At 44.4% G+C, this 57,671-nt stretch carries 58 protein-coding genes and 2 riboswitches (2 of these 60 running past the window's edge); of the genes, 51 read left to right on the top strand and 7 right to left on the bottom strand.

Annotated features, from left to right (window positions below):
* Window positions 1-114 carry the start of a cupin domain-containing protein gene (locus tag CHH48_RS09390; protein ID WP_095218871.1) on the bottom strand. It extends 504 nt beyond the left edge of the window, so the window shows 114 of its 618 coding nt (coding positions 1-114); its start codon is at window positions 112-114; its stop codon lies off the left edge, out of view.
* Between the two features lie 192 nt (window positions 115-306).
* Between CHH48_RS09390 and CHH48_RS09385 the strand changes: the two genes are divergently transcribed.
* The 16 genes from CHH48_RS09385 (at window position 307) to CHH48_RS09310 (ending at window position 16,196) form a co-directional block, all read left to right on the top strand.
* Complete coding sequence (locus CHH48_RS09385; RefSeq protein WP_095218870.1) at window positions 307-2,052, top strand: sensor histidine kinase; 1,746 nt, start codon at window positions 307-309, stop codon at window positions 2,050-2,052.
* Window positions 2,053-2,134: 82 nt separating this feature from the next.
* On the top strand, window positions 2,135-2,806 hold the full coding sequence (locus CHH48_RS09380; protein WP_095218869.1) for a response regulator transcription factor: 672 nt from the start codon (window positions 2,135-2,137) through the stop codon (window positions 2,804-2,806).
* A 15-nt stretch (window positions 2,807-2,821) separates the two neighbouring features.
* Complete coding sequence (locus CHH48_RS09375; RefSeq protein ID WP_038558452.1) at window positions 2,822-2,968, top strand: teichoic acid D-Ala incorporation-associated protein DltX; 147 nt, start codon at window positions 2,822-2,824, stop codon at window positions 2,966-2,968.
* 17 nt (window positions 2,969-2,985) lie between these two features.
* Window positions 2,986-4,491 carry a D-alanine--poly(phosphoribitol) ligase subunit DltA gene (gene dltA / locus CHH48_RS09370; RefSeq protein WP_095218868.1) on the top strand — a complete coding sequence of 502 codons (1,506 nt, stop codon included), beginning with the start codon at window positions 2,986-2,988 and terminating at the stop codon, window positions 4,489-4,491.
* The gene (gene dltB, locus CHH48_RS09365) at window positions 4,488-5,645 is read left to right on the top strand and encodes a D-alanyl-lipoteichoic acid biosynthesis protein DltB (protein WP_095218867.1); all 1,158 of its coding nucleotides are present in this window, start codon (window positions 4,488-4,490) and stop codon (window positions 5,643-5,645) included. The genes dltA and dltB overlap by 4 nt, the downstream gene beginning before the upstream one ends.
* A gap of 15 nt (window positions 5,646-5,660) precedes the next feature.
* Window positions 5,661-5,897 (top strand): D-alanine--poly(phosphoribitol) ligase subunit DltC, encoded by a 237-nt coding sequence (gene dltC / locus CHH48_RS09360; RefSeq protein ID WP_095218866.1) that lies wholly within the window; start codon window positions 5,661-5,663, stop codon window positions 5,895-5,897.
* Complete coding sequence (dltD, locus tag CHH48_RS09355; protein WP_095218865.1) at window positions 5,897-7,057, top strand: D-alanyl-lipoteichoic acid biosynthesis protein DltD; 1,161 nt, start codon at window positions 5,897-5,899, stop codon at window positions 7,055-7,057. The genes dltC and dltD overlap by 1 nt, the downstream gene beginning before the upstream one ends.
* 359 nt (window positions 7,058-7,416) lie before the next feature.
* Complete coding sequence (locus CHH48_RS09350) at window positions 7,417-8,001, top strand: membrane-spanning protein (RefSeq protein ID WP_095218864.1); 585 nt, start codon at window positions 7,417-7,419, stop codon at window positions 7,999-8,001.
* A 200-nt stretch (window positions 8,002-8,201) separates the two neighbouring features.
* Window positions 8,202-8,645: a GNAT family N-acetyltransferase gene (locus CHH48_RS09345; protein ID WP_095218902.1), complete on the top strand. Its 444-nt coding sequence runs from the start codon at window positions 8,202-8,204 to the stop codon at window positions 8,643-8,645.
* Window positions 8,635-9,249, top strand: coding sequence for a YczE/YyaS/YitT family protein (locus CHH48_RS09340; protein ID WP_095218863.1), 615 nt, complete (start codon window positions 8,635-8,637; stop codon window positions 9,247-9,249). Before CHH48_RS09345 ends, CHH48_RS09340 begins: the two co-directional genes overlap by 11 nt.
* 126 nt (window positions 9,250-9,375) lie before the next feature.
* The gene (locus CHH48_RS09335; RefSeq protein WP_095218862.1) at window positions 9,376-10,572 is read left to right on the top strand and encodes an ornithine--oxo-acid transaminase; all 1,197 of its coding nucleotides are present in this window, start codon (window positions 9,376-9,378) and stop codon (window positions 10,570-10,572) included.
* Complete coding sequence (locus tag CHH48_RS09330; protein WP_245840346.1) at window positions 10,536-11,501, top strand: aldo/keto reductase; 966 nt, start codon at window positions 10,536-10,538, stop codon at window positions 11,499-11,501. The genes CHH48_RS09335 and CHH48_RS09330 overlap by 37 nt, the downstream gene beginning before the upstream one ends.
* 159 nt (window positions 11,502-11,660) lie before the next feature.
* Window positions 11,661-12,284, top strand: coding sequence for a TetR/AcrR family transcriptional regulator (locus CHH48_RS09325; protein WP_095218861.1), 624 nt, complete (start codon window positions 11,661-11,663; stop codon window positions 12,282-12,284).
* Window positions 12,285-12,464: 180 nt separating this feature from the next.
* On the top strand, window positions 12,465-13,943 hold the full coding sequence (locus CHH48_RS09320) for a DHA2 family efflux MFS transporter permease subunit (RefSeq protein WP_095218900.1): 1,479 nt from the start codon (window positions 12,465-12,467) through the stop codon (window positions 13,941-13,943).
* A 256-nt stretch (window positions 13,944-14,199) separates the two neighbouring features.
* Window positions 14,200-14,694: a PH domain-containing protein gene (locus CHH48_RS09315; RefSeq protein WP_095218860.1), complete on the top strand. Its 495-nt coding sequence runs from the start codon at window positions 14,200-14,202 to the stop codon at window positions 14,692-14,694.
* On the top strand, window positions 14,694-16,196 hold the full coding sequence (locus CHH48_RS09310) for a PH domain-containing protein (RefSeq protein WP_095218859.1): 1,503 nt from the start codon (window positions 14,694-14,696) through the stop codon (window positions 16,194-16,196). The genes CHH48_RS09315 and CHH48_RS09310 overlap by 1 nt, the downstream gene beginning before the upstream one ends.
* Window positions 16,197-16,255: 59 nt before the next feature.
* On the opposite strand, the gene CHH48_RS09305 is transcribed toward CHH48_RS09310, so the two are convergent.
* Window positions 16,256-16,450, bottom strand: a complete 195-nt coding sequence (locus CHH48_RS09305; RefSeq protein WP_095218858.1) for a YozQ family protein — start codon at window positions 16,448-16,450, stop codon at window positions 16,256-16,258.
* A gap of 464 nt (window positions 16,451-16,914) precedes the next feature.
* On the opposite strand from CHH48_RS09305, the gene CHH48_RS09300 reads away from it, so the two are divergent.
* Entirely contained in the window at window positions 16,915-17,412 is a 498-nt protein-coding gene (locus CHH48_RS09300; protein WP_095218857.1) for a GNAT family N-acetyltransferase, read from the top strand.
* 27 nt (window positions 17,413-17,439) lie between these two features.
* On the opposite strand, the gene CHH48_RS09295 is transcribed toward CHH48_RS09300, so the two are convergent.
* Window positions 17,440-17,727, bottom strand: a complete 288-nt coding sequence (locus tag CHH48_RS09295; RefSeq protein WP_038558483.1) for a hypothetical protein — start codon at window positions 17,725-17,727, stop codon at window positions 17,440-17,442.
* A 227-nt stretch (window positions 17,728-17,954) separates the two neighbouring features.
* On the opposite strand from CHH48_RS09295, the gene CHH48_RS09290 reads away from it, so the two are divergent.
* A complete protein-coding gene (locus CHH48_RS09290) occupies window positions 17,955-18,167 on the top strand; it encodes a hypothetical protein (protein WP_038558485.1) in 213 nt (70 codons plus the stop codon).
* A gap of 43 nt (window positions 18,168-18,210) precedes the next feature.
* Here the strand turns inward: CHH48_RS09290 and CHH48_RS09285 are convergent, their stop codons facing one another.
* The gene (locus CHH48_RS09285) at window positions 18,211-19,959 is read right to left on the bottom strand and encodes a methyl-accepting chemotaxis protein (RefSeq protein WP_176466398.1); all 1,749 of its coding nucleotides are present in this window, start codon (window positions 19,957-19,959) and stop codon (window positions 18,211-18,213) included.
* 130 nt (window positions 19,960-20,089) lie between these two features.
* Here CHH48_RS09285 and CHH48_RS09280 point away from each other — a divergent pair, with 130 nt between their 5' ends.
* The 3 genes from CHH48_RS09280 (at window position 20,090) to CHH48_RS09270 (ending at window position 22,857) form a co-directional block, all read left to right on the top strand.
* On the top strand, window positions 20,090-20,563 hold the full coding sequence (locus CHH48_RS09280) for a VOC family protein (protein ID WP_095218899.1): 474 nt from the start codon (window positions 20,090-20,092) through the stop codon (window positions 20,561-20,563).
* Window positions 20,564-20,744: 181 nt separating this feature from the next.
* Window positions 20,745-21,554, top strand: a complete 810-nt coding sequence (locus tag CHH48_RS09275) for an N-acetylmuramoyl-L-alanine amidase (RefSeq protein WP_176466399.1) — start codon at window positions 20,745-20,747, stop codon at window positions 21,552-21,554.
* A gap of 214 nt (window positions 21,555-21,768) precedes the next feature.
* Complete coding sequence (locus CHH48_RS09270; protein ID WP_095218855.1) at window positions 21,769-22,857, top strand: N-acetylmuramoyl-L-alanine amidase; 1,089 nt, start codon at window positions 21,769-21,771, stop codon at window positions 22,855-22,857.
* Window positions 22,858-22,894: 37 nt separating this feature from the next.
* On the opposite strand, the gene CHH48_RS09265 is transcribed toward CHH48_RS09270, so the two are convergent.
* Window positions 22,895-23,170, bottom strand: coding sequence for a hypothetical protein (locus CHH48_RS09265; protein WP_095218854.1), 276 nt, complete (start codon window positions 23,168-23,170; stop codon window positions 22,895-22,897).
* 257 nt (window positions 23,171-23,427) lie between these two features.
* Between CHH48_RS09265 and CHH48_RS09260 the strand changes: the two genes are divergently transcribed.
* The 7 genes from CHH48_RS09260 (at window position 23,428) to guaA (ending at window position 31,686) form a co-directional block, all read left to right on the top strand.
* Window positions 23,428-23,646 (top strand): AbrB/MazE/SpoVT family DNA-binding domain-containing protein, encoded by a 219-nt coding sequence (locus CHH48_RS09260; RefSeq protein WP_038558498.1) that lies wholly within the window; start codon window positions 23,428-23,430, stop codon window positions 23,644-23,646.
* An 11-nt stretch (window positions 23,647-23,657) separates the two neighbouring features.
* Window positions 23,658-24,155: a cation:proton antiporter regulatory subunit gene (locus tag CHH48_RS09255; RefSeq protein ID WP_038558500.1), complete on the top strand. Its 498-nt coding sequence runs from the start codon at window positions 23,658-23,660 to the stop codon at window positions 24,153-24,155.
* A gap of 3 nt (window positions 24,156-24,158) precedes the next feature.
* The gene (locus CHH48_RS09250; protein ID WP_095218853.1) at window positions 24,159-25,376 is read left to right on the top strand and encodes a cation:proton antiporter; all 1,218 of its coding nucleotides are present in this window, start codon (window positions 24,159-24,161) and stop codon (window positions 25,374-25,376) included.
* A 152-nt stretch (window positions 25,377-25,528) separates the two neighbouring features.
* Window positions 25,529-26,497: an AAA family ATPase gene (locus tag CHH48_RS09245; RefSeq protein ID WP_095218852.1), complete on the top strand. Its 969-nt coding sequence runs from the start codon at window positions 25,529-25,531 to the stop codon at window positions 26,495-26,497.
* Window positions 26,487-27,731, top strand: coding sequence for a DUF58 domain-containing protein (locus CHH48_RS09240; protein WP_095218851.1), 1,245 nt, complete (start codon window positions 26,487-26,489; stop codon window positions 27,729-27,731). Before CHH48_RS09245 ends, CHH48_RS09240 begins: the two co-directional genes overlap by 11 nt.
* A complete protein-coding gene (locus CHH48_RS09235) occupies window positions 27,724-29,916 on the top strand; it encodes a DUF4129 domain-containing transglutaminase family protein (RefSeq protein WP_095218850.1) in 2,193 nt (730 codons plus the stop codon). Before CHH48_RS09240 ends, CHH48_RS09235 begins: the two co-directional genes overlap by 8 nt.
* A 249-nt stretch (window positions 29,917-30,165) precedes the next feature.
* The gene (guaA, locus tag CHH48_RS09230) at window positions 30,166-31,686 is read left to right on the top strand and encodes a glutamine-hydrolyzing GMP synthase (protein ID WP_095218897.1); all 1,521 of its coding nucleotides are present in this window, start codon (window positions 30,166-30,168) and stop codon (window positions 31,684-31,686) included.
* A gap of 18 nt (window positions 31,687-31,704) precedes the next feature.
* Here guaA and CHH48_RS09225 read toward each other — a convergent pair whose 3' ends face one another.
* Window positions 31,705-32,757, bottom strand: a complete 1,053-nt coding sequence (locus CHH48_RS09225; protein WP_095218849.1) for an FUSC family protein — start codon at window positions 32,755-32,757, stop codon at window positions 31,705-31,707.
* Window positions 32,758-32,936: 179 nt separating this feature from the next.
* On the opposite strand from CHH48_RS09225, the gene CHH48_RS09220 reads away from it, so the two are divergent.
* The 17 genes from CHH48_RS09220 (at window position 32,937) to purD (ending at window position 50,720) form a co-directional block, all read left to right on the top strand.
* Window positions 32,937-34,451, top strand: coding sequence for a UDP-N-acetylmuramoyl-L-alanyl-D-glutamate--2,6-diaminopimelate ligase (locus tag CHH48_RS09220; RefSeq protein ID WP_095218848.1), 1,515 nt, complete (start codon window positions 32,937-32,939; stop codon window positions 34,449-34,451).
* Between the two features lie 95 nt (window positions 34,452-34,546).
* Window positions 34,547-34,648: riboswitch (purine riboswitch) on the top strand.
* Window positions 34,649-34,761: 113 nt separating this feature from the next.
* Window positions 34,762-36,096: an NCS2 family permease gene (locus tag CHH48_RS09215; RefSeq protein ID WP_095218847.1), complete on the top strand. Its 1,335-nt coding sequence runs from the start codon at window positions 34,762-34,764 to the stop codon at window positions 36,094-36,096.
* Window positions 36,097-36,260: 164 nt separating this feature from the next.
* Complete coding sequence (locus CHH48_RS09210; protein ID WP_095218846.1) at window positions 36,261-37,031, top strand: tryptophan-rich sensory protein; 771 nt, start codon at window positions 36,261-36,263, stop codon at window positions 37,029-37,031.
* 45 nt (window positions 37,032-37,076) lie between these two features.
* Window positions 37,077-37,652 (top strand): DUF2179 domain-containing protein, encoded by a 576-nt coding sequence (locus CHH48_RS09205; RefSeq protein ID WP_095218845.1) that lies wholly within the window; start codon window positions 37,077-37,079, stop codon window positions 37,650-37,652.
* The gene (locus CHH48_RS09200) at window positions 37,615-37,833 is read left to right on the top strand and encodes an NETI motif-containing protein (RefSeq protein ID WP_095218844.1); all 219 of its coding nucleotides are present in this window, start codon (window positions 37,615-37,617) and stop codon (window positions 37,831-37,833) included. Before CHH48_RS09205 ends, CHH48_RS09200 begins: the two co-directional genes overlap by 38 nt.
* A gap of 119 nt (window positions 37,834-37,952) precedes the next feature.
* Window positions 37,953-38,052, top strand: a riboswitch (purine riboswitch).
* 100 nt (window positions 38,053-38,152) lie between these two features.
* Complete coding sequence (gene purE / locus CHH48_RS09195; protein WP_095218843.1) at window positions 38,153-38,644, top strand: 5-(carboxyamino)imidazole ribonucleotide mutase; 492 nt, start codon at window positions 38,153-38,155, stop codon at window positions 38,642-38,644.
* Entirely contained in the window at window positions 38,631-39,758 is a 1,128-nt protein-coding gene (purK, locus tag CHH48_RS09190; protein WP_095218842.1) for a 5-(carboxyamino)imidazole ribonucleotide synthase, read from the top strand. The genes purE and purK overlap by 14 nt, the downstream gene beginning before the upstream one ends.
* Window positions 39,755-41,050: an adenylosuccinate lyase gene (gene purB, locus CHH48_RS09185; RefSeq protein WP_095218841.1), complete on the top strand. Its 1,296-nt coding sequence runs from the start codon at window positions 39,755-39,757 to the stop codon at window positions 41,048-41,050. Before purK ends, purB begins: the two co-directional genes overlap by 4 nt.
* Before the next feature lie 25 nt (window positions 41,051-41,075).
* Window positions 41,076-41,789, top strand: coding sequence for a phosphoribosylaminoimidazolesuccinocarboxamide synthase (gene purC / locus CHH48_RS09180; protein WP_095218840.1), 714 nt, complete (start codon window positions 41,076-41,078; stop codon window positions 41,787-41,789).
* Window positions 41,786-42,037: a phosphoribosylformylglycinamidine synthase subunit PurS gene (gene purS / locus CHH48_RS09175; protein ID WP_095218839.1), complete on the top strand. Its 252-nt coding sequence runs from the start codon at window positions 41,786-41,788 to the stop codon at window positions 42,035-42,037. The genes purC and purS overlap by 4 nt, the downstream gene beginning before the upstream one ends.
* A complete protein-coding gene (gene purQ, locus CHH48_RS09170; RefSeq protein WP_095218838.1) occupies window positions 42,034-42,717 on the top strand; it encodes a phosphoribosylformylglycinamidine synthase subunit PurQ in 684 nt (227 codons plus the stop codon). Before purS ends, purQ begins: the two co-directional genes overlap by 4 nt.
* A complete protein-coding gene (purL, locus tag CHH48_RS09165) occupies window positions 42,701-44,923 on the top strand; it encodes a phosphoribosylformylglycinamidine synthase subunit PurL (protein ID WP_095218837.1) in 2,223 nt (740 codons plus the stop codon). Before purQ ends, purL begins: the two co-directional genes overlap by 17 nt.
* Window positions 44,899-46,311, top strand: a complete 1,413-nt coding sequence (purF, locus tag CHH48_RS09160; RefSeq protein ID WP_095218836.1) for an amidophosphoribosyltransferase — start codon at window positions 44,899-44,901, stop codon at window positions 46,309-46,311. Before purL ends, purF begins: the two co-directional genes overlap by 25 nt.
* A gap of 10 nt (window positions 46,312-46,321) precedes the next feature.
* Window positions 46,322-47,347, top strand: a complete 1,026-nt coding sequence (gene purM, locus CHH48_RS09155; RefSeq protein WP_095218835.1) for a phosphoribosylformylglycinamidine cyclo-ligase — start codon at window positions 46,322-46,324, stop codon at window positions 47,345-47,347.
* Window positions 47,344-47,916, top strand: a complete 573-nt coding sequence (gene purN / locus CHH48_RS09150) for a phosphoribosylglycinamide formyltransferase (protein WP_095218834.1) — start codon at window positions 47,344-47,346, stop codon at window positions 47,914-47,916. Before purM ends, purN begins: the two co-directional genes overlap by 4 nt.
* A gap of 2 nt (window positions 47,917-47,918) precedes the next feature.
* A complete protein-coding gene (purH, locus tag CHH48_RS09145) occupies window positions 47,919-49,448 on the top strand; it encodes a bifunctional phosphoribosylaminoimidazolecarboxamide formyltransferase/IMP cyclohydrolase (RefSeq protein ID WP_095218896.1) in 1,530 nt (509 codons plus the stop codon).
* Window positions 49,449-49,466: 18 nt separating this feature from the next.
* Entirely contained in the window at window positions 49,467-50,720 is a 1,254-nt protein-coding gene (purD, locus tag CHH48_RS09140) for a phosphoribosylamine--glycine ligase (protein WP_095218833.1), read from the top strand.
* Window positions 50,721-50,758: 38 nt separating this feature from the next.
* Here the strand turns inward: purD and CHH48_RS09135 are convergent, their stop codons facing one another.
* The gene (locus CHH48_RS09135) at window positions 50,759-50,983 is read right to left on the bottom strand and encodes a YgaP family membrane protein (protein ID WP_095218832.1); all 225 of its coding nucleotides are present in this window, start codon (window positions 50,981-50,983) and stop codon (window positions 50,759-50,761) included.
* Between the two features lie 165 nt (window positions 50,984-51,148).
* Between CHH48_RS09135 and CHH48_RS09130 the strand changes: the two genes are divergently transcribed.
* From CHH48_RS09130 to CHH48_RS09105, 6 genes are all read left to right on the top strand, one after another.
* On the top strand, window positions 51,149-51,451 hold the full coding sequence (locus CHH48_RS09130) for a YerC/YecD family TrpR-related protein (protein WP_095218831.1): 303 nt from the start codon (window positions 51,149-51,151) through the stop codon (window positions 51,449-51,451).
* 14 nt (window positions 51,452-51,465) lie between these two features.
* Window positions 51,466-52,458: a Gfo/Idh/MocA family protein gene (locus CHH48_RS09125; RefSeq protein WP_095218830.1), complete on the top strand. Its 993-nt coding sequence runs from the start codon at window positions 51,466-51,468 to the stop codon at window positions 52,456-52,458.
* Between the two features lie 139 nt (window positions 52,459-52,597).
* Window positions 52,598-53,287, top strand: coding sequence for a heptaprenylglyceryl phosphate synthase (locus tag CHH48_RS09120; RefSeq protein WP_095218829.1), 690 nt, complete (start codon window positions 52,598-52,600; stop codon window positions 53,285-53,287).
* 13 nt (window positions 53,288-53,300) lie between these two features.
* Complete coding sequence (gene pcrA, locus CHH48_RS09115; RefSeq protein ID WP_095218828.1) at window positions 53,301-55,520, top strand: DNA helicase PcrA; 2,220 nt, start codon at window positions 53,301-53,303, stop codon at window positions 55,518-55,520.
* Window positions 55,521-55,534: 14 nt separating this feature from the next.
* Window positions 55,535-57,541: an NAD-dependent DNA ligase LigA gene (ligA, locus tag CHH48_RS09110; protein ID WP_095218827.1), complete on the top strand. Its 2,007-nt coding sequence runs from the start codon at window positions 55,535-55,537 to the stop codon at window positions 57,539-57,541.
* Between the two features lie 13 nt (window positions 57,542-57,554).
* On the top strand, window positions 57,555-57,671 hold the beginning of the coding sequence (locus CHH48_RS09105) for a CamS family sex pheromone protein (RefSeq protein WP_095218826.1). It continues 1,098 nt past the right edge of the window; 117 of the gene's 1,215 nt are visible here — the first part of the coding sequence; the start codon lies at window positions 57,555-57,557; its stop codon lies beyond the right edge, outside the window.

Genomic DNA, 57,671 nt, shown 5'->3' with positions numbered 1-57,671 from the left:
GAGCCGGTTTATATAGTTCCGGTTATTCCGTGTGAATAGCCGGTTTTTATTCACATCGCTAAAATACTGGACATTACTCTTGGTGTAGTCCATGTACTCATTTTCTTTCCCCATACCTTCCCCTTCTTTCTGATGAAATGCTTCGGAGTTAGATTATGCAAGAGGCAGGCGTTTGGATTTTACAAAAAAAGGGTTCCGTATTTTTATAAATGCGTGTACGCTGATGAAGTGTGCGGACACACAAAAAACATATCTGTAAATTAAAGTATATATAACTAACTGTCGTAGTACATAAAGGGGTACCACATGAGAAAACGAGGCATAACGATCAAGCTGTTCGCTGTGACAGCTTTATTCTTCTTGGCATTTTACGCTATGATTATGATTTTTCAGCTTGTGTTCTTTGATAGCTTTTACCAGCACTATAAAACGAAAGAAGCTGCTGAGCATCTGCATGCATTGGCAGATGGCTATGAAGAGAATTCCTGGAGTGCAGAGGAGCTGACGAAGCACACGCTGTCTTATATGCAGGAGACGAAAAGTCCTTTGACGATTGTTGATGCAGAAGGATATCAGCTAGTACAAGATCCGTTCCATATTATGCTGCAAACAGAAGATGGGGATGTACTTGAAGTGGCATTATCCTTGTTTGTGACTGATTATGGTACCGACTTGGATGCGTTGAACATCAAAAAGGGAGATACGTTAGAGGTTAATGGAGAATCAGATTTGTCGGTCACTTCGGTCATTTATCCTTCTGTAATCAGTAAGGATGAGGAAAGTGTGGGTGAACATCTGGAAGAGAATGAAATAACTCTCCAAGGAAAAGTAAAAAGTGTTTCACTTCCCCAGGGTGGTATGTCAAATAGAGGGTTAGGCCTTCTTTATGATGCGCTGCTGGAATGGTTCCCGCTTGATGAAGATCTGCTGAAGCAGCTTAACAATGGAGAAAGTCTACAGCTGAATTGGGTGGAACCATGGACTGGAAAGCATAATCTAGTACTGATGGATCCAATTGAGAAAGACGGCGAAATACAATATCTCTTCTCTGTCACTTCCTTACAGGAAACCAAAGATACGAATGAAGCACTGCGCGTTTTTTATCTTTATATCGGTATCGCCGGTATTTTACTCATTCTTTTGCTTTCTTTGTTTTACTCACGTCTTGTGAGCAGTCCATTGATCAAACTGAATGAGATGGCTAAAAAAATGGTACATCTGGACTTTTCATCGGTGAAGCCAATCAAGCAAAAAGATGAACTTGGCAGCCTTTCCAATAACATGCTGATTATGGCGCAGAACTTGGATGTAGCACTGGATGATTTGAAACAAGCCAACGAGAAGCTGAAGCAGGATATGGAGAAGCGCAAAAAGATGGAAAAAGCGCAGCGCGAATTCTTTGAGCATGCTTCTCATGAACTGAAGACACCGCTCAGTATCGTCAAAAGCTTTGCAGAAGGGCTACAGGATGGTATCAGCCCAGACAAGCACGATCACTATATTGACGTAATTATTGAGGAATCAGACAAGATGCAAGTACTGATCGGGGATATGCTGGATTTGGCCAAGCTTGAGAACGGAGCTATTAAGCTAAGAAAATCATCATTCCTGCTGAGTGAAATGATAGAAGATCTTTCCGATAAAATGTACTGCATGGCGAAGGATAAACAGGTTTCCATTGAAGTGATGCCGAGGAATGAGATGCCGATTACGGCAGATTATGAGTGGATGGAGCGAGTCATGCGGAATCTGCTTGTTAATGCAGTCCGTCATAGCGAAACAGATTCTGTCATTAGTATCCGTATCGAAACAGACCTGGACACTGCTCGCAGTGTGTTCATGATTGACAACAAAGGTTCTCAAATACCAGAAGAACAGCTGGATAAGATCTGGAATCGTTTTTACCGCACGGAATCCTCCAGAAGCAGATTGACAGGTGGCACAGGTTTGGGACTTGCTATTGTGCAGCAAATACTCGATTTGCACCACTACAGCTATGGAGTCGAAAATACGCCAGAAGGAGTCCGTTTCATCGTGCAATTTTATCAGTAATGGGAAAAATTACTTATTTGGACACATGAAGGACATATGAGCTTGTTAATTTATGTATATCAGTTGGAAGGAAGGATTCGCGATGAGAAAGAAAGTGCTGCTTGTCGAGGATGAATTACGTATCCGGGAAGTAGTGGCGGACTATTTCAAAAAGGATGGCTGGGAAGTGCATGAAACAGATAATGGCAGCAGCGCTATTGATTGGTTTGACGCTATTTATCCCGATCTAGTCATTCTGGATATCATGATGCCGAAGATGGATGGCTTTGCTGTTACAAAAGAGGTCCGTGCAAAATCGGGTGTACCAATCATCCTGTTGACAGCCAAGTCCAGTGACGATGATAAAATCCATGGATTTGATCTCGGAGCAGATGATTATGTAACGAAGCCATTTAGTCCGAAAGTGCTGGTTGCACGGGCTAATTCCTTGATGAAGCGGGCAACCGAACATTACTTGCCGAATGGACATATGCTCAGCTTCGGTCATGCCGTGGTCAATACAAAATCACGTCAGCTGGAATTGGATAAACAGCAAGTCGAGCTGACGCCGAAGGAATATGATCTCTTGCTGCTCCTGCTGCAGCATAAAAATAACGTCCTTTCACGTGAAACAATTCTGAATCATGTATGGGGTATAGATTTTGAAGGGGATAACCGCGTAGTGGACACGCATATTAAGAAGCTGCGTGCCAAACTTGGGGATGAATCTCATCATATTCGGACTGTTATCGGTACTGGATACAAATTTGAATAGAAGGCAGAGGAAAAAATGAATAAGATCAAGCAGCTGTATGCACATACAGGTGTTCGCTTTGTTGTGCATACCTGTTTCTATTTGGCAATCCTTGTCACCTTGTTTATGCTGTATGGCTTCCATACAGCCAACACAGGTAACTACATATATAACGATTTTTAATTGGAGAAGATATAACAATGAAACTTTTAACAACTATTGCACAGCATGCGGCAGGTAGCCCTGAGCAAACAGCATTCCGTAATGGAGAGGATGCAATCAGCTACAGGATGCTTTGGGAACGATCGGACAGACTGGCAGTTCTTATCCGTAACAGCTGTCAGCTTGAACGGCAGACACCAATTGTTGTGTACGGTCATATGGGAACGGATATGCCGGTATCCTTCCTCGCCTGTGTGAAGGCAGGCTACCCATACATACCTATTGATACATCCATTCCGATGGAGCGGGTGCGTCTAATCGTGGAAAAATCCGGTGCAGGCTTGGTCATCAATACAACGGATTATGACCTTGGGCTTGATAATGTGGCTGTTTTATATACAGCAGCTTTAAAGCTGGAACAAGAAGAGTGTATCAGTCAAAACTTGTGGGTGAAGGAAGATGAGGTATTCTATATCATCTACACATCCGGAAGTACAGGGAATCCAAAAGGTGTACAGGTCACAGCAGCGAACCTGCAGTCTTTTACCGATTGGATGACGAATGACTTTCCGCTCGGACAAGGAAAAGTGTTTTTGAATCAGGCACCATTTTCATTCGATTTGTCTGTAATGGATTTTTATCCAGCATTACACAGCGGCGGTACCATCCATACGCTGATGAAAGATGTGATCAATAAGCCAAAGCTGCTTTTCGAGAATCTCCGTGGTTCTGATTTACAGATTTGGACTTCCACGCCATCCTTCGTCCAAATGTGCTTTCCGAATCCTGACTTCCACGCGGAGATGCTTCCAGAGCTTGATACCTTCCTTTTCTGTGGAGAAGTACTTCCACTGGCAGTAGCAAAAGAATTGAAGGAACGCTTCCCGGAAGCAAGGATATTCAATACATACGGACCAACAGAAGCAACAGTTGCCGTGACTTCGATTGAAGTTACAGAGGATTTACTGGCAAAAGAGGAAGCATTGCCAGTCGGTCGCCCGAAACCGGATATGCGTATTCTCGTCGTAGACGAAACCGGTAATCCGCTCCCAGATGGAGAAAAAGGAGAGCTTATCCTCGTAGGGCCGAGCGTGACAAAAGGTTACCTTGGTGAGCCGCTGCTCACGGAAAAAGCATACGGCATTATGTGTGATATGCAAGCTTATCAAACTGGAGATGCTGGTTTTATCAAGGATGGAATCGTATATTGTCAGGGCAGACTGGATTATCAGATCAAGCTGCATGGCTACCGGATGGAGCTGGAGGAGATCGAATTCCACTTACAGCAATCCGAGTATATTAAATCTGCCATCATCATTCCTTATACGCCAGAAGAGGAAATTGAATACTTGATTGCCGCAGTCATTCCTGAGGAACATGATTTTGAAAAGGAATATCAGCTCACAGCAGCTATTCGGAAAGACCTTGCTTTGCGTCTGCCTGCTTATATGATTCCGCGTAAATTTACCTATCAGATGACTATCCCGATGACGATGAACGGGAAAGCAGATCGTAAGAAGATGAAGGAAGAGGTATTCGCATGACCCCGTATAGTTCGTTCCTTTTCTTTATTATTCTAGGCATTCTGCTCCTGCCGACGATGATTCTCGGTATCATGGGCAAGCATTTGCGTTATTACAATGTGTTCGTATCGATTGCTGTCCTGGCCTTGATTTTTTCTGGCGGAGATGAAGGATTTTATTCACTCGTCCTTTTCACCGTTCTGCAGCTGATTCTGATCAAAGGCTATATTTCGTACAGGCAGAAAAAGAATAGCAGTCTAGTATTCTATCTGATGAGTTTCCTGTCGATATTGCCTTTGATCCTCTCAAAGATCCTGCCGTTCCTGGCAGTGGATAATTGGGCAAGCTTTCTTGGTATCTCGTATCTGACATTCCGGGCTGTTCAAATCATTATCGAGACGAGAGATGGATTGATCAAGCAGCAGCTGTCAATCTACCAGCTTGTCAATTTCATGCTGTTTTACCCGACGATTTCTTCTGGTCCTATTGATAGGTTCCGCCGTTTTCAGAAGGATGAAGAGAAGCGATGGGCGCCAGAAGAATACAAGGAGCTGCTTTATAAGGGTATCAATAAGATCTTCCTCGGCTTCCTGTATAAGTTCATTATCGGGTATGCAATCAACACCTATTTCATCATGAATCTCGAGCATATAGCAGATGGCAGGTTCAGCTACCACCTGCTGTATATGTACAGTTACAGCCTGTATCTGTTCTTCGACTTTGCTGGCTATACAGCGTTTGCTGTCGGCGTCAGTTATATCATGGGTATCCGTTCGCCGGAGAACTTCAATATGCCGTTCATCAGCCGGAACATCAAGGATTTCTGGAACAGATGGCATATGTCGCTGTCGTTCTGGTTCCGAGACTATGTATTCATGCGTTTTGTCTTCTTGATGAAAAAGAAAAAATGGATACAAAACAAAATGCTCGTGTCGAATCTAGGCTATATCCTCTTATTCCTGTTGATGGGAGTATGGCATGGATTAGCGATTCAGTACATCGTCTATGGTGCTTATCATGCCCTGATGATGACAGCTTTTAATTTCTTTGAGACGTGGAACAAAAAACATAAACGCTGGCCGACCGGCAATATCATGACAATTGTTTCAATTGTCATCACTTTCCATGTCGTCTGTTTCGGATTCTATCTGTTTTCCGGAAGACCATTTCAATAAAAGGGGAATATACTAATGGATTTTAAAGAGAAAGTACTACAAGTTATTGCAGAAGTTTGTGAAGATGATGTTGTAAAAGAGGAGAACAATCTTGATATTTTTGAAGCAGGATTGCTGGATTCATTTGCTACAGTGGAGCTGATTGTGCAATTTGAAGAACAGCTGGGCATCAACGTACCGATTACAGAGTTCGACCGTGATACATGGAATACACCGAATGCAATTATTGATCGTCTGAATGAGCTGAAATAATGAAGAAGAAGTATCTATTCGGACCGATTATATTAGCATTGGTCCTGTTCGCTGCGCTCGTTTTTGTGCCGGCTTCCTGGCTGGCCAAACTGGTGCCAGCGGATCGTTTGGAAGAATCAGCAACGAGTCTGGAGCCGAATATGTTTCAGGGGACATACTTACAGAGTGAAATGCTTTCTGATCCAAAGTATGTTCCGATCTACGGATCCTCCGAGCTGTCACGCTGGGACCCGTTTCATCCATCGAATTACTTCGAAGCAACTGGTGCTGACTTTACGCCTTACTTAGTAGGGAAAGGCGGTACAACATCCATCATTAATGATCTCAACTTTGCTACACATGCAGAAGAGCTGAAGGACAAGCAGATGGTCATCATCGTCTCGCCGCAGTGGTTCGTCAAGCATGGTACAGATGAGCAGCATTTTGCACCGAATTATTCCTCTTTACAGGCATACCAGCTGCCATTCAATAAAGAAATAGATGAACAGGTGAAGCGGGAATTGATGCAAAGGCTGATGTCATATGATGCGGTGCAAAATGACACGATGCTTTATGAGCTGTATGATGCGTACTTGAATGATGAGGAAATCAAGTTCAACCTATTAACCGCACCAGCTAAAGCTTACATATCAATGCTGAAGAAGAAGGACCTATATTACACACTAATCAAGGATGATCCATCGAACCGGCGTCAGTCTGATAAAGTAAAGAACAAGACTTGGGAGGAACTGCAAGCTCAAGCAGATGCGTATGGCGAAAAACGCACAAAGGATTCAAAATTCAATATCGACTATAAGGTCTATAAGCATAAAAAAAATCACATCAAAGAGATGGAAGGCAAAAACAAAGGGCATTCCTATGCGGAATCACCTGAATATGCAGATTTTCAGCTAATGCTCGATATTCTGAAAAAAGCAGATGCCAAACCGCTATTCGTCATCATACCGGTTAATGGAGAGTATTACGATTATACTGGGTTCCCGAAACAAGGACGACAAGACTATTATAATCGCATCAAAAAACAAATTGATGATAATGGTTTTACTTATGCCGACTATTCCGACCACGAATATGACCCGTATTTTATGCGTGACACGATTCATATTGGTTGGAAGGGCTGGGTTTACTTAGATGAGGATATGGAGAAATTCCTTCAATAGGAAAAAATCAGGACACAACTAAATTGCCTATGCCAATAAACGCATAATACTCCTGAGCACCGCTCCGGCAGAACACTCCGCTTTCCACGGGCACGGCCTCAGCCTCCTCGTGGAAAAGGCACCACTGTGGGGTCTTCGGCTCGTGCTGTTCCCGTCGGAGTCTCCGTATTCTGCCTGCGCTAGTATAGCTCATCATTTATAAGAACCCGAACTCACACAAGTCTTTGGTTGAAGATTTGTGTCATAGTTCGGGTTTTTGCCTAGATGAAACACTTTTGTCCCAGCCTCTTTATCATTTTCGCACTAGAATCCCCCTTAACTGGTTAGACTATGGAAAAAGAGTTAAGGAGAGATGAGGTTTGAAGAAAACGATAATTGTCTTAAGCTTTTTATTCATATGCTTCATGGTGGTCTCCTTTGTGATAGAACTGAAAAATGGAGATACGAATTCCTGGACGAAAGGCGGAGGCAGGGTAATTATGAGTGCACTGCCGCTAGGCTTGCTCTTTCTCAAGCGTAGCCCATTCCGTATACCTCATATTCTTGGATTTTACGGTCTGCTTGTTTGTACTTTCATCTTGGGTGCCATATTTCATTTTTATGATAAGTACAAGTGGTGGGATGTTACGCTTCATGTGGTAGGCAGTATGTATATTGCCTGGCTTGCCTTGGCTATCTATCGCTATAAAGTACTGCGGCCAGCAGGCATCTATATTTCACGCTGGATCATCTTCCTATTTGTCTGCGGTATGGCGACAATAGGGAGTGCGATATGGGAAAGCGTCGAGTTCATCGGAGACATGACGGTGACAAGTGTCATGCAGCGGAGCGGAAATACAGATACGATGACGGATTTGATTGCTGGATTGCTCGGAGGAGTGATTTTAGGTATATATGCTTTATTTCGGAATAAGCCGCTGGAAGGGAAAGAGATACGTGGTTGAAGAGAGCTGCATTTTTTACTTGCAGCTCTTTTTTTTATTGTTATTAGGTATTTGTTTTTTTACCCGTACACACTTCTCTGAAATAGGGTGAAACATATTTTTAAAAATAGCAAGGAGCCCTAATTTCACCTTTACATTATGTTGCATTTACAACATAATGATGTTTGAAGGATATATTAATAGTGAAGGTAGGTATTATTTTGGCTTCATATAAAATTATACAAGATAAAAATGATCTGGAAAAAGCAAAAGCGATACGGCTAGCTGTATTTGTAGAAGAGCAAGGAGTCCCGTTAGAGGATGAGTTTGATCAGTTTGATGTGTTAGAAGACAGCTGCCAACACATCCTTGTCTATCATGAAGGAGAAGCAGTTGGAACTGGGCGTATTCGTTATGTAGATGATTATGCTAAATTGGAACGCATTTGTATGCTGGAACAGTATCGGAAGTATGGATTAGGCAGCGTTATCATTTCAAGTCTTGAAGAGATAGCGAAGCAAACAGATAAAAGGAAATATAAACTCCATGCGCAAGTCCAAGCTAAAGGATTCTATGAGAAGCTCGGTTATAAGGGCATTTCAGATGAATTCGATGAGGATGGGATTCCTCATCTTATTATGGAGAAACAGGAAAATGTGGGTTAGAGGCATACTCTTTTTTTCGGGTCTTCTCTTGATGACTCTAGGAATTGCCCTTACTATTGAAGCGGATTTGGGAACATCGCCTTTCGATGCGGTACTTGTTGGATTAGCGGATAGTGCGGGTATGACGGTGGGAATCTGGGAAATTATCCTTGCAGGTCTTTTCATTCTGGTAAATTCCCTTCTTACTCGAACAGCACCTGAATTAGCAGGGTTGCTGACTGCATTCGCAACTGGTCTTTTTCTCGATGGGTGGTTATTTCTGCTGGCAGGGATGGAACTTGAGTCGATAATCAGCCGAGCCGGTTTGTTCCTTTGTGCACAGATTCTTCTTGCTGCAGGAACAGCTTTGTACCTGCATACAAAGTTCGCACCTATTCCGATTGATCGACTTAAGCTTGTATTAATCGATAAATTACATTCAAGTGTAGCTGTCACTAAGACATTTTTGTACGCAGTCTGCCTTGTTTCTGCCTTTTTGCTTGCAGGCCCGATTGGACCGGGTACTGTACTGACTGTTTTATTAGGAGGCTTTTTGCTGCAATATGCATTTATTGTTCTTCAGCGCTTAGGTATAATGCCAATCTATGAATCGTCTACATCCTAACGGAAGACGATTCATTTTTTTATTTCTAATATAGCGCTTACATAGTGTTATTACTTTGTTAGAATAAAAGCAGAATGATTGCGCTGTATCATGGGCGCCAAATGAACCTGGAAAGGGGCAGTTGGGATGAAGGCTACAGATGCACAAGATTTGATGCAGTTGACAGAGCAATACGGAGCAAATAATTATCATCCGCTTCCGATCGTCATAGCGAAGGCGGAAGGAGTATGGGTAGAGGATACCGCTGGTAAGCGTTACATGGATATGCTCAGTGCCTATTCGGCAGTGAACCAAGGGCATCGCCATCCGAAAATTATCAAAGCGCTAATCGAGCAGGCACAGAAGGTTACGCTCACATCCCGTGCCTTTCATAATGATCAGCTAGGTTTATGGTATGAAAAAGTTGCATCATTAACTGGCAAGGACATGATTCTGCCGATGAACACAGGTGCTGAAGCTGTGGAGACAGCTTTTAAAGCAGCAAGACGCTGGGGATATGATGTGAAGGGAATTGCAGATGAACAAGCAGAAGTCATTGTGTGCAGCGGAAACTTTCATGGCCGGACGATGACTGCAGTCTCCCTATCCTCAGAAGCAGAATATCGCCGCGGATTCGGTCCGATGATCCCGGGAATTAAAGATATTCCGTATGGTGATCTGGATGCGTTGAAGTCAGCCATCACGCCAAATACTGCTGCCTTCATACTGGAGCCTATCCAAGGGGAAGCAGGCATTATCATCCCGCCAGAAGGGTATTTGAAAGCAGCATCGGAATTGTGTAAGGAAGAGAATGTCTTATTCATCGCTGATGAGATTCAAGTAGGGTTGGGACGTACGGGTAAGCGTTTTGCTTGTGACTGGGAAGATGTCACTCCTGACTTGTTTATCCTTGGAAAGGCCCTGGGCGGCGGAGTCTTCCCTATTTCCTGTGTGGCAGGGGATAAAGATGTCTTAGGAGTCTTCAATCCTGGCTCACATGGTTCCACATTTGGGGGGAATCCATTAGCTTGTGCTGTTTCGATTGCAGCACTGGATGTGCTGGAGGAAGAAGATCTTGCTGCCAGGTCTCAACGTCTAGGAACTTATCTCCAGGAACAGCTGCAGCAGCTAACTTCAGATAAGATCAAAGAAATCAGAGGCAGAGGATTGTTTGTCGGTATCGAATTGACGGAACCAGCAAGGCCGTACTGCGAAAAACTGAAAGAGCTTGGTGTGCTTTGCAAAGAGACACATGAGACGGTAATTCGCATTGCTCCGCCGCTGGTTATTACCGAAGATGAGCTGGAATGGGCTTTGGAACGATTGAAGCAAGTATTACAGTAAAAGACAAGGGAGAGATAACGATGAAGCTAGGAACGAGTGAATTGAATACAGCTCCGATTGCCCTTGGCTGTATGCGGATGAATGATTTGAATACGCAGGAAGCTGTAAAAGTAATTGAAGCAAGTGCTGAGGCAGGTATCAACCTATTCGATCATGCTGATATTTATGGCGCCGGAGCGTCAGAGGAAGTTTTTACTGCTGCACTTAAAGAAAGCACGATTAAGCGAGAGGATGTAATTCTACAGTCGAAATGCGGAATCCGCAAAGGGTATTTCGATTTTTCAAAGGAACATATTCAGTCCAGTGTGGATGCTATCCTCAATAGGCTGCAGACAGATTATCTCGATATCCTATTGCTGCATCGTCCGGATGCGCTGATGGAGCCAGAGGAAGTAGCGGAGGCTTTCCAGAAGCTGAAGGAAAGCGGAAAGGTAAGGTACTTTGGTGTCAGCAACCACCATCCTCATCAAATAGAGCTGTTGAAGCAATATGTAAAAGATGATCTGATTATCAATCAGCTTCAACTCAGTTTGATGCACACGCCTTTAATTGACGCTGGATTAAATGTGAATATGCAGAACAGAGAGTCAGTCGTGAGGGACAGCGGTTTACTTCCGTATAGTCAGCTTAACAAGATGACGGTACAGGCGTGGTCGCCATTCCAATTTGGTATGATAGAAGGCGTATTCGTCGACAACCCAGACTTTCCGGAAGTAAATGCAGCACTACAGGAACTGGCGGATAAGTATACCGTAAGCAAATCAGCGATTGCGATTGCCTGGATATTGCGCCATCCTGCCTCAATCCAAGCTGTTATAGGTTCTATGAATCCGGAACGAATCCAAGCTATTTGTAAGGCGCAGGATGTACGGTTGACTAGGGAAGAGTGGTACAAATTGTATCGAACAGCAGGTAATAATTTACCTTGATTATATGAATGAAGAGAAGCGGATTGTCTATTGGGCAATCCGTTTCTCTTCGTATGGAAATAAATAGTAGTATAGTCTTGACATGTGACACGGTGTCACATATAATCTATTTATCATCAATTGTGACACGTTGTCATATGTTTGGGCAGGAGGGAAGAAATGCCGAAGCAAACCTTTCTTTCTTTACCGGAAGATAAACAAAATACATTGATTCAATCAGCAAAAAAAGAATTTTCTCGTGTCCCCCTGCATGAAGCGTCTATAGCGAACATCATTAAAGATGCCGGAATACCTAGAGGCAGCTTTTATCAGTATTTCGAGGATAAAGAAGATTTGTATTATTATCTGCTGAATCAGGTAGCGCAGGAGAATAATAAAAAGCTGAATTCTATTCTTCAGGAAAAGAAAGGGAACTTATTCGAAGCCTTGTTTGAACAGTTCCGATATATGATTTCTTTACGTCATCATGAAGAGCATAATGACTTTCTTCGGTATGCTTTTCTGAATATGAACCATAGGAAAGAAAATACTATGGCAAACAACATATATAAAGAAAGCTTGAAGAATGAGCGCTCTCAAACACTTGAAATGGTGGATATCTCTTTTCTGAATATAGAAGATAAGCAGGAGCTATCGCATGTCATTCGAATTGTCGGAGCTATTACTTTTCATAATCTTGTGCAGGTATTCGTTCATGATCTTACGGATGAAGAAGCCATCTACAATTATGAAGCACAAATTAGTTTGATAAAAAAAGGACTGCAAAGGAAAGAGGTCGACTGATGTACAGCACTGTAATCAAAAAAAGTGATGATTTGATGAAGAAGCTAGTGGAGACACTGCAAAAGCAAGGAATCAACGCAACACTCTGCAAACGGCCGCTTTTGCAGCACTAAAAATTAAATAAAGGGAGATAGAAATTTGAACACCGATGCAACACAACCTAGAAAAGTACCATATTTGATGCTGGCGATTTTATTTGTAGGAGCATTTGTCTCCTTCTTAAATAACTCTTTACTGAATGTCGCCTTGCCATCTATCATGGTTGACTTAGATATTAAGGATTATTCAACAGTACAATGGCTTGCGACCGGTTATATGCTGGTCAGCGGTGTGCTGATTCCAGCCTCCGCATTTTTAGTTACTCGATTCTCTAACCGTATGTTGTTTATTACAGCGATGATTATCTTTACATTAGGTACTGCCTTGGCAGCATTCGCACCGAACTTCGGCCTATTGCTGACTGGGCGTATGATCCAAGCGGCGGGTTCTTCTGTAATGGGACCTTTGCTGATGAACATCATGCTCGTTAGTTTCCCACGTGAAAAACGTGGTACAGCTATGGGTATCTTCGGTCTTGTTATGATTACAGCACCAGCTATCGGACCTACTTTGTCAGGATATATTGTAGAGTACTATGACTGGCGTGTATTGTTTGAAATGATTCTTCCATTGGCGGTAATCAGCTTGTTACTTGCTGTCTGGAAGCTTAAGAATGTGATGCAGCAAAATACAGAAGCTACACTAGATTATCTATCTATTGTGCTTTCTTCCACCGGTTTCGGTGGTTTGCTTTATGGATTCAGTTCCGCAAGCTCTGACGGCTGGACAGATCCAATCGTACTTACAACATTGATTGTCGGTGCAATTGCTTTAATTGTCTTTGTCATGCGTCAGCTGCGCATGGAGAAACCATTATTGGATTTGCGTGTTTATAAACATCCGATGTTTGCACTTTCTTCCGTTATTTCTGTCGTAAATGCTGTGGCAATGTTCTCAGGTATGATTTTGACACCAGCATACGTTCAGAATGTACGCGGAATTTCACCATTGGATTCAGGATTGATGATGCTTCCTGGTGCCATCATCATGGGTGTGATGTCACCAATTACCGGTCGTCTATTCGATAAATTCGGACCGCGCATCTTGGCAGTGGTCGGTTTAGCTATAACGGCAGTTTCTACTTATATGCTTGCACACTTACAGCTGGATTCCAGCTATGCCTATATCATCTTCATCTACACATTGCGGATGTTTGGTATGTCGATGGTAATGATGCCGATCATGACAAATGGTCTGAACCAATTGCCAACGGTTCTGAACCCGCATGGTACAGCGGTGAATAACACGGCTCAGCAAGTATCCGGTTCAATCGGTACAGCTATCTTAGTCACAATCATGAACTCTGTAACGAAAAATGAAGGTGAAAGCTTGATGGCTGGAGTGGACCCGACTACTTTAACAGAAGCATCTACTGCGCTAATGACGCAGAAGGCACTGTTGGCAGGTATCCAAGCTGCCTTCTGGGTAGCACTAGCGATTAATATTGTGGCATTGGTGCTGGCACTGTTTGTAAAACGTGTGGACACTAGCAGTGATGCTGTACGAAAAATTGAAAAACAAGATAGGGGCGGTCAGGTAACCCCTGAGCCTGCAAAATAAAAAGAATGGATCCGGTTCTACCGGGTCCATTCTTTTTTGTAGATAATATATTTCGGTTAGGTCACAGTCACTGCAAATCTCAGGTTTTTCCTTCCCTCTACACTCATTTTATCTTAAGAAAATCTTAAGAATATTTTTCCAAAAATTATATTGCTTGCCTTTTGGTAGTGGTGTACTATTTCCTTAGTACAATTTTGGAACTTATTCCTATTCGTCCACGTAAAGAATTAACAGAGAGAGAAAAGGGAGGAAACCGATGCAAACTCAAGTAAAAGAACCTCAGAATAAATTGCCGAAAGAATCATTGCGCGTCGGATTGATAGGAGACGTCATATTTGATGTGGTAGTACTGCTGATTTTTGCTGTTCTGTTTGGACTAGATTTTCTTTTCGAATGGCCGGCTTGGATTGGAACAGTACTTTTAATTCTGTTAATCATCTCTGTACCGCTCTTAATCATTGGCTACTTAGGAACCGTTATCGACCATCGCAACTGGCGCTATGATATAGACGAGGAATATGTCCAGTTGAGACAAGGAGCATGGTTCCAAAAGGATCAGCTTATTCCAGTCACGAAAATTCAGTCTGTTGAAACGAAGCAAGGACCACTTCTGAGGAGATACAAACTTCGGGCAGTGGAGATCGAGACAATGGCTGGGGAGTACAGCATCCCGGCATTACCTGATAAAGAGGCCTATGCATTGAGGGATGAAATTGCAGCATATGCTAAGGCAAAGGAAGAGGATGACTGATGGAGAAGAGACGTTATCATCCGGCTAATATGTTGTTTGCTATTGTGAAGATAATTAGGGGCTGGATTGTGCCGCTTATAATTGTTTTCTTTTTCAACAATACAGATGGTTGGGGATCATATGCAAAGTACGGCATTCTAGGAATAATGCTGCTTTCTATTATCAGTAGTATTCTAAAATGGCTTACAGATAAATATACAGCCGATGAGCGAGCGTTTCACTTGTACAGCGGTATCTTTTCAAAATCAAGTCGAACTGTTCCGTACGAAAAAATCCAAAATGTAACGAAGCATACAAATCTTCTACATCGCTTACTTCGATTAACTGCGATTAAATTCGAAACAGGTTCCAAGGAGAAAGCTGTAGACTTTCAAGTCCTGACGAAAGAAGAAGCCTCTCGAATAGAGCAGTTGACCAAAGGAAATGTACAGGAGCAAGCTGCTATACAGGAAATAGAGATAAGCGGAGACGATTTAGAAGAAGAGGATGCAGTATCTGAACAGACAGTTCCTCATACTGAGAAGAAAATTATCCACTTCAAACCAACAAAGAAAGAACTTATCAGAGCATCATTCACTTCGTTGAGCTTTTTGCTGGTTCCGCCGCTGTTGATATCCTTCTTGCTGAAATTCGATATTTTCTTTGACTGGAGCGAAATGCGTCAGTATTTACCACTATTGAAAGTCTGGTGGATTACGGCATTTGGGCTTATTGGAATTATTGTGGTGTCCTTGCTTGTCGGGATGTGGCGGGTTGTGCAAAAGTACGGAAACTATGAGCTGGCGTCAGATGATGAGTATATTTATATCCAGACAGGGCTTTTAAGTGAATCAGCCTTTTCCATTCGGAAAGCTAGGGTACAAGGTATTGAAATCACCCAGCCGGTCTTGCATCGACTGTTAGGGTTAGCGAAGGTGAAGCTGATTAGTACAGGTTCTCTGGATATTAGCGACGAGACGGAAACTATCAACTCGCTATATCCTTATTTTCCACTGAAACAGGCAAAGATCCTGATTACCGAGATATTGCCGGAGTATGAGGTGCAGCTTTCGATGGAGAGACTGGAGCAGAAGGTATTGCTTTACCGCTTGCTGCAGCCGAGTATTATTTGGCTCGGCGTGACCATCACCTTGTATTTCTGGCGCCCAGAGTTGCTGGGCTATGAAATAAAGTGGTGGATTGTTTCTATCGTTCTGCTTATTGTGATAGAAGGGTATCGCTATTTGGATTTTAAACATACGAGCTATCTGATTAGCGAGAAATTCTTCCAGACTAAAATGGGAGCATTAACAACAACACTCTTTGTGACAAAACGAAACAAAATGATTGAGATTGCTCGTAGTCAGAACCCGATGCAACGCTGGCTCAAGCTGGCAACAATCGAATCCGTCAATCGAGCGAAGCCGGTTCTGCATAATAAAATAAAAGATATTCCAGCAAGTGAAGCGAATCGTTTTTATGACTGGTTTTACCAACGGACAAAAGATGTCCGGAGAAGATAGGGAGAAGGGACAGCCCAATACGGGCTGTCCCTTTTTAATCAGTACACTTCACCTAGTATTTATTTGTCCTTCTCGGACCCATCTTCTTTTGCGTTATCTATCTTTTCATCAACAGTACCCTCTGTATACGTATCCTTAACTTGCTCATGAGTATCCGAAATACCCTTATCCACTGAATTTGATGATTCATTGTCTTGAGGTTTGTACATCTTTTCGGCTACCTCATTTGCAACTTCTTGCTTTGAATTATCCATCTTTTATTCCTCCTTCCATATATTCTTTAGTTTCCCGAATCGGAGGGAAAATATGTTTGGTAATTTGAATGAATAATATTCTGATCTATATACTTAATAAGTTCTGTCCTATTGCTGGAACGTTTATCATAGGTTTATTATGGGTAACCTTGAAGTAAGAAAGCGGATAGTGCAGAAATTTGACATAAGGAAATTCTTTACTATGTAAACGCTTTCATTGTAGAATGTATATAAGCAAGTTCTGCATCCTCAAAAAAGAAGGAGTGGACAGTAATGAAGAAAAATGAGAATAATTTTTTCGTAGGATTATTATATGGTACAGGCTTGAGTATTCCCCTTTGGGTTACGTTCTTTGCAGTAGTGAAAGGTATTTCCGAAGTGGTGTCCTAAAGCAAGAAAAGAAGCGTCAGCTGCGGCTGACGCTTTTTTTCATGTATACTTATAGAAAAAAAGGACGTTTTAAAATGCAGGATTTCAATACAATCTATGAACTGATGGAAAATGCTTTTCCGCCTGAGGAATATCGCAGCTATGCGGAGCAAAAAGCGCTGCTTGAGAGGGAAGATTATCACATTCACATATATGAAAAACAAGATAAACTTGCGGCGTTTTGTGCGATTTATAACTTGCAGGAATTAACGTTTATTGAACATATTGCAGTCAATGAAGATTTTCGAGGCCAAGGTATGGGCAGTAAGATCATGAAAGAAGTTATAACCAGCTCAGATAAACCGATCATTCTCGAGGTGGAACCGCCAGAAAGAGAAGAAAATGCTGCCCGCCGCGTGCGATTTTATGAGAAACTAGGGTTTCACCTGCATGACTTTCCTTATGAGCAGCCGCCCTTGCGGCAGGGAGAAGCACCTCTTCCTTTGCAGCTTATGAGCTATCCATATGCTTATGAAGCAGAAGCATTCGAACGAGTCAAAGATACAATTCTCCAGAGCGTTTACGGAATATAAAAGAACGCCTGCCCGGCGTTCGTCTCGTTATCGATAATCATGCTTGTCTTTCCGATAGGCGCGAAGGGTAGATCGTAAGGCTGCATAGCTTCCAATAGCGGCATAGCCATAAAAATAGCCCATAAAAATAGCCGCAATCAGATTGTGGGGATGGCTGAAAAAGATAGATAAAATCAAACCGCTCAGTAAGGCAATCGTAGGCGTATACTTGCCGGGAAGCGGCAGCAGGTGCTTTACGATTTGCGTAAAAATAAGAACGATGGGCACACCGAGCACGGCATCCCAGAAGTTCGTCATGATCATAGGAAATTCCAACGTCCCTACCTCCTTTGTATAACGTATGCTGGGCTGTCCCAACTTATTAAGGATGGAGTTAAATTTCCTTTATGAGCTGAAAAACCGTTTAGCAATCGGCGGGGTTGGGAAACAGATTATTAAGAAAACTAGCAATATAGTAGAAGTGCATTTTTACAATTGACCTGTATATATGGGATGGTGTATAGTGAATGTACACAAGATATAGTGTAACGGAGGCCATGAATATGCAAAGATACCTATTCGAGTACAAAATCCTGCCAACTGGCGAAACAAGTGAATTCAGTCACGTTGCAGCTTCTGAGGAAGAAGCGCGCCAGTCCATTAAGGAACGTGTGGCAGATTTGGAATTCGTTGAACCAGAAGAAGTCGAAATCGGCACCTTGCTACGTACATTGGATGCAAGCAAACAATATTACGAATGTGAAGGATGCACCTGATTAAAAAGGCGACCCAGAGCTAATGCTCATGGGTCGCCTTTTTTTATAGCTTGAATACTGCAATTGATTCATTAAGCTGACGGCTTATATGCGTCAGTTCTTCTGCGGATGTTGCGATATTTGCGACAGCTTGAATTTGATCGGCAATCGAGGCTGCGATTTCTTCAACACTGGCAGCTGTTTCTTCAGATACACTGGATGCATTTTGGATGCTGTCCGTAATGTCATTCGTTTGTGCAGTGACTTGCTTGATTTCTTCGAGTAATCTGTTGCCGGCATTCTTTGTGGCTTCTGCTGCCGCCTCGATGGCTGTGAACTCAGCAGCTGTAGCAACGACAGAATGATTTAGCTGTTCTGCCTGTTGTTTATTAGATTCAATTCGAGCTACATTTTCTGCTGCTTCTTTCGTAATGGAGCTAATCATTTGCTGAATCTCTTTCGTAGCAGCATTAGACTGATCAGCAAGCTTTCGAACTTCGCTTGCAACTACAGCAAAGCCTTTGCCATGTTCTCCTGCCCGTGCTGCTTCGATACTTGCATTAAGAGCAAGTAAATTCGTTTCTTCTGTTATATTCTCTATTACATCAGTAATTCGGACAATCTGCTGCAAGTTCTTATCAAGTTCCTGCATTCCAGCTGAGATAGCTTCTACTGATTGCATCGAAGCATTATTGGCCGACGTCAAATCATGCATCATATTGCTGCCTTTTGTTGTTGCTTCACTTGTTTGAAGTGCGGCTTGGGCTATTGCATCACTTTGCGCTGTCATCATGTGGATAGAATCGTTGAATCCGCTTAGATGATATGTTGTCGTTTCCAGATCAGATGCTTGAGAGCTAGCTCCATTGGCAATATCATCTACTGCCACGCCGACTTGTTCGCTGCTTGCAGATGTTTCCTCACTGACTGCGGAGAGCTCGGAAGCTGCATCTGATACTTTATCACTGGATTGGATGATGCTTTGTACTAGTGAACGCAGTTCGCCAGACATTTTCGTGAAAGCATTACTTAGAACACCAATTTCATCCTTGGTTTCTTTTAGCTCTTGTTCTCTGAAATCACCGGCAGCAAGCTGTGTAGCTGCGTCCGTCACCGCTTTTAATTGTGTAAGTTTCGGCCGGATCAAAAAATAAAAAAGAACGAGACTCAGTATGGTAAGGGCTGTTGTAACCGCAATTATAAACCATTTAACACTTTCCAGATCCTTATAGAAAAGATCCGTATAGACAGTTATACCTACCGTCCAATTCCAAGGCTGGAAATAGTTCACATAAGCCATCTTCTCCCTAACATCTCCTGATTTCTCATCGGTGTCATCGTAGCTTAGAAAGCTATCTGCATCTTCTTCATCGGTCGATTGGGCTAATAAAATCATATCTTCTCTATTTTTCTTTGTACTGTCATCCGCCGGAGGTGAGCCAATCTCCTCGGTTGGGTGAAGGACCATATTAGCTTGGTTATCGTAAGCGATAATATATCCGGCGCCGTCTTTATAATTGAAATTTGATTGCGATAAGTCATGTGCGCCGTCTTCGATAGGACCATTCAAGATATTACGTGCTTCTTCCTGTGCTTCTTCTAAGGTCATTTCACCATTTTCCACGCGCTCGTTCAACACTGTGAGCAGACTGCTGGCACTATTGGCCATATGCCGCAAATCCATCTTTCCAGCATCAATCAATTCATTCTTTGCTGTCATATAACTGATGGTACCGACAGCCGCGCCGCAGATAATCGTGATCACTGCAACGACAATCATTAACCTTGTTGCTAAGCCATGTCTCTTTTTCATGGTAATCCCCCTCTGAACATAGATCCGTTCACCTATATAATCGGTGTTTGAAAACGTTTGTGAAGTGAAAAAGAAGAAGGATATAATTTTTTTGTAAATATCATCTAAAAATTGGAAAGGAAGATGCGCAATGACGGCAATAACGCATATTGGCATGACGGTTTCCAATCTCGATGCTGCAATCAATTGGTATAAGGAGGCATTAGGCTTCCGGATCATTGCTGGACCATTCGACATGAAAACAGAAGAAGGTGACATGACCCGTGATCTTCAGGGAGAGAAAGTGAAGCACATCCGGAATGTCCATATGAGTGCATCAAATCAAATTGGTATTGAATTATTCGAGTTTGTTGTGCCGGAAACAAGAGGAGAGGCGTCTAGAAAACCTTGGGAACCGGGAATATTCCATTTATGTGTAGTAGCAGAAGGTGGAGATGTTCATGGCATGGCAAAAAAAATAGAGAAGACAGGCGGAAAAATCATCAGCAAAATATGGACGCTGGATGAAGAAAAAGGGTATTGTCTTGTATACTGCCAGGATCCATTCGGAAACATTATTGAGGTTTATTCACACAGTACAGAACAGATTTATGCTAACCGTTAACGAATCATGGCAGTTTAGTAATGGGAAAAAGGTTATGCAGATGCACCCATGTCTGGAAAAACAAGTATGGCATCTAGACAGTCCGCACCCTTTACCGGTTTGGGTCTATCTGCTATACAGCATGTCCTCTATAATTGTGACAATATCTGATTAGTATCAGCAAAGGAGGACATGCATGTATATGAAACGACAGTTACTTATAGGGATTTTAGTTCTTTTTGGCGCATTTATTCTGCTCTATCCATCAACGAGTTTCGCCCAAAGCGGCACTGTTGATGTTGATACGACTTTAAATGTCCGGGCAGAGCCAGCCACTTCTTCCGCCATAATTGGAAGCCTGCATCCGGGTGATACAGTTGATTTGTTAGAAGTGAAAAACAGCTGGGGCAAGATTACATACAAAGGCAAAACAGGTTATGTAAGCATGACTTACATACAGACAGGTTCTGGTGCATTAGAAGGAAAGACAATTGCTATTGATGCTGGGCATGGCGGTAAGGACAGCGGTGCTGTCGCAAACGGTGTGCTCGAAAAGAATGTTGTTCTGCCTATTGCACAGAAAACAGAAGCGAAGCTCAAAGCACAAGGTGCTGATGTGATCATGACTAGATCAGGGGATACATTCATTGAGCTGGAAGATCGAGCTGCTAAGGCAAATGCAGCAGGAGCGGATGTATTTGTGAGTATTCATGCAAATGCTTCCTCGGCAACATCTGCTAGCGGCACGGAAGTCTATTATTATCCGGGGTCATCTAGCGGCCAATCACTAGCGAACAGTGTGCAAAGTGGTCTCGTGAACCAGCTTGGATCACGTAATCGTGGCATTAAGAGTGCTGATTTCAATGTTCTTCGAAACACAAGCATGCCTGCTGTACTAGCAGAGATCGGGTTCGTCACAAATGCTGCAGAAGCGGGTAAGCTGGCATCGAGTGCATATCAGGACAAAGCAGCCACTGGACTTGTGCAAGGAGTAAAAGAATACACAGAATAATCTATTTATTTATTCCGGTAAAAGGCAGCAAATCTAGTATTTGCTGCCTTTTACTTTCATTGACTTGATCAAGTAGCGCATAAAAGCTCTGATTTCCTGTAAGGAGAGGAATTGTAAAATATTTGGCAAGACTATTAGACTATTAATTGGTAACATATTCATCTATAATGGATGGCGAATCTACAAAATTCTACAAAAACGGAAGGGGAATCGTATGCTAGGAAAACATCTGACGCACCGCTCGCTGTTGGTCTTTATTATCGCACTTATAGCAGTTGTTGCTTTTATGCCGGCAACGAGTTATGCGAATAGCGGAACTATCGACGTATCGACGTCTCTGAATGTAAGAGCAGAGCCTTCTAATGATGCAGAAGTAATTGGTAAACTGCAAGGCGGCCAAGCAATTGACATTAAGGAAGTCAATCATGACTGGGGCAAGATAGATTATTATGGGCAAGAAGGATACATAAGTATGGTGTTTGTCAGCGGAGCCCAAGACTCAGGTTCTGCACAAGCAGATGTGCAGCAGACTTCACAGACTGCTGACGCAACCGAAGGCTATGTCCAAGTTGCCACTTCGTTGAATGTCCGATCAACTCCGGATATGTCAGCTTCTGTAGTAGACAGTCTGTATAATGGTGATGCTGTCTCTATTCTTTCGATTGATAATAATTGGGCACAAATTGAACATAATGGAACAACGGGTTATGTGAGCATGGACTTCATTACGACAAGTGAAAATGAAGCATCTTACAGCCTGTCACCGTTAAAAGGAAAAACTATTGTAATTGATGCAGGTCATGGCGGAAAAGACAGCGGCGCAATCGGGGATTACTTTTATGAGAAGTCCGTCGTCCTGTCCATTGCATTAAAAACACAAGCACAGCTGGAGAATTTAGGCGCGAATGTAATCATGACGCGGGATGATGATACATTTGTAGCGCTGGAAGCAAGAGCAGCCATGTCAAATGCTGCGAATGCATCTATGTTCGTGAGTATTCACTTGAATGCTACTTCAGAGGAATACGTCAGCGGTACGGAAGTTTACTATTATCCGGATGGAGATACGAGTGTCCAGCTCGCTTCGAAAGTACAGGATAATCTTTCTTCTCAGCTTGGATCGATTGACCGAGGTACACAGGCAGCTGATTTTAGTGTCCTGCGTAATACCAATGCACCAGCGATCCTAGCGGAAATTGGTTATATTACCAATTCAGCAGAATCTGCTAATCTGGCAACAAGCAGCTATCAGGAAAAAGCTGCATCTGGAATTGTGCAGGGACTGGAGAATTATTATCAATAAAAAAACACGAAACGATGCGGAAATTCCGCATCGTTTTTTATTTTGCCAATTCGACATCAGCAATGTAATAGGAAGACCCATCTGCTAGTTCTTTGTACATCTGAATATAGATCTGGTTTATTTCTTGGCCATCCTTATTTATGATATTGCGCCAATCCTGTCGAATTTGTCCTTTATTAGTTGAAGCTGTCTTCTTGGAATAGAGTCGATGTGCATCCGGGATGATTTCCTTTACGTAATCGGAAATGCTCCGCTCTAGCTCATGCCGGATAACTGCTTCTTTGCCTGCAGTATATGCGTATCGAAATTGCATCTGGCTGTTCGTCCTCCTAGGTATGCTCTATAAATTAGAACGTTTGTTCTTGTTTATAGTATAAAGGATATGCAGTAAGTTGACTAGTGTAAATTGGCAAAATAAACCTTGATTGATTGTGACAAATTATTGAACAGCAATGATAGAAAACATTCAGTAATGTAAGCGCGCTATTTGCACCTATCCTGAATGTATAGTAAACTTTAGTTGTAAAGAAAGTAAAGAATGTAAGGAAAACTTGAAAGAAGGGCGAAATCATGGAGTTAGCAAAGCTTAGTTCAAAAGGGCAGATCACCGTTCCGAAACATATCCGGGATGTGCTCAGCGTCAAAGAAGGAGAACATGTCGCATTTGTTGAAGAAGGCGGTATCGTGTTCATGGCGAAGGCGGATCTTGATTCGATCCACGATCTGCAGGAAATACTAAGTGACAGTAAGTTCAAGGAAGTCGTCCGGAAGGCAAAACAATTGAAATAGGAGGCATCAGTATGAACATCCGTGAATCAGATTTGCCGGGTATCGGGAAAAAGTTCGAGCTTATGACGGATAATGACGATAAGGTAGTCGTTATCATCCATGACGATGGCCGTCGGGAAGTTTACCATTACGATGACGAAGATTTGGATGAAAGCATCTCCGGTGTTACTTTCACCGACTCTGAGGCAAGACAGCTCGCTTCCATCATCGGCGGCATGACGTATAAGCCGAAGGCAGTGGAAACAATTGAAGTCGCATTCGATGACCTTGTGATCGAATGGTATAAGCTTGGCCCCAATGCTCCGATCATTGGGAAGACCATCGGAGAGATCGGTATCCGCCAGAATTACAACATCAACATCATTGGAATCGTTCGCAAGAATCATTCGAAGCAGCTGAACCCTGGTGTCGATACAGCATTCAAGAGTGGAGATACTATTGTTATTTCAGGAGAGCGGGCCGATATTAAACGTGCCAACAGTGAATTATTCTTGAAAGAAAGGGGATAGGCTATGGACCATTTAGTATTTGAAGTAGGGACTGCGCTTGTTTTAATTGCAATCGCAGCCATACTTGCCAACAAGTTAAACTTCTCCATCATCCCGTTCCTCATTATCATCGGGATGCTGGTCGGACCACATGCACCTAGTTTTGGCATAATTAATCTCCAGTTTGTCCACAGTGAAGATATCATTGCATTCCTCGGACGAATTGGTGTTCTATTCCTCCTGTTCTATCTAGGGTTGGAATTCTCAATAGGGAAACTGATTAAATCAGGTAAAAATATTGTTGTAGGCGGCAGTATCTATATCGGTATCAACTTTGCCCTCGGCTTCCTGTATCCGTTTATACTCGGTTTTCCAATCAAGGAAACATTGATTATTGCAGGTGTCATAACAATCAGTTCCAGTGCGATCGTCGCAAAAGTTCTTGTAGATTTGCGTCGTACCGGTAATACGGAAACTGAATTGATTCTAGGTATCATTATGTTTGAGGACATTTTCCTCGCAGTTTATTTATCCACTGTATCAGGCTTGGTATTAGGAGACTCCAGTTCCTTGGGAGGAACAATCCTGTCCATTCTGATCGCGCTAGGTTACATGCTGTTGTTCTTCGTCATTGCACGGAAGGCAGCACCTCTTTTAAGCAAGCTTCTACGTATCTCCTCAAATGAGATATTTATCATCGTCATTTTCGCATCACTATTCTTTATCGCAGGCTTCTCGGAGACAATCCATGTAGCCGAAGCAATCGGAGCCCTCTTACTCGGACTTGTATTCTCTGAAACCGATCAAGGTGAACGGATCGAGCATATGGTTGTCCCATTCCGTGATTTCTTCGGGGCCATCTTCTTCTTCAGCTTTGGTCTGAGTATCGATCCGACTACACTGGGAGACGCTGTATGGCTTGCACTCGGAGCTGTAGCCATCACAATAATCGGTAACTTTGTTGCTGGTATGATCGCAGGCCGGCGGGCAGGTCTATCACATAAAGCGTCCACGAACATCGGTCTGACCATTGTCTCTCGTGGAGAATTTTCTATTATCATGGCCAATATAGGTTTGGCCGGAGGACTTATGGGTGTGCTGCAGCCGTTCTCAGCGTTGTATGTGCTGATTCTTGCCATACTTGGCCCATTGATGACAAAAGAATCCAAGCATATCTTTAACTTCCTTAATAAAATATTCAAATGGCAGGAAGTCAAACCGAAAAGGGTTCGTGAATCCTAATTTAAAAGGAAGGTGCACAAAGTGTGCCTTCTTTTTGTTATGACAATAAATTTACAAGTATATAGCTTGCGGCAAGCCGTATATGGCAGGTAACATATAAGGAACACTTGTCCAAAATATTCTGTCGAATCCAATTTGAAGGGAATGCTTGTATGACGAAGCTATCAATCTATCATCCGTCAGTCTCGCGGATTATAGATAATATTAATAAAGTAATCATTGGAAAAGAAGAACCAATTGTACTTAGTCTGACTGCACTCCTTGCTGGTGGTCATGTTTTACTGGAAGACGTACCGGGTGTCGGTAAAACGATGCTGGTCCGCTCCCTTGCTCGTTCAGTTGATTGTGATTTCAAACGTATCCAATTCACACCTGATTTATTGCCATCTGACGTTACAGGTGTTTCTATCTACAACCCAAAAACGCTAGAATTCGAGTTCCGTCCTGGACCTATTTTAGGGAATATCGTGCTTGCCGATGAGATTAACCGTACATCTCCAAAGACACAGTCTGCTTTGCTTGAGGCGATGGAGGAGAAGAATATTACAGTAGAGGGTAATGCACTGCCGCTAGCGGATCCTTTTTTTGTCATGGCAACACAGAATCCTGTCGACTATGAAGGTACGTATTCGCTGCCTGAAGCACAGTTAGATCGCTTCCTTCTGAAGCTGCGAATGGGATATCCGAATGCACAAGAAGAAATGCAGATGCTGGATTCTGTTGGTATGAAACATCCAATTAATCGTGTTGAGCCGGTTATGACTAAAGCAGATCTATTAAAAATGCAGGAAGCAGCAGCCAATGTGTATGTCGCTCCTCAGATACAGCAGTATATAGTAGATTTAGCGCAGATATCCCGCAGTCATCCAGATGTTTATTTAGGACTTAGCCCGCGCGGATCTATTGCCATGATGCGGGCAGCGAAGGCTTATGCTTATATCCATAATCGCGACTATTGTTTACCAGATGATGTACAAGTTTTGGCGCCGTTTGTACTTGGCCACCGGATTTTACTCCGTTCAGAAGCACGCTACGATGGCCTGACACCTGAAAGATTGGTCCAGCGTCTGCTGGAAGCAGTGGATGTACCTGTAGAGAGGGAATCTGTACATGAAAGGTAAGTTCCGCTTCGCCTTTAGGCTCGGAGGCATCGTCTTGCTGGCTGCCATCCTATTCTGTTACAGCATGTTCCAAGGAGGTTTTGTCAGCTGGTTTCTGTTTTATGCTTTTCTTCCGATTCTGCTTTATGTGCTGCTGGTGCTGTGCTACCCGCTTGCTAGCTGGAAGGTGGATCGTACGCTTTCCAAAACATATATCAGGAGCGGTGGAGAAGTAACTGTCGAAGTCAGTTTGACCCGCCGTTTTCCCTTCCCGCTTATATATTTGGAAATGGAAGATCTTCATGACCGATCTCTGCTAAAAGTAAGCCGACCAGACGGAACCCTGCAGTTTGCCCAATCTCGTCAGCCGAAGCAGCATATTCTATTTCCTTGGTTTCGGAGGAATCTTAAAATCCAATATGTGCTGGACAGGCTTCCTCGAGGGGAACATAGCTTCTATCAAATTCGTCTGCGTACTGGCGACCCGTTTCAGCTGGTCGAAAAAGAAGCGGTTTTTGAAGTCGTACAGAAGCTGCATGTTTATCCAGCTGAAAGGGAGATTACAGTTGGGAACCCGCAAACCGTTTTTGCAGAAGGTGCTGCTGTTGCCTATGCTCCGCGTTCAAAGCAGACTAGCGTTGTCTCTGGCATTCGGGAGTACACCCCAGGTGACCGGTTCAGCTGGATCGACTGGAAAGCGTCTGCCAGAAAACAAGATATGATGACGAAAGAATTCGAACAGGAAAAAAGTGCGGATGTACTCGTGGTTTTCGATAGAAGAGGAGCAAAGCAGACAGAAGAACTTTTTGAATATAGCGTCGTCATTGCTTTTTCTGTCTACCAGAAGCTGAAAAGCAGAAATGAGCAAGTCGGCTTCATGAGCATCGGCAATTCAGCTAAGTGGCTGCCAGCTGCAATGGGCAGTGCTCAGCTTCAGCGTGTGCAACAGTATTTGACTACTGTGAAACAGGAGCAGGAACAGACGCGGCTCCAAGCTTTAGCAGCAGAACTGTCCAGACAACCTAAAGGTTCAACAGTTTATTATGTAACAACTGATTTGGACAGTCGGGAGCTGGCAGTGCTCCGCAAATTAAGGCAAAGCGGTTATATACTGACCGTTTTATACATCTGTCGTCATGCAGAAGTAGGAACAAAGGAAAAGAACCTAATACGGGAAGTTCGTCAGCTTGGTCATCAGATGGATATCTATCCCATACAGCAAACGGTCCAAACGGAGGTGCAGCAAAATGCGTAGAAAAATCGGTCAATTACAGTGGCTGCGTTATCTCATCTTTGTGTGTGGATTCCTCTTGTTTTGGGAATGGCTCCGTCCGCTTGATCAGATTAGTGATACAGGCAATTTGCCCATCTTTGTAGTATTTACAGCTATCTGCTTCTTACTGTCCGCGCTTAAACTGCGCTGGTGGGTCAGCTTTTTGCTGAAGTTTGTTTTAATGGTAATAGTTCTGCAAGTGTTTCTTATTCAGGAAAACTTAATATCCGGAAGCTGGTTCACGTTTATCCTAACGGAGCTTGAAAATAATCTCCAATTGCTGTTTACGGGTGAATTTGTCTCGTTGACACCATTTTTTAGAACGTTACTATTTTTGACTTTGCTCTGGCTGATGAGCTATTTGCTTTATTACTGGTTCATCGTAGTCAATCGTATTTTCTTCTTTATTATCATGACTTTCCTTTACATTGGGATTCTTGATACATTTACCCCTTACGATGGCAGCGGAGCAATTGTCCGTGTCTTTCTGATCAGCTTTTTTGCGATGGGAATTTCTACTTTTGCAAAACTATATCAAGGCAGAGAAAAACGGAAGTTTCCGAAGCAGGTGCTGCTGTGGAGCATCCCGCTACTCTCTATACTTGCTGTTTCCGCTGCAGTAGGCTATGCAGCACCGAAGCTGCCGCCGCAATGGGCTGATCCTGTGCCATTTATCCAAACGATGTCAGATAACAACAATGAAAATGAAGGGGAAGGCGGCATCCAAAAAGTAGGCTACGGAGAAAATGATTCCCGTCTTGGAGGTCCGTTTGTTCAGGACAATTCAATCGCATTCTGGGCAGCAACAGAAGCAAGCGGCTATTGGCGTGTTGACAGTAAGGATGTGTATACAGGCAAAGGCTGGGAACGTTCAAGGGAGGCAGAACCGCAAAGCTTCCAAAGCGGAGACCAGGTCGGTATTGATCTTTACACAGAAAATGTAGCCACTGAAGCGCGGGAAGCGATTGTCTATCCAAGTCAAAATCAAATACTGGATAGGCTCGTATATCCTTATGGTGTGCAGACATTTTTCAGCGGGCAGGTAGGAGCTGCTGTTGATTCTGATTTCGGTGTCGTAGAAACATTCAATCGAGCACAATATCCGGATGAGAATTATACGATTGCCTTTGAAGAACCACAGTATAATATCGATGATCTGCGCAATGATTCTGAGCTGGATGATGACAATACCCATTATCGTTATACGCAGCTGCCTGAATATTTGCCGGAGCGTGTCCGTGAATTAGCCGAGGAGATCACTTCTTCTGCCGATACACGGTATGATAAGGCAAAGGCAGTGGAACAATATTTCAATCAGAATGGCTTTCAATACCAGACACAGGATATACCTGTACCAGAAGATGATCAGGATTATGTCGATCAGTTTCTATTTGAAAGCAAAATCGGCTATTGTGATAACTTCTCGTCTGCAATGGTTGTACTGTTACGAGCAGCGGATATTCCTGCGCGCTGGGTGAAAGGGTTCACGGCAGGACAGCCTGGGTCGAACCCAAGTGTATCTACCCCTGATGGTATGTCCTCTTATCTAATTACGAACGGAAATGCTCATTCATGGGTAGAAGTGTATTTCCCGGAAACTGGTTGGGTTCCATTTGAACCAACTCAAGGATTTACAAACCCAGCAGAGTTTACTAGCGAAGAAGATGAGACGCCAGAGACTCCGGAAGCAGAAACAGAAACGCCAGAAGAAGAAGAACAAAGCCCGGCTCCAGAGCAGCCAGAAGAGCAGCAGCAGGAAGAAGAACAGGCGGCAGATAGTCAAACGGATAGGGCTTCCATTCATCCACTGTATTGGGTCATTCCGTCGGCAGTATTTCTTATAGCAGCACTTGCCCTGTATTTCACCCGCTACAAATGGCTGACAGCTTATTACATTCGAAAATACCGAAATGAACAATCTGAGGAGACATATGAAAAAGCCTATCATTATTTGCTGCGCCTGCTAGCACATAAGGGCTTCAAACGTCATTCCGGTCAGACGCTCAGGGAATACGCCATTACAATTGACCGGGAATTCGGCAATAAACAGATGTCTGAACTGACGAGCGAATACGAAAGAATCTTGTACCGCAACGAAAAAAGCGCACCTGCATGGATAAATGCCGTCGAATTGTGGGAAAATTTAATTAAACAAGCGGCATCTTGACCCATTTTGGGCACATTGATAGAATAAGAGGCAATAAGCACCTTCAGAAGGACGCAGTTTAGTGCTGCTGACGTTTGTGAAGGCTTGAGCCGACAACGTTACTTTTGCTGGATTCCGCCTTAAACATGGCGCGAATTCAGCTTCTGTTTTTTCAAGACGTGATAAAGGTAAAATGTGGTGCATGCACCCAACCTGCTTATATCTAGAGAATAATGAAGGAGTGGACAGACTTTGGATATCGATACAGATATGATATTGGTACTGGACTTTGGAAGCCAGTACAATCAATTAATCACAAGAAGGATCCGGGAGTTCGGTGTATACAGCGAATTACATTCCCACAAACTGACAGCAGATGAGATTCGTAAGATGAACCCGAAAGGAATCATCCTTTCCGGCGGACCGCACAGTGTATATGACGAAAACAGTTTCCGTTGTGACGAAGAAATCTTCGAACTTGGAATCCCAGTATTGGGTATCTGCTATGGTATGCAGCTAATGACGCAACATTTCGGTGGAAATGTGCAGCGTGCTGACAGCCGGGAATACGGCCGTGCGGAAATTACATTGACAAACCCATCTGTCATCTTTAAAGATTCACCGGAAAAACAGCTAGTCTGGATGAGCCATGGTGATAAAGTATTGGATCCAGCACCAGGCTTCAGCGTTGATGCGACAAGCCCGTCCACCCCAGTTGCTGCCATCAGCAACAAAGAACGTAACCTTTATGGTGTTCAGTACCACCCTGAAGTGCGCCATTCCGAGTACGGAAACCATATGCTGAAGCAGTTCGTTTTCGACGTCTGCCATGCAAAAGCGGAATGGACGATGGAAAACTTCATCGAAATGGAAACAGAAAAAATTCGTCAGCAAGTCGGCGACAAAAACGTTCTTTGTGCATTGAGCGGCGGTGTAGACTCTTCTGTAGTAGCTGCCCTTATCCACAAAGCAATCGGCGATCAGCTGACATGTATTTTTGTGGATCATGGTTTGCTTCGTAAAAACGAAGGTGCAATGGTCGAGAAGACTTTCCGTGACGAATTCAAAATCAATTTGGTTGCAGTGCATGCACAAGACCGTTTCTTGGGCAAGCTGAAAGGCGCTTCAGATCCAGAACAAAAACGTAAGATCATTGGTAATGAATTCATCTATGTATTCGATGATGAAGCATCCAAGCTTGAAAACATGGACTTCCTTGCACAAGGTACACTGTATACGGATATCGTAGAAAGCGGTACAGAAACAGCACAGACAATTAAATCTCACCATAACGTGGGCGGACTGCCAGAAGATATGCAGTTCGAATTGATCGAACCATTGAAAACATTGTTCAAAGATGAAGTACGTGAACTAGGAACTGAGCTTGGTTTGCCGGACGCGATCGTTCACCGTCAGCCATTCCCTGGGCCTGGACTAGCAATCCGTGTTATCGGTGAAATTACAGAAGAGAAGCTTGAAATCGTGCGCGAATCCGATGCGATTCTACATGAAGAGGTTGCAAAAGCAGGTCTTGAACGCGATATCTGGCAGTACTTCACTGTCCTTCCAGGATTCAAGAGCGTCGGTGTAATGGGAGATGCTCGTACGTATGACTACACACTAGGAATTCGTGCGGTAACTTCTATTGATGGTATGACCTCCGACTGGGCACGTATCCCATGGGATGTATTGGAGCGTATCTCTGTACGTTTCGTCAATGAAGTGAAACATGTAAACCGCGTCGTGTATGACGTGACGAGTAAGCCACCTGCAACAATCGAGTGGGAATAAAGGAAAGAGGCCATGCTATCAATCAGATAGCATGGCCTCTTTTTGTACAAGCAGATGAGTTTTACCGGATTGCTGGTCATAAACAAGCTCGTGTATGGACAGCAGTTCGTACAGATAGATACTTTCAATCGGGAAGTAGCCATCTGACGGATCCTTCGGCATATCGATGCTCCAGAATAACTGGAACAAGTCCTGAAACTGCTTTTCGCCTGACACTTGATCTTCCTTCATCCAATGTGATAGTTTCCCTTGAACTGCTTCAGCAGCTGCACCGAAGCGGTTGCGCTGTTCTGTATTCCAATGCAGCTGTCTGTCGCTGCGCCCTGCGTGAATCAAATTCCAAAGATGATAATGAATCAGCTTCAGCTTCTGAGTTAGGGCTGCTTCTTTATCTAATACTGCTTTTGCTTTCGAATTCGGAAGATGATATCGCATTTCCATCTGCTGGTGCTGCACATACTGTTCCAGGAGCAGCCGTTCATCTGTCAGTTTGCTGAACGATGCCGTTAAACTGTGGACAGGCTGGTCACCTTGTGTTTTCCTGATCCTTATATCAACGAAAGCATGGATCAGCTCATTCGTATGCGAAATAACTAAATCTAACTGCTGACGAGATTTCTTAAAGTAATCTGGCGGCAGGATAAGCATATTAACCAATGTTGAAATGATAATTCCAATAACGCTTCCGCCGAGCCGGGCCCAGAAATCTGCCCATAAACTTGTATGTTCCACGTCAATCATAGCAACTGCTGTAATTGTCGCTACAATCAAACCTGCATGGAGTTTTAATTTAAAGCAAACCAGAATCGTCAAAAAAGCCGCTGCCGTGTAGGTCAGCGGAGAAGCTCCGAATAAATAAATCGAAAGAACAGAAAATGCTGCTCCGACCATACTGGCTGGTAAACGGATCAGACCTTTTTGTATGGATGCATGAATTGTCGGCTCTATCGTCACGATAGCTGCAATAACCGCAAAAGCCGGTGATATGTGTACAATTTCACAAATTAATGCAGTAAAAAACACAGCAATCCCTGTCTTGATGACACGGCTGCCGATGAAATATTTCTTCACAGTCTGTCAACACCTTTGATGTAGCATGTTTACATTATAAAGTGTATAAAGCTGGCAATCAATGGTTGAATGTGGAAGAGTTATAGGGCTTGGAGCATGTTTTTTGAAGAAATGGTATAACCGCCGTAAATTTCGGGTAAAAAAAGAAAATACTTGGACCGGAAATACAGGGGGTAGCCATGATTATCAATTTAATGAAACAGAATAAGGTCAATTTTAAGCGTATTTACGGTGCTTCTAGTACGATTGCCAATATTGTCCGTTTTGATTCCCGTTACGTAACGAAACATGATGTTTTCGTTTGTATCCAAGGGGATAACCATGATGGGCACGCTTTTATAGAGGATAGCATTGCACAAGGTGCTTCTATCATTGTAGGAACAAATGAAGATCTGCTGAAATCCTATTATCGCCAGTTTGAGGATTGCACCTTCCTTGTTGTAGAGGATGCCCGGCTGGCGATGGCACAGTTGGCAGTGCTGCTATCAGATGAGGCTTGGACAAAGCTTGTTACAGTTGCTGTCACCGGAACAAATGGGAAGACGACAGTAGCGGCGTATGTCCGTTCCTTGTTGAATCAGCTCCAGCTTCGGACAACGTCAATTGGAACATGCGGTATTGTTACGTCCAAAGAGAAGCTCGACTTCTTTAAAAGCACGCCTACTACGCCTGAATCTGCTGATTTGCATGCGCTTTTCAAATTGCTGGAATCGGAGGGCGAAAAAGCGGTAGTTATGGAGGCAACGTCTATTGCATTGGATCAGAAGCGTACGGCAGCCATGACATTTGATGTTGCAATTCATACAAATTTATCTCCAGAGCACTTGGAATACCATGAAACAATGGATAATTACAAGCAGGCGAAGATGAAATTGTTTGAGCAAGCCGCTACTGCAATCGTAAATATCGACGACGAAGGAATGGCGCAGGATATTCTGGATACGTTCCAAGGGAAGCTGCTGACATATAGTCTTAAGAAAAATAGCGAGGCAGATTTGATTGCATCAAATCTTCAGACAGATGCGCATGGTATCCAATTTGAGCTTTATACAAATGGAAAAACATATACGATTCGTGCACCGATTTATGGTGCGTACAACGTGTCTAATCTTATTGCTGCAGTTGGAACAGCAATACATCTTGGTTACGATTTGGAATCAATCGTGGATGTCTTAGTTACAATGGAGAATCCTGAAGGGCGTTTTGAAGTAATCGAACAGTACGGCAGCAGGAAAATTATTCTTGATTATGCCCACACTCCAGCTGCATTGGATCAGTTATTAACAGCGGTGAATGCTATTCCGCATCGTCGCTTGATCGTAATGATATTGGGAGTCGGCATCAGGGATTTCGGGAAGATGCCGAAAATGGCGCAGACAATTGAGGGAAGAGCAGATGAGATTGTTGTGTCTGTTGATCATCCAGGTCATCATGATCCAAAAAACATCATCGATGCGGTATGTAAGGGTTTTAGTGACCGCGTGCAGAATGTGTCCACGGCACAGACGAGAGCCAAAGCTGTCTGTCTTGCGCTCGATCTGAGTCGGGAAGGAGATATTGTCCTGCTTACAGGCGGACAAATCAATGGTGCACAGTTCGTCAGAGGAAAGGCTATTCCGCATTCTGACCACGCAATTATTCAATCATATTTCGAAGAACAAAATGCAGAAAAGGTACAATCCACTATCAGCTGAATAAGTTGGAAACGATTACTAATACTATTCTTAGGTACATTTACCGAAAAAACATTGACGAAGCAGGCAAAATGCTTTTATAGTGAAAGAGTATTAATACTATATATTTTCGTCTTCGTATAATTTTGGGAATATGGCCCATGAGTTTCTACCAGGTTACCGTCATTAACCTGACTACGCTGACCTCTCAATCTGAGTTACATACGCAGATGTGGTGTAGATAGGAAACGCTTCTTGCTCTTAGGGCAGAAGTGTTTTTTATTTGAAAGCTTATCCTGCCCAATCGAAGCAACAGGAGGAGTAACAAGTTATGAAACGTTTTTTCCGTTTTGATGAATTGAACACGTCTTACCGAACTGAGATTATCGCCGGTATCACGACATTCCTGTCGATGGCGTACATCCTGTTCGTTAATCCTAATGTTCTGACTCTGCAAGGTGTGCCGGACAGCGCAATTCCTGGAGGCCGTATGGATGCGGGTGCAATTTTCACTGCAACAGCGATTGCTTCCGCGATTGGTACACTGATAATGGGTGTATTCGCTAAATTGCCGATTGCGCTCGCTCCTGGTATGGGATTGAATGCCTTTTTCGCTTTTACAGTTGTTCTAACTTATGGTATTCCGTGGGAAACAGCATTGGCAGGCGTTTTTGCTTCCGGTGTCATTTTCATGATTCTTTCTCTTTCGGGTTTACGTGAGCTTTTGATTAACTCAATTCCACCGACTTTGAAATTGGCTGTTGGCGCTGGTATTGGTCTTTTCATAGCTTTCATCGGTTTAAAGAACGCTAACCTCGTTGTGATGAGTGAGGATACAGTTGTGGCTCTTGGAGATATCCACAGCGGTCCAGCACTGTTAGCTATCTTTGGTATCTTTGTGACAGCAATTCTCTTGGTAAAAGGATTCCGCGCAGCGATCTTCATTGGAATGATCATTACTGCAGTAGCTGGCATGGTTGTCGGATTGATTGATCCGCCAACGGCAGTCGGAGACGTTGTCGGAAGCGTACCAAGTCTTGCTCCTACATTCGGGGCAGCATTTGCGCATTTCGGTGATATCTTCACGATTCAAATGCTGACTGTCATCTTGACTTTCTTATTCGTGGATTTCTTTGATACAGCCGGTACATTGGTTGCAGTAGCTACCAAAGCTGGTTTGATGAAAGACGGCAAGCTTCCAAATCCAGGTCAGGCTTTACTTGCGGATTCTGGTGCTACTGTTGCAGGTGCAGTGCTTGGTACTTCAAACACAACTGCATATGTTGAATCAACAACAGGTGTAGGCGCAGGCGGAAGATCAGGATTTACAGCTGTAGTGACTGCGATTTGTTTCCTTTTGGCACTATTTTTCAGTCCGCTATTGTCTGTCATTACCAACGAAGTGACAGCACCGGCCTTGATCGTGGTTGGTGTACTGATGTGTTCTTCCTTGAAGGAAATTGAATGGGATAAAGTAGAGTTGGCTGTACCAGCCTTTTTCACAATTCTGATGATGCCGCTCACAGGCAGTATTGCTACTGGTATTGCGGTCGGATTTATTTTCTATCCGCTTACGTTGCTTGTAAAAGGGCGTGTAAAAGAGATCCACCCAGTTATGTGGTTCTTGTTCGTCGTATTCATCTTGTACTTCATCTTTTTGGCATAAATAGAAGCCGCTCCTATTGGGGCGGCTTTTTTTATAGGAGATATATGACAGATTTGTGATCGGATTTTACCTTTATGCGTTGATTGCAACGGTGAAGGGTATAATTGTATTATACTTACGAGAGATTACAATCGTCTGTCAGCGGGCGAGGAGGAGGAGTTTCTATGAGTAACCGTTCAGTGAAGCTGGCTTGGTTCAGTTTACTGGCATATATCGCAGCCATCGTCGTCAATTATCTATCCAACGCCTTGCCGCTCGGTGGGAAGAACACCCGTCAATTATCTGATCAACTTGGCGTATTATTTCAGCCAGCAGGATATGCTTTCAGCATTTGGGGAGACATTTATCTATTCGCTTTTATTTGGGTCATCCGCTTATTCTTGCGGTCGACACGCGAAACAGAGTGGTATGGAAGAGCCGCTGGAGCATTCATTGCAAGCTGTATCTTTAACATCGCTTGGCTTTTCAGCTTCCATTATCAACTGTTTAGTATTTCCATCATTCCGATGGTGGGACTGTTAATCTCCTTGATCATCCTGTATCAAGCCATCTCCACTTCATCCGACCGCCGGAAATTTGATTTGTTTCCGTTTTCTATCTATATCGGCTGGGTTTCCGTCGCCACAATTCTGAACGTCGGAATTCTCTTTGTATCGCTTGGGGTAGATAATATTGAAGGGTGGCTTTTGTCAGGAGAAGTTTGGACAATCATTTTGCTGATAGTCGGTGCTGTTCTGGCAATTGGCTTCATGCATGTTTTCCGTGATAGTATCTATCCACTCGTGTTCATTTGGGCATATGTGGCTATTGCTTCTGCGAGAGCGGAGAACTTTCCGGCAATTACAGCAGTTGCCAGCATTATGGCGCTGCTCATTTTGATTGCCATACCGATTCATTTGTTTCGAAGACGAAAACGTAAGCAGTACGGCTACTGATACACATAAGCAGCAATTTTTTATTAGCAAGAAGGAGGAAGTAAGTTGTTAGAAATCCCACTCGTCATGTTATTGATTATCTTTGTCGTCAATATTGTTTATGTGAGCCTGAATACATTACGGGTGATTTTGACATTGAAGGGACGGCGTTATATAGCAGCATTCGTTAGTGTTTTCGAGGTTACGATCTATACCATTGGTCTCGGCTTAGTTCTAGATAACTTGGATCAAATCCAGAACCTGATTGCCTACGCACTTGGTTTCGGGATTGGTGTTATTCTTGGTTCGAAGATAGAGGAGAAGCTTGCACTCGGCTATATTACCGTCAATGTTATCTCGTCTGACCCGAGTATCGAGTTCACGAGAAGACTGCGGGAAAAAGGGTATGGTGTAACCAGCTGGTTTGCTTATGGAATGGATGGGGACCGCCTCGCCATGCAAATTCTGACGCCTCGTAAATACGAGCTCCAGTTGTATGAGGCAATTAAGGAAGTCGATCCGAAGGCTTTTATCATTGCCTACGAGCCTCGTCAAATCTTTGGCGGTTTCTGGGTGAAAAGTGTAAAGAGGGAGCGTATCCGTAATGCCAAAAGAAAAGAAACCAGCAAAGAAACGATTTGAGTTCGGTGAGAATGAGACAATCGATGCTTGCTTGGATCGTATCAAAGCAGAGGGCTATCTGCCAGTTCGGAAAGTGGAAGAACCGGTCTTTCGGGAAACCACCGAGAATGGGGCAAAGAAGGTAGAACCGATTGGAAGAAAAGTTATTTTTGATACAAAATTACTAAAAACCGAACATTAAATATAACAATATAACCATCGTTCGATTTTTTCATTGACGATGTGTGTCAGAATTGTTATCATAAACATGCATGAAAGACACGGCTAGATTTGACAACACTACAGCGCGAGATGTGAAGCTGTGCTTTATAGATCGTACCTCATATATTTCCGGAAATACGGTCCGGAAGTCTCTACCTGCTACCGTAAATGGCGGACTATGAGGGAAGATGGACTGCATGATTATGAGCCTACGACACCGTATGCCTATTCGTCTTCTCTCAGTTAGCGGGAGAGGTGAATAGGCTTTTTTTACGGCAAAAAGAGAAAAGAGGGATTGGATGGCGGAGATTGGAATCATCATGGGAAGCATCTCTGATTGGGAGACAATGGAGCATGCGTGCAAGTTATTGGAAGAGCTGGATATTTCTTTCGAGAAAGAAGTGATTTCAGCTCATCGTACACCTGAGGATATGTTTGACTATGCAGCGAGTGCTAGAGAAAAAGGCTTGAAGGTTATCATTGCTGGAGCAGGCGGTGCAGCCCATTTGCCAGGTATGGTGGCAAGCAAGACGACGTTGCCTGTGATCGGTGTTCCAGTACAGACAAAAGCGCTTGATGGAATGGATTCTTTGCTCTCTATCGTTCAGATGCCAGGCGGTGTTCCAGTAGCTACGGTAGCAATCGGAAAAGCAGGAGCTAAAAATGCCGGCATCCTGGCGGCCCAAATTCTCGGTACTCATGACAAACAAATTGCTGAACGTCTGCTGGATTATCAGCAAGGGATGAAGAAACAAGTAGCGGAAATGAGGAATCAGCTTGCGACCAAATAATATCATCACTATCGGCATTCTTGGAGGCGGGCAGCTTGGCCGCATGATGGCTATAACTGCTAAGCATATGGGATACCGAATTATTGTCCTCGATCCTACGCACGATTGTCCTGCTGCACAAGTAGCGGACTTGCATATTGAAGCAGCTTATGATGATAGGGACGCTATCCGGAAACTAGAGAGCTTAAGCGATGTTGTCACCTATGAATTCGAAAACGTCGATTTGGATGCAGCAAGACTGCTGGAGGAAAAGGGGAAACTTCCACAAGGCTCCCTTCTTTTGGAAATCAGCCGAGATCGAGCGAATGAAAAAAATCTCATGAAGGAACTGAATCTTCCCGTAGCGCCCTTTACGATAGTCACAGATGAAAAGGAACTGCTGACAGGTGTTAGAGAAATCGGTTTTCCATCGGTCGTAAAAACTTGCCGCGGCGGATACGATGGCAAAGGACAGCTAAAACTGGAATCTAAGGATGACCTGCAAGAAGCTGCTGCATTCGTCCGGCAAAATGGACGCTGCATTGTTGAATCATGGCTTACATTCGATAAGGAGATATCGGTTGTACTGACTAGAGGCAAGGATGGAGAAATTACTTATTTTCCGGTGGCAGAAAATGAACACCGTGATCACATCCTTTATCGGACGATTGCACCTGCAACTGTCTCTGAGAATGTGGCGGAGCAAGCGCGTACTGCTGCTGGAAAGCTTGCAGAAGCAGCCGGGGTTGTCGGTACCTTTACCGTCGAGATGTTCGTCTCAGGCGATGAGCTTTATATGAATGAAGTGGCTCCGCGACCGCATAATTCCGGTCATTATACAATTGAAGCTTGTACGGTATCGCAATTCGAGCAGCATATCCGCGCGATTTGCGCACTGCCTCTTTTGCCGGTCCATTTTATCGGGGCCGCCGTTATGATAAATTTATTAGGAGAAGAGCTGGACCAGTACTGGCAGCAGCCTGACAGACCATTAGCCCACATCCATGATTACGGCAAGCAAGAAGCCAAGCCCAAAAGGAAAATGGGGCATTTCACAATGGTGGGTACGTCACGTAAGACCTTGCTGGACGCAACCGACGCTTTTACACGATCACTAGGAGGAAACAAAGCATGATTGAACGTTATACAAGAGAAGAAATGGGCAACATTTGGACGGATGAAAATAAATACAAGGCGTGGCTTGAAGTCGAGATCTTGGCATGTGAAGCATGGAGTGATCTAGGCATCATCCCTGAATCAGATGTAAAAGCATTGCGTGAAAATGCATCCTTCGATATTAATCGTATTTTGGAAATCGAGCAGGAGACACGTCATGATGTTGTTGCTTTCACTCGCGCAGTATCCGAGACATTGGGCGAAGAACGCAAATGGGTGCATTACGGCCTGACATCCACAGATGTAGTCGATACAGCTTTATCATATCTTTTGCTGCAGGCGAACCAAATCATTCGCAAAGGCATCGTCAATTTCATCGAGATTTTGGAAGCGAAAGCGAAGGAACATAAGCATACGGTCATGATGGGACGTACACATGGCGTTCATGCTGAGCCAACGACTTTCGGTTTGAAAATGGCATTATGGTATGAAGAAATGAAACGTAATCTGGAGCGATTTGACGCTGCTGCTGATACGATCCAATACGGCAAGCTTTCCGGTGCGGTCGGTACATATGCGAATATCGATCCGTATGTGGAGAAATATGTCACTAAAAAGCTAGGCTTGAAGCCAGCACCAGTATCCACGCAAACATTGCAGCGTGACCGCCATGCACAATACATGGGCACATTGGCATTGATTGCAACTAGCATCGAGAAATTCGCGACTGAAATCCGCGGTCTTCAAAAAACAGAAACGCGTGAAGTGGAAGAGTTCTTCGCTAAAGGCCAAAAAGGTTCTTCTGCGATGCCTCATAAACGTAATCCGATTGGATCTGAGAATATGGTCGGCATGTCCCGTCTGATCCGCGGACACATGGTCACAGCTTACGAGAACGTTGCCCTTTGGCATGAACGCGATATCTCTCATTCATCTGCCGAACGTGTCATCTTGCCGGATGCGACAATCGCGCTAGATTATATGCTGAGCCGCTTCTCTAACATCGTGAAGAATTTGACGGTCTTCCCGGAAAACATGAAGCGTAATATCGATCGCACATACGGCGTTATCTTCTCCCAGCGTGTACTACTTGCGCTAATCGATAAAGGCATGAGCCGTGAGCAGGCGTATGATATCGTTCAGCCGAAAGCGATGGAAGCATGGGAAACAGAAACACAGTTCAAGCAGCTTATCGAAGCAACAACAGAAATCTCTGCATTCCTTAGCCAGGAAGAAATTGATGACTGCTTCGACTATACGTACCACTTGAAGAATGTAGATCAGATTTTCCATAAGATAGGATTAGAATAATACTTTGACAAACGGGGTGGAGAACGTGAGAGGAAAATTGCTGTACGAAGGAAAAGCCAAGCAAGTGTTTCAATCAGCCGAAAATGAGCAAGAGCTCGTGCTGTCTTATAAAAATGATGCAACAGCATTTAATGGTAAGAAGAAAGCAAGCTTTGAAGGAAAAGGCCGTTACAACAATCTTATCTCTACCCATATCTTCGAGTACTTGAAAGAGCAGGGCATATCCTCGCACTTTATCAAGCCGCTCAGTGAAACGGAGCAGCTAGTAAAGAAGACGACGATTGTACCGCTTGAAGTAGTCGTTCGGAATGTTGCAGCAGGAAGCATTACAAGAAGGCTTGGTATTCCGGAAAAGACAGTTTTCCAACCCGTTTTGACAGAGCTTTACTATAAGGATGATAGCTTGGATGATCCGATCATCAATGATGCACACGCATTACTGCTGACGGATGTGAATGAGGAGGAGCTTGCCTTCATTAAACAAGCAGCATTGGAAGTCAACCAGCAGCTGCAGACGTTCTTCGATAGAGTCGGCCTGCAGCTGGTTGATTTCAAACTAGAATTTGGCCGTGATCAAGACGGCTCCATCATTCTATCAGATGAAATTTCCCCAGATACATGCCGGCTTTGGGATAAGGAGAATGGCGGCAAGATGGACAAGGATGTATTCCGAGAAGACCTTGGTAGCTTGATCGACGTATATGATGCAATCTTAAATCGACTGGAGGCAGCAAAATGAAAAAGGTAAAAATCTTTATCACACTGAAAGAAGGGGTTTTAGACCCGCAAGGTAAGGCTGTTCAGGAAGCATTGCAGGCGAATGGATTCCCAGATGTAGCAGAAACTCGTGTCGGTAAGTACATCGAAATGACGCTGCCGGATGAAGCTGATGTCGCGCTGGAAGTACAGCGTATGTGTGATAAGCTTCTTGCCAACCCTGTCATGGAGGAATACAGCTATACAGTCGAGGAGGGCATACGCTCGTGAAATTTGCTGTCATCGTTTTTCCAGGCTCCAACTGTGACCGGGATATGTACCATGCGGTCAAGGACGGTTTAGGAGAAGAAGTCGATCTAGTATGGTATGAAAATGCGAATCTGGCAGACTATGATGCTATCTTGCTTCCAGGGGGATTCAGCTACGGTGATTATCTTCGCTCCGGCGCGATCGCATCTGTCTCCAATGTCTTGAACCAAATCAAGCTTAAAGCTGAAGCTGGTACACCAGTCCTTGGTGTGTGCAATGGCTTCCAGATTTTATTGGAAACAGGCTTGCTGCCAGGTGCAATGCTGCGAAATGAAAAGCTGAAGTTCATGTGCCATTATGAGACACTCGTTGTCGAAAGAGACGATACGATGTTCACAAGCGGCTATGAGAAAGGCCAGCAAATTCAAATTCCAATCGCTCACGGTGAAGGAAATTACTACTGCGACGATGCAACACTGGAAGAGTTGAAGCAAAATAATCAGATTGTTTTTACTTACAAGAACAATCCGAACGGTTCTCGGTTTGATATAGCCGGGATCGTCAATAAAGCAGGTAATGTGCTAGGTATGATGCCGCATCCGGAACGAGCTGTTGAGGATCTGCTCGGTTCAAGTGATGGGCTGGCAATGTTCCAATCCGTACTACAACACTGGAGGGAAATGTATGTTACAACAAGCTGAAATCAGTCCGGAAAAAATCGAACAAGACCGTCTGTATCGGGATATGGGTTTGACAGATGAGGAATTTCAATCTGTTAAGAATATCCTTGGCAGACAGCCGAATTTTACGGAAACAGGCATTTTCTCGGTTATGTGGTCAGAGCATTGCAGCTACAAAACATCCAAGCCATTATTGCGTAAATTCCCGACGGAGGGTCCGCATGTCCTGCAAGGACCAGGTGAAGGTGCCGGAATCGTTGATATCGGGGATGACAAAGCGGTTGTGTTCAAGATCGAGAGTCATAATCACCCGTCTGCTGTCGAGCCTTACCAAGGTGCAGCTACAGGTGTCGGCGGTATCATTCGTGACGTATTCTCTATGGGAGCTCGACCAATTGCGCTGTTGAATAGTTTGCGTTTCGGCAACCTGACTACACCGCGTGTTAAATATTTGCTTGAGGAAGTTGTCCACGGTATTGCTGGATACGGAAACTGTGTCGGTGTTCCGACTGTTGGCGGCGAGATCCAGTTTGATGACAGCTACGAAGGCAACCCGCTTGTAAATGCGATGTGTGTTGGTTTGATCGACCAAAAGGATATTCAAAAAGGGATTGCTGCTGGTGTCGGTAATACCGTTATCTACGCAGGTGCTCCGACTGGCCGTGATGGTATCCATGGTGCGACGTTTGCATCAGAAGATTTGAGTGAAGAATCCGAATCAAAACGTCCTTCCGTACAGGTCGGAGATCCATTCATGGAAAAACTTTTGATCGAAGCATGCTTGGAAGTGATTCAGCATGAAGCGCTTGTCGGTATCCAGGATATGGGCGCAGCTGGTTTGACATCTAGTGCAAGTGAAATGGCAAGTAAAGCTGGTATGGGTATGGAAATGAACCTTGACCTTGTTCCGCAGCGTGAACAGCATATGACACCATATGAATTGATGCTTTCCGAATCTCAGGAGCGTATGCTGCTTGTCGTGAAGAAAGGCCAAGAGCAGGGCATCATCGAAGTATTCGAAAAATACGGACTACAAGCTGTTGCTGTAGGTACTGTAACGGATGATAAGCAGTTCCGTCTTTTACATCACGGTGAAGTTGCAGCAGAAATTCCAGTTGACAGCCTAGCAGAAGATGCACCGGTATATTACAAAGAATCAAAGGTACCTGGCTATTACACAGAATTCCAAACTATAGATTATACTCCAGCTGTCATGAACCATGCAGCGATGCTGAAGCAGCTTTTGCAGCAGCCGACAATTGCCAGCAAGGAATATGTTTATGATCAATATGATTCCATGGTTGGTGCAAGTACAGTAGTCGCACCTGGAAGTGATGCTGCAATCGTGCGTGTGCGAGGAACAGAGAAAGCAATAGCGATGACGACAGATTGTAACTCCCGCTATATCTACTTGGATCCAGAAACCGGCGGCAAAATTGCCGTGGCTGAAGCAGCTCGAAATATCATCAGCTCTGGTGCGAAGCCGCTTGCACTGACAGACGGCTTGAACTTCGGAAACCCGGATAAACCAGAGAATTTCTGGCAAATGGAAAAGAGCGTCGATGGTATGAGCGCCGCATGTCTAGCTTTGGAAACGCCAGTTATCAGTGGTAACGTATCGCTTTACAATGAATCCAACCAGCAAGCGATTTTCCCGACACCGATTGTCGGAATGGTTGGCTTAGTAGAGAACTTGGCACATGTAACGACAAGCCAATTCAAACAAGCTGGCGATGCTATTTATTTACTAGGTGAAACGAAGGCTGAATTCGGCGGAAGCGAGCTGCAGAATGTGCTCGAAGGACGTTATTACGGCAAAGCACCTGCTATCGATCTAGATGTGGAAGCAAGCAATCAACAAGCAGTTCTAGCTAGCATCCAGCAAGGGTTTGTGGCGTCTGCGCATGACCTTGCAGAGGGCGGACTTGGTGTTGCATTGGCGGAAAGCCTGTTTGGTACAGAGCTTGGCGCAAAAGTAACAATCGACGGTGATGTGACGGCAGCGCTTTTCAGTGAATCACAGTCACGCTTTCTTTTGACAGTTTCTTCAGAAAACCAGGCAGCTTTTGAACAGGCAGTCCCAGGAGCGAAGCAAATAGGTTTGGTTACAGAAGAAGCAGAGCTTGCTGTAGAACAAGACGGGCAATCTATCATCTCAGAAGCAGTACCAACACTCGAGGCACTTTGGAAAGGAGCTATCCCATGCTTGCTGAAATCAAAGGCTTGAATGAGGAATGCGGCGTCTTTGCGATTTGGGGACATGAGAAAGCGGCAGAAGTAACGTACTATGGCCTTCATGCCCTGCAGCACCGCGGGCAGGAGGGAGCAGGTATTGTCACGACTGATCGGGAAAACCTTCATTTGCATAAAGGAATCGGTCTGATCAATGATGTATTTTCGGAAGGACAATTCAACAAGCTGAACGGCGATGCTGCTATCGGTCATGTCCGCTATGCTACTGCTGGCGGAGGAGGCTATGAGAACGTACAGCCATTGCTGTTCCGCTCCCAGAAAGATAGTCTGGCAATCGCGCATAATGGAAACCTCGTCAATGCATACGGACTGAAACAGCAGCTGGAAGCACAGGGAAGCATTTTGCAAACATCCTCTGATACAGAAGTGATCGCCCACTTGATCAAACGGAGCGGGCAGATAGAATTGGAAGATGCAATCAAATCAGCACTCAGCATGGTCAAGGGCGCGTATAGCCTTACAATCCTTACCGAAACGCAGCTGTTTGTGGCAGTCGATCCGAAGGGATTGCGTCCGTTGTCACTTGGTCGTCTTGGTGACGCTTGGGTAGTTTCCTCTGAAACGTGTGCTTTTGATGTAACAGGTGCGGAATATGTACGTGAAGTGGAGCCAGGCGAATTGATAACGATCAGCGATGCTGGTCTTCATACGCAGCGTTTTTCTTCCACTCTTGAAAGATCGCTTTGTTCCATGGAGTATGTGTACTTCTCCCGTCCAGATTCTAATTTGAACGGCCAGAATGTTCATGCTTCCCGTAAAAAAACAGGTAAAATGCTCGCACAGGAAGCTCCAATTGAAGCAGATGTTGTAACAGGTGTACCTGATTCAAGTATTTCTGCCGCTATCGGATTTTCCGAGGCTTCTGGCATTCCATACGAGCTTGGTTTAATTAAAAACCGTTATGTCGGCCGTACTTTTATCCAGCCTTCGCAGGAGCTTCGTGAACAAGGCGTCAAAATGAAGCTTTCGGCTGTACGCGGGATTGTCGAAGGTAAACGCGTAGTTATGGTCGATGATTCTATCGTGCGCGGGACGACAAGCAAACGGATCGTCCGGATGCTGAAAGAAGCGGGTGCAACAGAAGTGCACGTGCGAATCGCTTCTCCTCCGATTCAAAATCCGTGCTTCTACGGTATTGATACATCGACAACATCTGAGCTCATTGCTGCTAACCACAGCATTGAGGAGATGCGGGAGCTGATTGAAGCAGATTCCCTGTCTTTCTTGACTGTCGAAGGTCTGGAAGATTGCATCGTCGGAGACAACGACACGATGACACATGGTATTTGCAAAGCATGCTTTACAGGAAACTATCCAACTGAAATCTATCCGGATACAGTACTTCCGGCGTATAAATGTTAGGAGGGCAAGCATGAGCGAACTTTACAAACAAGCCGGCGTGGATGTCGAAGCAGGCTATCGCGCAGTAGATTTAATGAAAAAACATATCAACCGTACGAACCGTCCGGAAGTGATCGGCGGTGTCGGCGCGTTTGCCGGACTGTTCGACTTGTCGTCTTTCTCTTATAAAGAACCGGTGCTTGTTTCCGGAACGGATGGAGTTGGGACGAAGCTGAAGCTTGCTATTGATATGGATCAGCATGATACAGTCGGAATCGACCTTGTCGCTATGTGTGTGAATGATATCATCGCTCAAGGCGCACAAGCGTTGTTCTTCCTTGATTACATTGCCTGCGGCAAAAATGAACCGGAGAAGATCGAGCAGATCGTGAAAGGTATTGCTGATGGCTGTGTCGAAGCAGGTGCGGCGTTGATAGGGGGCGAGACAGCTGAAATGCCAGGTATGTACGGAGCAGAAGAATATGATTTAGCTGGATTTGTCGTTGGTATCGGAGAAAAGTCAAAGCTAATTAGTGGTGCAGATGTTAAAGCAGGAGATAGCATTATCGGTATTGCTTCAAGTGGCCTGCATTCCAATGGCTTCTCCCTCGTGCGACGTCTGATCGATCAGCATGGACTGAGCCTGGACGAGGTGTACGCACCATTTGATCGTCCTTTAGGAGAAATCTTGCTTGAGCCGACCAAAATTTACTCGAAAGCAGTGCGTGCTGTCCAAGAGAAAATCGATATTCATGGTATCTCTCATATTACTGGCGGCGGCTTCTATGAGAACCTGCCGCGCGCAGTGCCCGAGGATCTAGGTGTTCGCATTCAGACTGGAAGCTGGGAGCTGCCGGCTGTCTATGAATTCCTAATGGAAAAAGCACAGCTAGTCTTCGAGGATATGCTCGGTGTCTTCAATACAGGAATCGGCATGGCACTAATCGTATCTCAGGAAGAAGCGGCAGAGACGATGACAATCCTGCAAGAAGCAGGCGAGAGAGCCTGGATCATTGGTGAAGTAACGGATAAGACAGGCGTGGAGTTTACCGCATGATTTCAGCTGCTATTTTTGCATCTGGCAGCGGCAGCAACGCAGAAGCGATTGTGCAGGCTTCGGAATTACCTTGCACAATCCAGCTGCTTGTTTGTGATAAACCGGAAGCACCTGTTATAAGCAAAGCAAAAGAGTGGGACGCAGAGGTTTTTGTCTGTGACCCGAAAACCTTTGAAGATAAACAAGCCTATGAACAAGCTATTCTTACTAAGCTCCAGGAAAAGCATATAGAATGGATCTTTCTTGCAGGTTATATGCGTTTGATCGGGCCGACACTGCTCGAAGCATATCCAGAGCGGATCCTGAACATCCATCCATCGCTCCTGCCTGCATTTGCCGGCAAGGATGCCATTGGGCAGGCTTTGTCAGCAGGTGTGAAAGTGAGCGGCGTGACGATCCATTTCGTTGACGCGGGAATGGATACGGGAAACATCATTGCCCAAGAAGCAGTTCCAGTACTGGAAGAAGATACACATCACACATTGCATCAACGAATCCAAGCCATTGAGCACCGTCTTTATCCGGAAACGATTTCGTACATACTCAAAGAACGCGATAGAAAGGAATGACTATAATGCCACGTGCGTTAATCAGCGTATCAGATAAAACAGGAATCATCCCATTTGCTAAAGGTTTAGCAGAATTGAATTATGACATCATTTCGACTGGAGGCACTCTGAAACAGCTGCTGGAAGAAGGTATTCCAGCTGTAGCAGTGTCTGACGTGACGAAATTTGATGAAATCATGGACGGACGTGTGAAAACTCTGCATCCAGCCATTCACGGTGGTTTGTTAGCTAGAAGAGATGATGAAAGCCATATGCAGCAGCTGAAAGAGCGTGACATAACGCCAATCGACTTGGTCGTGGTAAATCTCTATCCGTTTAAAAATACAATTGAAAAACCAGGCGTTACGGAAGCGGATGCAATTGAAAACATCGACATTGGCGGACCGACAATGCTTCGTTCAGCAGCTAAAAACTTTGCTGGTGTCACTGTTCTAGTTGATCCAGAAGATTACGACGCAACTTTGTCTGCTTTACAACAGGGTGAGCTTTCTTATGAAGCAAAACGCCGATTAGCAGGTAAGGTTTTCCGCCATACAGCGAATTATGATGCGATGATAGCAAGTTATTTTGCCGAATTGAATGAAGAGCATGATACGGAAACATTAACGCTCACATATGAAAAAGTTCAATCCTTACGTTATGGAGAAAACCCGCATCAGGCAGCAGCATTCTACAAAGACCCAATCGTCAAAGGAGCTTCTATTGCAAATGCAAAGCAGCTTCATGGTAAGGAGCTTTCTTACAACAACATTCAGGATGCCAATGCGGCACTTGAAATCGTCATGGAATTCCAAGAGCCTGCCGCAGTAGCAGTCAAACATATGAACCCTTGCGGCGTTGGTATCGGAGAAACTATTTCGAATGCTTTCCGAAAAGCATTCGAAGCAGATCCGACATCTATTTTTGGCGGCATTGTTGCTTTGAATGGTGAAGTCGACAAAGATACGGCATTGCAACTGAAGGAAATCTTCCTTGAGATTGTCATTGCGCCGAGCTTCACAGAAGAAGCATTGGCTTTATTGACAGAGAAGAAAAACATCCGTCTATTGGAGCTTGCTGCAGATGCAATTCAGCAGCCGAAAAAGGTCGTTAGCGTAAGCGGCGGTTTGCTTGTGCAGGATTATGATGCAGGTGCTATTACGGAAGCAGAACTTACTGTAGCGACTGATCGTAAGCCGACAGAGGAAGAAATGAAAAATCTTCTCTTTGCCTGGAAAGTTGTGAAGCATGTAAAATCGAATGCGATTGTAATCGCAAAAGATGATCAGACAATCGGTGTTGGTGCAGGTCAAATGAATAGAGTTGGAGCAGCTAAAATTGCCTTGGAACAAGCTGGTGAAAAAGCAGCAGGAGCGGTGCTGGCATCGGATGCCTTCTTCCCGATGCCAGACACAGTAGAAGCAGCTATTAAAGCTGGCGTGACAGCGGTCATCCAGCCAGGCGGATCTAAACGAGATGAAGATTCTGTAGCTGTATGTAATGCGCACAACATTGCCATGGTCTACACAGATATGCGCCACTTTAAGCACTAATTGTCAGGGGGAGACGTTGTGAAAGTTCTTGTGATAGGCAGCGGCGGCCGCGAGCATAGTATCGTCGCAAAGCTAGCTTTAAGTACCGAGATAACGGCATTGTACGCAGCACCAGGTAATGGCGGTATAGCCGATTTAGCAACTTGTGTGCCAATTGATGTAACAGCTGTAGATGACCTTGTCCATTTTGCAAAGGAAGAACAAATCGACTGGACATTTGTCGGCCCGGAAATTCCTTTGCTTGCAGGTGTCGTCAATGCTTTTCAGCAGGAAAACCTAAACGTATTCGGACCTACGAAGGAAGCTGCTTTGATTGAAGGAAGCAAGGATTACGCTAAAAGCTTTATGCGTGTACATGCTATCCCGACTGCTGCAAGTGAGACTTTTTCTGACGCAGAGAAAGCAAAGGATTATATTGCGAAAAAAGGTGCGCCAATTGTTGTGAAAGCAGATGGTCTTGCTGCAGGTAAAGGCGTTGTCGTTGCCAACACAGTTGAGGAAGCAAATGAAGCTGTAGAAAGCATGCTGGTCGATAACCAGTTTGGCCAAGCGGGAAGCCTTGTTATTATTGAGGATTTCCTTGACGGTAAGGAATTTTCACTTATGGCTTTCGTGAATGGTAAAGATGTCTATCCGCTCGTGCCTGCTCGTGATCATAAGCGCGTTTACGATAATGACCAAGGACCGAATACAGGCGGCATGGGTGCCTATGCTCCGATCCCTGATCTGCAGCAAAGTGTGATTGATGAAGCAATCGAACGAATTCTGAAGCCTGCTGCTGCTGGACTTGTAAAAGAAGACCGTTCCTTTACTGGTGTTTTGTACGCAGGACTTATTGAAACAACAGACGGACCGAAAGTAATTGAATTCAATGCCCGTTTCGGAGATCCTGAAACACAGGTCATTTTACCATTGTTGGAAAATGATTTGCTGCAAGTAATGCGGGATGTTACTGCTGGTAACAATCCTCAGCTGACGTGGAAGGATGCTTATGCTACAGGTACTGTTATTGCTGCAAGTGGCTATCCGGGAAGCTATGACAAGCAGCTTCCGATTCCTGACTTATCAGAACTGCCGCAGGACGTGTACTGTATTCACGCCGGTACGGAAAAAACGGCGGAAGGTTATGTTTCGAACGGAGGACGTATCTTGTTCATCGGTTCTGTACACCATAATCGTACGGATGCGGTGGAAAGTGTCAAAACAGGACTTACCATCTTTAAAAGTAATCCAAATTTCCATTATCGGACTGATATTGGATTCGGGAAATAAAGGAAAGAAGAACTGGTATACGGGCCAGTTCTTCTTTTTTATTCACCTTGAGAATCCTGTTTTTGGCGAAATTGATTGATCAGAGTCATGCTTGGGCAGTAGCGCACAATACCTTCAGCGATCTTGATGGCGCCTGCCAGCAAAGTCAAATGGGCAGTTAATTGCTTCGGTTTTGTGACAAGTGCAGCAGTGGCATACCCGACCATGCTGACGCCAGCCGCAATTCGAATCATTGCCTGGATTATTCCCATATTCGGTTTCAACCTTATGCACTCCTTTCCTTTATTAACTCTATTTTTCCTGCTATATCAGGTGTTTATGCTAGTATAAAAATTCCAATGCGCATCGTATTACGCAAATGGGTCGAGATGATGTATCATAAGGGATAAGGAAGAAGCACATACGTGCGTATGGGGGAGGGAAGCTGTATGCAGCTTGATAAGCTCCGTGGTGAGCATTTAGATGAATTATTTCAAGCAATACTTTCATTAAACGATGTCGAGGAATGCTATCGCTTCTTTGATGATATTGCGACAATCAGCGAAATACAATCGCTTACACAACGCCTCCAAGTGGCGAAGATGCTGCGTGATGGAGCGACGTATCATGCAATCGTTCAGGAAACGAGCGCATCGACGACAACGATCTCCCGTGTGAAACGCTGCCTTAATTATGGGAACGACGGCTATAATACGGTTCTTGAGCGTTTGGAAGAAAAACCAGAAGAATAAGGAGCTGACATTGGATGGTACGCTTTGGTGTGGTCGGAACGAACTGGATTACAGAAATATTTCTAGAAGCAAGTAAAAAGGTCGATAATTTCGAGCTGACGGCTGTCTACTCTCGAAAGCTTGAAAAGGCGGAAGAATTCGCCAGCAAGCATAAAGCAGTACATACGTTCATCGACATTGAACAAATGGCGGCGAGCGGGGAAATCGATGCAGTTTATATTGCGAGTCCGAATGCTTTGCATGCGGGACAAGCCAAGATTTTCATGCAGCATGGTGTTCATGTTTTATGTGAAAAGCCGCTGGCGTCAAATACTGCTGAAGTGAAGGACCTCATTCAAACAGCAAAGCAGCACGATGTTTTACTGATGGAAGCGATGAAATCGACGTTTCTTCCGAATTTCCATGCCGTTCAGCAGCATCTTGAGAAAATAGGACCTGTGCGCCGCTATGTGGCACAGCTTTGTCAGTACTCGTCCCGCTACGATGCTTACCGGCAAGGGACGATTCTGAATGCGTTCAATCCCGAACTTAGTAATGGTGCAACAATGGATATCGGTATCTATTGCTTGTATCCACTTGTTGCTTTGTTCGGCAAACCGAAGGAAATCAAGGCGAGCGGAACTTTGCTTGAGTCCGGTGTGGATGGCCAAGCAACAATAACGCTGACGTATGAAGGTATGGAGGCGCTTGTTTACTATTCGAAAATTACCAGCTCTACGTTGCCTTCTGAGATTCAAGGAGAAGATGCGACGATTCGGATCGATCATATTGGACATTTTGAGGATGTTACGATCCAATATCATGACAGCACAGAGGATACCATCAGCGGTCCGCAGGATAACGACCATAACATGAAATATGAAATAGAGGAATTCGTGAACCTGATTCAAACAGGCAAGCGGGAATCAAGTATCAATACACATGAACTGGCACTATCTGTAGCCGAAATTATGGAGAAAGCGCGAAGTCAGTTTGGCTTGATTTACCCAGCTGATCGGATCCAATGACACAATGAAGCCTGGCAATCGGTTGCCGGGCTTTCTTCATTCGCAAACTCTTCGTATTTTCCTCGCCCTAACCACTAAATTATCCAGTCGATTTTTGCTATAATGAACGTTATGCAAGCAAGTAATGGAGGATATGCACGTGTATAACATGAAAGAGTGGCAACATATATTCAAACTCGATCCAGCCAAGGAAATAGGCGATGAAGATTTGGAGAAAATCTGTGAGTCCGGTACGGATGCCATCATTGTCGGCGGTACAGACAATGTAACTCTGGATGGTGTACTCGATTTGCTCGCGCGGATACGACGTCACACAGTTCCGGTCATTCTGGAGATCAGCACGATGGAAGCTTTGACACCTGGCTTCGATTTTTATTATGTGCCGATGGTGATGAACAGCAAGGACAAGCAATGGGTCATGGGGCAGCATCATGAAGCAGTCAAAGCGTATCGGGATATGATGCACTGGGATGAAATCATGATGGAAGGCTATTGTGTCATCAATCCGCAAGCGAAGGTTTTCACCCACACGCAATGTGAGCTGCCAACTGAAGAAGATACGGTTGCTTACGCTTATATGGCGGAACATATGTACAAGCTCCCGATTTTTTATCTGGAAAACAGCGGAGCATATGCTGATCCTGCACTTGTCAGAAAGGTGAAAGATCAGCTTTCAAACACGCTGCTATTCTATGGAGGCGGTATCGTTTCACCAGAGCAAGCAGCGGAGATGAAGCAATATGCTGATGTGATTATTGTCGGAAATAGCGTGTATGATAATATAAAGGCTGCTCTGAAGACAGTGAGAGCAGTAAAAGGAAAGAAATAAAGGCGGTGCAAACATGAGCCGATTGGCGAATGATTTAATAAATGGTTTAAATAAAGAACAAGCAGAAGCAGTTAAGCATACCGAAGGGCCGCTTTTGATCATGGCAGGTGCGGGAAGCGGTAAAACTCGCGTGCTGACGAACAGAATTGCCTATTTGCTTGGAGAGAAGGAAGTGTCGCCGCGCAGTATCTTGGCGATTACCTTCACAAATAAAGCAGCTCGCGAAATGCGGGAACGTGTACACAAATTAGTCGGAGATGAAGGTTCTCAGATCTGGGTTTCGACTTTTCACTCTATGTGTGTACGCATTTTACGGCGTGATATAGACAGAATAGGATACAATAGCAATTTTTCGATACTGGATACAAGCGACCAGCTTTCTGTGATCAAGCAAGCGCTCAAACGGCTTAACCTTGATCCGAAGCAATACGATCCGCGTGCAATGCTCGGTGCCATCAGCTCAGCGAAGAATGAACTGATCACACCTGATCAATACAGTAAGGAAGCAGGAAGTGTCTACGAAAGAAAAGTAGCCGAAATATTCGACCTGTATCAGAAGACATTGCGTCGCAATCAATCATTAGATTTTGATGACTTGATCATGCAGACAATACAGCTATTTGACCGGGTGCCGGAAGTGCTGCAATATTACCAGCGTCGTTTCCAGTACATCCACGTGGATGAGTATCAGGATACAAACCACGCGCAGTATCGCCTGGTAAACCAGCTAGCTTCCCGTTATAAAAACCTTTGTGTAGTCGGGGACTCCGATCAATCCATCTACCGCTGGAGGGGTGCAGACATTACGAATATCCTTTCTTTTGAAAAGGATTATCCGAACGCGAAGGTCGTCATGCTCGAGCAGAACTACCGCTCGACAAAGACAATACTGGATGCAGCTAACAAAGTAATTGGCAACAATTCAGGACGCAAACCGAAAAATCTTTGGACAGACAATATCGATGGTTCAAAGCTGCGTTATTACCAAGCAGCTACTGAGCGTGATGAAGCGTTATATGTAACAGAGAAAATCGAAGAAATGGTTATGATGGAGAAAAAACGGCATTACCGCGATATTGCGATTCTTTATCGGACGAATGCCCAGTCCCGATCCATTGAGGAAACGTTTGTAAAAGCAGGTGTTCCGTATCAAATGATCGGCGGCACGAAGTTCTACGATCGTAAAGAAATTAAGGATATGTTGGCTTATCTTCGTCTGATTGCAAATCCGGATGATGACATCAGCTTTGAGCGTGTAGTCAATGAACCGAAGCGCGGCATCGGTAAAACATCGATCGAAAAACTGAAGGCATATGCAAACGAACACGAGATTTCTTTGTTTGATACGCTTAAAGAAGTTGATTTCACTGGCGTCAGTGCTAAAGCTGCAAATGCTTTAAGTGAGTTTGGAGCGATGATCAGCAACTGGGCCAAGCAGACTGATTTCCTGACTGCGACCGATATGGTCGAGCAGGTGCTGGAAGGTTCCGGCTATGAGGAGATGCTGAAGGCAGAACGAAGCATTGAATCACAGAGCCGACTTGAGAACTTAGAAGAGTTCAAGACAGTAACAAAAAACTTCGAGCAGACGAGTGAAGATAAAACACTGGTTACTTTCCTGACAGATCTTGCGCTGATTGCGGATATCGATTCTATGGATGAAGATCCATCCAGCGATGATAAAGTCATCCTTATGACGCTGCATGGTGCCAAAGGACTTGAGTTTCCGGTTGTGTTCTTGATTGGAATGGAAGAGAACGTATTCCCGCATAGCCGTTCCCAGATGGATGAGACAGAGATGGAAGAAGAGCGACGTCTTGCTTATGTCGGCATCACTCGTGCAGAAGAGGAGTTATTCCTTACGAATGCCAAAATGCGGACATTGTTCGGACGGACGAATATGAACTCTGTCAGCCGCTTTATCGGTGAAATTCCAAGTGAATTGCTAGAAGGTATACAAGAAACAAAACAAAACCCATTCGGACTTGGAAACAGTCGTCAACCAGCTAAACCCCAAGAGCAAAAACGTATCGTCCGTAAACCAAAGCCTAAATCTGGAGCAGACGCGCTCGGATGGGGACCTGGTGACAAGGCCGTTCATAAGAAATGGGGCGAAGGAACAGTAGTTAAGGTCAACGGAGAAGGAGAAGCGATGGAACTTGATATCGCCTTCCCTGCGCCTGTTGGAATCAAACGACTGCTTGCTTCATTCGCACCGATCACAAAAGCTTAACCGAGGTGGCAAGCATGAACAAAGATGAAGCGATTTTAGAGCTTGCAGATTTGCGCAAAAAGCTCAATCAATATAATTATGATTATCACGTCCTTGATAATCCGCAGGTGTCTGATTTTGAGTATGATCAGACCCTGAAACGACTGCTTGATATCGAAGGAGAATTTCCTGACCTTGTCACAAACGATTCTCCATCGCAGCGTGTCGGCGCTGCACCGCTTGAAGCATTCAACAAGGTAGAGCACCGCGTGCCGATGCTATCCTTGGGCAACGCATTTAATGAAGAAGATTTGCGAAGTTTTGATAAGCGTGTCCGAAACGGCTTGGAAACCGATGACTACTCTTACATCTGTGAGCTGAAGATAGATGGCCTGGCTGTTTCTCTCCGTTACGAAAATGGAGAGTTCGTCCAAGGAGCGACACGCGGCGATGGGACAACTGGTGAGGATATTACCCAGAATCTACGGACAATTCGCAGCATCCCGCTTCGAATTGATTTAGAGGAAGCAATCGAAGTGCGCGGAGAAGCATTTATGCCGCAAAAATCATTTGCAGCACTGAATGCCCAAAAAGAAGAAAACGGCGAAGCGCCTTTTGCGAATCCACGTAATGCTGCAGCCGGCTCTTTGCGTCAGCTTGATCCGAAGATTGCTGCCAGTCGTAATTTGGACGTATTCCTCTATGGTTCCGGGCAATGGGAGACCAATAATCTGGATTCACATAGCGGGCTGCTCGACTACTTGGAGCAGCTAGGCTTCAAGACAAATAAAGAACGCCGTCGCTGCCAGACAATCGAAGAAGTGCTCGCTTATGTCGAGGAATGGAGCGCCAAACGACGCGACCTAAGCTACGAAATCGATGGTATTGTAATCAAGGTGGACAAGCGTGAACAGCAGGATGAACTTGGCTTCACGGCTCGGACACCGCGCTGGGCAATTGCGTATAAATTCCCAGCCGAGGAAGTGACCACAAAGCTTTATGATATCGAGCTTAATGTCGGGCGTACTGGTGTCATCACCCCGACAGCATTGCTGGAACCTGTCCGAGTGGCAGGAACGACGGTACAGCGAGCAACTCTGCATAATGAAGATCTGATTCGCGAGAAGGATATTCGTATTGGAGATACGGTTGTCATTAAAAAGGCCGGTGACATTATTCCAGAGGTTGTCCGTGTCGTTACAGATGCGCGTACAGGAGAGGAAAAGGAATTCCATATGCCAGAGCACTGTCCGGAATGCGGCAGTGAAACTGTGCGTTTGGAAGAAGAAGTGGCTCTTCGCTGTATCAACCCTAACTGCCCGGCACAACTTGTCGAAGGATTGATTCATTTTGTTTCCCGGAATGCCATGAACATTGATGGACTTGGGGAGAAGGTCATCATCCAACTGTACCGTTCTGAATTGGTGCATACGATTGATGATTTATACAAACTTGATCGGGATGCTTTACTTGATCTGGAGCGTATGGGCGAGAAATCGGCTGATAATCTGCTTAAATCAATTGAAGCGTCTAAGGACAATTCGCTGGAGCGCTTGCTATTCGGGCTAGGTGTTCGCTTTGTCGGAGCGAAAGCTGCGAAAACATTAGCACAAGCCTTCGAAACAATTGACAGATTGCAGCAGGCAACTGTTGAGGAACTTGTTGCTATTGATGAAATCGGAGAAAAAATGGCTGACTCCATTTATCAGCATTTCCAAGAAGACAAAGTAACTCAGCTGATAGAAGAACTAAAAGCTGTAGGCGTCAATATGACCTATAAAGGCATCAAGCCACAGGAAGTAACAAGTGATAGCATCTTCAGCGGCAAAACCATTGTTTTGACCGGGAAAATGGAGGCTCTCACAAGGCCAGAGGCGAAAGAGAAAATCGAAGCACTCGGCGGTATTGTCACAGGTAGTGTCAGTAAGAAAACTGATTTGCTGATTGCTGGCGAGGATGCCGGTTCAAAATATGAAAAAGCAGAGAAGCTCGGTATAGAGATATGGGATGAAGCACGTTTGATTGAAGCGTTACAGGAATAGAGAGGAGAAACACATGAAAAGATTAGCAGGTGTTCTATCTATAGGAGCACTCGTATTGCTGGCAAGCTGCGGACCGTCTGGCGGCGGGGAAGAAGAAGTAAAGCAGGAAACGGCAGATGGCGGGGAAAAA

The sequence above is a fragment of the Terribacillus saccharophilus genome, assembly GCF_002272075.1.
Taxonomy (GTDB): Bacteria; Bacillota; Bacilli; order Bacillales; family Amphibacillaceae; genus Terribacillus; species Terribacillus saccharophilus_A.
This window is presented reverse-complemented; position numbering and strand designations above follow the sequence as displayed.

Bases quoted from the DNA above. Each gene is read 5' to 3' on its own strand.
- purL (WP_095218837.1), top strand. From the start codon at position 42,701: ATGTTACAACAAGCTGAAATCAGTCCGGAAAAAATCGAACAAGACCGT.
- CHH48_RS09340 (WP_095218863.1), top strand. From the start codon at position 8,635: ATGTGGGTTAGAGGCATACTCTTTTTTTCGGGTCTTCTCTTGATGACT.
- CHH48_RS09245 (WP_095218852.1), top strand. From the start codon at position 25,529: ATGACGAAGCTATCAATCTATCATCCGTCAGTCTCGCGGATTATAGAT.
- CHH48_RS09260 (WP_038558498.1), top strand. From the start codon at position 23,428: ATGGAGTTAGCAAAGCTTAGTTCAAAAGGGCAGATCACCGTTCCGAAA.
- CHH48_RS09270 (WP_095218855.1), top strand. From the start codon at position 21,769: ATGCTAGGAAAACATCTGACGCACCGCTCGCTGTTGGTCTTTATTATC.
- guaA (WP_095218897.1), top strand. From the start codon at position 30,166: ATGATATTGGTACTGGACTTTGGAAGCCAGTACAATCAATTAATCACA.
- CHH48_RS09250 (WP_095218853.1), top strand. From the start codon at position 24,159: ATGGACCATTTAGTATTTGAAGTAGGGACTGCGCTTGTTTTAATTGCA.
- purB (WP_095218841.1), top strand. From the start codon at position 39,755: ATGATTGAACGTTATACAAGAGAAGAAATGGGCAACATTTGGACGGAT.
- purM (WP_095218835.1), top strand. From the start codon at position 46,322: ATGAGCGAACTTTACAAACAAGCCGGCGTGGATGTCGAAGCAGGCTAT.
- CHH48_RS09200 (WP_095218844.1), top strand. From the start codon at position 37,615: ATGCCAAAAGAAAAGAAACCAGCAAAGAAACGATTTGAGTTCGGTGAG.
- CHH48_RS09290 (WP_038558485.1), top strand. From the start codon at position 17,955: ATGCAAAGATACCTATTCGAGTACAAAATCCTGCCAACTGGCGAAACA.
- CHH48_RS09265 (WP_095218854.1), bottom strand. From the start codon at position 23,170: ATGCAATTTCGATACGCATATACTGCAGGCAAAGAAGCAGTTATCCGG.
- CHH48_RS09235 (WP_095218850.1), top strand. From the start codon at position 27,724: ATGCGTAGAAAAATCGGTCAATTACAGTGGCTGCGTTATCTCATCTTT.
- dltD (WP_095218865.1), top strand. From the start codon at position 5,897: ATGAAGAAGAAGTATCTATTCGGACCGATTATATTAGCATTGGTCCTG.
- CHH48_RS09130 (WP_095218831.1), top strand. From the start codon at position 51,149: ATGCAGCTTGATAAGCTCCGTGGTGAGCATTTAGATGAATTATTTCAA.
- CHH48_RS09210 (WP_095218846.1), top strand. From the start codon at position 36,261: ATGAGTAACCGTTCAGTGAAGCTGGCTTGGTTCAGTTTACTGGCATAT.
- CHH48_RS09255 (WP_038558500.1), top strand. From the start codon at position 23,658: ATGAACATCCGTGAATCAGATTTGCCGGGTATCGGGAAAAAGTTCGAG.
- CHH48_RS09125 (WP_095218830.1), top strand. From the start codon at position 51,466: ATGGTACGCTTTGGTGTGGTCGGAACGAACTGGATTACAGAAATATTT.
- CHH48_RS09240 (WP_095218851.1), top strand. From the start codon at position 26,487: ATGAAAGGTAAGTTCCGCTTCGCCTTTAGGCTCGGAGGCATCGTCTTG.
- CHH48_RS09325 (WP_095218861.1), top strand. From the start codon at position 11,661: ATGCCGAAGCAAACCTTTCTTTCTTTACCGGAAGATAAACAAAATACA.
- CHH48_RS09280 (WP_095218899.1), top strand. From the start codon at position 20,090: ATGACGGCAATAACGCATATTGGCATGACGGTTTCCAATCTCGATGCT.
- CHH48_RS09310 (WP_095218859.1), top strand. From the start codon at position 14,694: ATGGAGAAGAGACGTTATCATCCGGCTAATATGTTGTTTGCTATTGTG.
- purF (WP_095218836.1), top strand. From the start codon at position 44,899: ATGCTTGCTGAAATCAAAGGCTTGAATGAGGAATGCGGCGTCTTTGCG.
- purN (WP_095218834.1), top strand. From the start codon at position 47,344: ATGATTTCAGCTGCTATTTTTGCATCTGGCAGCGGCAGCAACGCAGAA.
- CHH48_RS09305 (WP_095218858.1), bottom strand. From the start codon at position 16,450: ATGGATAATTCAAAGCAAGAAGTTGCAAATGAGGTAGCCGAAAAGATG.
- CHH48_RS09215 (WP_095218847.1), top strand. From the start codon at position 34,762: ATGAAACGTTTTTTCCGTTTTGATGAATTGAACACGTCTTACCGAACT.
- CHH48_RS09220 (WP_095218848.1), top strand. From the start codon at position 32,937: ATGATTATCAATTTAATGAAACAGAATAAGGTCAATTTTAAGCGTATT.
- purE (WP_095218843.1), top strand. From the start codon at position 38,153: ATGGCGGAGATTGGAATCATCATGGGAAGCATCTCTGATTGGGAGACA.
- CHH48_RS09300 (WP_095218857.1), top strand. From the start codon at position 16,915: ATGCAGGATTTCAATACAATCTATGAACTGATGGAAAATGCTTTTCCG.
- dltA (WP_095218868.1), top strand. From the start codon at position 2,986: ATGAAACTTTTAACAACTATTGCACAGCATGCGGCAGGTAGCCCTGAG.
- CHH48_RS09315 (WP_095218860.1), top strand. From the start codon at position 14,200: ATGCAAACTCAAGTAAAAGAACCTCAGAATAAATTGCCGAAAGAATCA.
- CHH48_RS09330 (WP_245840346.1), top strand. From the start codon at position 10,536: ATGGGCTTTGGAACGATTGAAGCAAGTATTACAGTAAAAGACAAGGGA.
- CHH48_RS09380 (WP_095218869.1), top strand. From the start codon at position 2,135: ATGAGAAAGAAAGTGCTGCTTGTCGAGGATGAATTACGTATCCGGGAA.
- dltB (WP_095218867.1), top strand. From the start codon at position 4,488: ATGACCCCGTATAGTTCGTTCCTTTTCTTTATTATTCTAGGCATTCTG.
- pcrA (WP_095218828.1), top strand. From the start codon at position 53,301: ATGAGCCGATTGGCGAATGATTTAATAAATGGTTTAAATAAAGAACAA.
- purS (WP_095218839.1), top strand. From the start codon at position 41,786: ATGAAAAAGGTAAAAATCTTTATCACACTGAAAGAAGGGGTTTTAGAC.
- CHH48_RS09320 (WP_095218900.1), top strand. From the start codon at position 12,465: ATGCTGGCGATTTTATTTGTAGGAGCATTTGTCTCCTTCTTAAATAAC.
- ligA (WP_095218827.1), top strand. From the start codon at position 55,535: ATGAACAAAGATGAAGCGATTTTAGAGCTTGCAGATTTGCGCAAAAAG.
- CHH48_RS09375 (WP_038558452.1), top strand. From the start codon at position 2,822: ATGAATAAGATCAAGCAGCTGTATGCACATACAGGTGTTCGCTTTGTT.
- CHH48_RS09385 (WP_095218870.1), top strand. From the start codon at position 307: ATGAGAAAACGAGGCATAACGATCAAGCTGTTCGCTGTGACAGCTTTA.
- CHH48_RS09285 (WP_176466398.1), bottom strand. From the start codon at position 19,959: ATGAAAAAGAGACATGGCTTAGCAACAAGGTTAATGATTGTCGTTGCA.
- CHH48_RS09275 (WP_176466399.1), top strand. From the start codon at position 20,745: ATGAAACGACAGTTACTTATAGGGATTTTAGTTCTTTTTGGCGCATTT.
- CHH48_RS09335 (WP_095218862.1), top strand. From the start codon at position 9,376: ATGAAGGCTACAGATGCACAAGATTTGATGCAGTTGACAGAGCAATAC.
- dltC (WP_095218866.1), top strand. From the start codon at position 5,661: ATGGATTTTAAAGAGAAAGTACTACAAGTTATTGCAGAAGTTTGTGAA.